At 74.6% G+C, this 57,671-nt stretch carries 49 protein-coding genes (1 of these 49 running past the window's edge); 29 read left to right on the forward strand and 20 right to left on the reverse strand.

The window, feature by feature from the left end:
* Positions 1-90 precede the first annotated feature (90 nt).
* Entirely contained in the window at positions 91-1,263 is a 1,173-nt protein-coding gene (locus tag AB0F71_RS32215) for a macrolide family glycosyltransferase (protein WP_360241967.1), read from the reverse strand.
* Positions 1,264-1,646: 383 nt separating this feature from the next.
* Between AB0F71_RS32215 and AB0F71_RS32220 the strand changes: the two genes are divergently transcribed.
* The 6 genes from AB0F71_RS32220 (at position 1,647) to AB0F71_RS32245 (ending at position 6,617) form a co-directional block, all read left to right on the forward strand.
* The gene (locus AB0F71_RS32220) at positions 1,647-3,014 is read left to right on the forward strand and encodes a ferredoxin reductase family protein (RefSeq protein ID WP_360241970.1); all 1,368 of its coding nucleotides are present in this window, start codon (positions 1,647-1,649) and stop codon (positions 3,012-3,014) included.
* 90 nt (positions 3,015-3,104) lie between these two features.
* On the forward strand, positions 3,105-3,614 hold the full coding sequence (locus tag AB0F71_RS32225; protein WP_360241973.1) for an FMN-binding protein: 510 nt from the start codon (positions 3,105-3,107) through the stop codon (positions 3,612-3,614).
* A gap of 6 nt (positions 3,615-3,620) precedes the next feature.
* Positions 3,621-4,400: an FAD:protein FMN transferase gene (locus tag AB0F71_RS32230; protein WP_360241976.1), complete on the forward strand. Its 780-nt coding sequence runs from the start codon at positions 3,621-3,623 to the stop codon at positions 4,398-4,400.
* A 244-nt stretch (positions 4,401-4,644) separates the two neighbouring features.
* Positions 4,645-4,890, forward strand: a complete 246-nt coding sequence (locus AB0F71_RS32235; protein ID WP_360241979.1) for a hypothetical protein — start codon at positions 4,645-4,647, stop codon at positions 4,888-4,890.
* A gap of 93 nt (positions 4,891-4,983) precedes the next feature.
* Positions 4,984-5,625, forward strand: coding sequence for a cysteine hydrolase (locus AB0F71_RS32240; RefSeq protein WP_360241982.1), 642 nt, complete (start codon positions 4,984-4,986; stop codon positions 5,623-5,625).
* On the forward strand, positions 5,622-6,617 hold the full coding sequence (locus AB0F71_RS32245; RefSeq protein WP_360241985.1) for a class I SAM-dependent methyltransferase: 996 nt from the start codon (positions 5,622-5,624) through the stop codon (positions 6,615-6,617). The genes AB0F71_RS32240 and AB0F71_RS32245 overlap by 4 nt, the downstream gene beginning before the upstream one ends.
* Positions 6,618-6,656: 39 nt before the next feature.
* Here the strand turns inward: AB0F71_RS32245 and AB0F71_RS32250 are convergent, their stop codons facing one another.
* The 5 genes from AB0F71_RS32250 to AB0F71_RS32270 form a co-directional block, all read right to left on the reverse strand.
* Positions 6,657-12,674, reverse strand: coding sequence for an SAV_2336 N-terminal domain-related protein (locus AB0F71_RS32250; protein WP_360241992.1), 6,018 nt, complete (start codon positions 12,672-12,674; stop codon positions 6,657-6,659).
* Between the two features lie 11 nt (positions 12,675-12,685).
* Positions 12,686-13,723: a MoxR family ATPase gene (locus AB0F71_RS32255; protein ID WP_360241995.1), complete on the reverse strand. Its 1,038-nt coding sequence runs from the start codon at positions 13,721-13,723 to the stop codon at positions 12,686-12,688.
* Positions 13,724-13,811: 88 nt separating this feature from the next.
* Entirely contained in the window at positions 13,812-15,341 is a 1,530-nt protein-coding gene (locus AB0F71_RS32260; RefSeq protein ID WP_360241998.1) for a hypothetical protein, read from the reverse strand.
* Positions 15,342-15,345: 4 nt separating this feature from the next.
* Positions 15,346-16,302 (reverse strand): trypsin-like peptidase domain-containing protein, encoded by a 957-nt coding sequence (locus AB0F71_RS32265; protein WP_360242001.1) that lies wholly within the window; start codon positions 16,300-16,302, stop codon positions 15,346-15,348.
* A complete protein-coding gene (locus tag AB0F71_RS32270) occupies positions 16,299-16,793 on the reverse strand; it encodes a CU044_2847 family protein (protein ID WP_360242004.1) in 495 nt (164 codons plus the stop codon). The genes AB0F71_RS32265 and AB0F71_RS32270 overlap by 4 nt, the downstream gene beginning before the upstream one ends.
* A gap of 321 nt (positions 16,794-17,114) precedes the next feature.
* On the opposite strand from AB0F71_RS32270, the gene AB0F71_RS32275 reads away from it, so the two are divergent.
* The 4 genes from AB0F71_RS32275 to AB0F71_RS32290 all read left to right on the forward strand — a co-directional run bounded on the left by AB0F71_RS32275 (position 17,115) and on the right by AB0F71_RS32290 (position 22,901).
* On the forward strand, positions 17,115-18,395 hold the full coding sequence (locus AB0F71_RS32275; protein WP_360242007.1) for an extracellular solute-binding protein: 1,281 nt from the start codon (positions 17,115-17,117) through the stop codon (positions 18,393-18,395).
* A 76-nt stretch (positions 18,396-18,471) separates the two neighbouring features.
* Positions 18,472-19,344, forward strand: coding sequence for a sugar ABC transporter permease (locus AB0F71_RS32280; protein ID WP_360242010.1), 873 nt, complete (start codon positions 18,472-18,474; stop codon positions 19,342-19,344).
* Complete coding sequence (locus tag AB0F71_RS32285) at positions 19,344-20,174, forward strand: carbohydrate ABC transporter permease (RefSeq protein ID WP_360242013.1); 831 nt, start codon at positions 19,344-19,346, stop codon at positions 20,172-20,174. The genes AB0F71_RS32280 and AB0F71_RS32285 overlap by 1 nt, the downstream gene beginning before the upstream one ends.
* 75 nt (positions 20,175-20,249) lie before the next feature.
* Complete coding sequence (locus tag AB0F71_RS32290; RefSeq protein WP_360242016.1) at positions 20,250-22,901, forward strand: TIM-barrel domain-containing protein; 2,652 nt, start codon at positions 20,250-20,252, stop codon at positions 22,899-22,901.
* Positions 22,902-23,042: 141 nt separating this feature from the next.
* Here the strand turns inward: AB0F71_RS32290 and AB0F71_RS32295 are convergent, their stop codons facing one another.
* Entirely contained in the window at positions 23,043-24,182 is a 1,140-nt protein-coding gene (locus AB0F71_RS32295) for a hypothetical protein (protein ID WP_360242019.1), read from the reverse strand.
* Between the two features lie 377 nt (positions 24,183-24,559).
* Between AB0F71_RS32295 and AB0F71_RS32300 the strand changes: the two genes are divergently transcribed.
* From AB0F71_RS32300 to AB0F71_RS32310, 3 genes are all read left to right on the forward strand, one after another.
* On the forward strand, positions 24,560-25,678 hold the full coding sequence (locus AB0F71_RS32300; RefSeq protein ID WP_360242022.1) for an acyl-CoA desaturase: 1,119 nt from the start codon (positions 24,560-24,562) through the stop codon (positions 25,676-25,678).
* A 62-nt stretch (positions 25,679-25,740) separates the two neighbouring features.
* Complete coding sequence (locus AB0F71_RS32305; RefSeq protein ID WP_360242115.1) at positions 25,741-26,880, forward strand: glycosyltransferase family 1 protein; 1,140 nt, start codon at positions 25,741-25,743, stop codon at positions 26,878-26,880.
* 72 nt (positions 26,881-26,952) lie between these two features.
* Positions 26,953-27,828 carry an alpha/beta hydrolase gene (locus AB0F71_RS32310; protein ID WP_360242025.1) on the forward strand — a complete coding sequence of 292 codons (876 nt, stop codon included), beginning with the start codon at positions 26,953-26,955 and terminating at the stop codon, positions 27,826-27,828.
* Positions 27,829-27,847: 19 nt separating this feature from the next.
* Here the strand turns inward: AB0F71_RS32310 and AB0F71_RS32315 are convergent, their stop codons facing one another.
* Both AB0F71_RS32315 and AB0F71_RS32320 read right to left on the reverse strand, forming a co-directional pair.
* Complete coding sequence (locus tag AB0F71_RS32315; RefSeq protein ID WP_360242028.1) at positions 27,848-28,447, reverse strand: TetR/AcrR family transcriptional regulator; 600 nt, start codon at positions 28,445-28,447, stop codon at positions 27,848-27,850.
* Positions 28,444-28,806, reverse strand: coding sequence for a DUF1304 domain-containing protein (locus AB0F71_RS32320; RefSeq protein ID WP_360242118.1), 363 nt, complete (start codon positions 28,804-28,806; stop codon positions 28,444-28,446). Before AB0F71_RS32320 ends, AB0F71_RS32315 begins: the two co-directional genes overlap by 4 nt.
* 213 nt (positions 28,807-29,019) lie before the next feature.
* On the opposite strand from AB0F71_RS32320, the gene AB0F71_RS32325 reads away from it, so the two are divergent.
* Positions 29,020-29,412, forward strand: a complete 393-nt coding sequence (locus AB0F71_RS32325; protein ID WP_360242031.1) for a nuclear transport factor 2 family protein — start codon at positions 29,020-29,022, stop codon at positions 29,410-29,412.
* A 183-nt stretch (positions 29,413-29,595) separates the two neighbouring features.
* Positions 29,596-29,886 (forward strand): muconolactone Delta-isomerase family protein, encoded by a 291-nt coding sequence (locus AB0F71_RS32330; protein ID WP_360242121.1) that lies wholly within the window; start codon positions 29,596-29,598, stop codon positions 29,884-29,886.
* Between the two features lie 25 nt (positions 29,887-29,911).
* On the opposite strand, the gene AB0F71_RS32335 is transcribed toward AB0F71_RS32330, so the two are convergent.
* Both AB0F71_RS32335 and AB0F71_RS32340 read right to left on the reverse strand, forming a co-directional pair.
* Positions 29,912-30,520 carry a DJ-1/PfpI family protein gene (locus AB0F71_RS32335; protein WP_360242034.1) on the reverse strand — a complete coding sequence of 203 codons (609 nt, stop codon included), beginning with the start codon at positions 30,518-30,520 and terminating at the stop codon, positions 29,912-29,914.
* 90 nt (positions 30,521-30,610) lie between these two features.
* Positions 30,611-31,195 carry a helix-turn-helix domain-containing protein gene (locus AB0F71_RS32340; RefSeq protein WP_360242037.1) on the reverse strand — a complete coding sequence of 195 codons (585 nt, stop codon included), beginning with the start codon at positions 31,193-31,195 and terminating at the stop codon, positions 30,611-30,613.
* Between the two features lie 84 nt (positions 31,196-31,279).
* On the opposite strand from AB0F71_RS32340, the gene AB0F71_RS32345 reads away from it, so the two are divergent.
* The gene (locus tag AB0F71_RS32345) at positions 31,280-32,158 is read left to right on the forward strand and encodes an SDR family oxidoreductase (RefSeq protein ID WP_360242041.1); all 879 of its coding nucleotides are present in this window, start codon (positions 31,280-31,282) and stop codon (positions 32,156-32,158) included.
* 28 nt (positions 32,159-32,186) lie between these two features.
* Here AB0F71_RS32345 and AB0F71_RS32350 read toward each other — a convergent pair whose 3' ends face one another.
* From AB0F71_RS32350 to AB0F71_RS32360, 3 genes are all read right to left on the reverse strand, one after another.
* Positions 32,187-32,969 carry an oxidoreductase gene (locus AB0F71_RS32350; protein ID WP_360242044.1) on the reverse strand — a complete coding sequence of 261 codons (783 nt, stop codon included), beginning with the start codon at positions 32,967-32,969 and terminating at the stop codon, positions 32,187-32,189.
* A gap of 259 nt (positions 32,970-33,228) precedes the next feature.
* Positions 33,229-33,858, reverse strand: a complete 630-nt coding sequence (locus AB0F71_RS32355) for a TetR/AcrR family transcriptional regulator (RefSeq protein WP_360242047.1) — start codon at positions 33,856-33,858, stop codon at positions 33,229-33,231.
* 66 nt (positions 33,859-33,924) lie between these two features.
* Positions 33,925-34,815 (reverse strand): SDR family NAD(P)-dependent oxidoreductase, encoded by an 891-nt coding sequence (locus AB0F71_RS32360; RefSeq protein ID WP_360242050.1) that lies wholly within the window; start codon positions 34,813-34,815, stop codon positions 33,925-33,927.
* 402 nt (positions 34,816-35,217) lie between these two features.
* Between AB0F71_RS32360 and AB0F71_RS32365 the strand changes: the two genes are divergently transcribed.
* From AB0F71_RS32365 to AB0F71_RS32400, 8 genes are read left to right on the forward strand one after another with little or no spacing between them, the layout of a single operon-like run.
* Positions 35,218-37,896 carry an aldehyde dehydrogenase family protein gene (locus tag AB0F71_RS32365; RefSeq protein ID WP_360242124.1) on the forward strand — a complete coding sequence of 893 codons (2,679 nt, stop codon included), beginning with the start codon at positions 35,218-35,220 and terminating at the stop codon, positions 37,894-37,896.
* 5 nt (positions 37,897-37,901) lie between these two features.
* On the forward strand, positions 37,902-39,629 hold the full coding sequence (locus AB0F71_RS32370) for a thiamine pyrophosphate-binding protein (protein ID WP_360242053.1): 1,728 nt from the start codon (positions 37,902-37,904) through the stop codon (positions 39,627-39,629).
* Positions 39,626-40,903, forward strand: coding sequence for a beta-ketoacyl-ACP synthase II (gene fabF, locus AB0F71_RS32375; RefSeq protein ID WP_360242056.1), 1,278 nt, complete (start codon positions 39,626-39,628; stop codon positions 40,901-40,903). Before AB0F71_RS32370 ends, fabF begins: the two co-directional genes overlap by 4 nt.
* A 9-nt stretch (positions 40,904-40,912) precedes the next feature.
* Positions 40,913-43,126, forward strand: coding sequence for a condensation domain-containing protein (locus tag AB0F71_RS32380; protein ID WP_360242059.1), 2,214 nt, complete (start codon positions 40,913-40,915; stop codon positions 43,124-43,126).
* Complete coding sequence (locus AB0F71_RS32385; protein ID WP_360242062.1) at positions 43,123-44,370, forward strand: aminotransferase class I/II-fold pyridoxal phosphate-dependent enzyme; 1,248 nt, start codon at positions 43,123-43,125, stop codon at positions 44,368-44,370. The genes AB0F71_RS32380 and AB0F71_RS32385 overlap by 4 nt, the downstream gene beginning before the upstream one ends.
* Positions 44,371-44,421: 51 nt before the next feature.
* Positions 44,422-44,661: an acyl carrier protein gene (locus AB0F71_RS32390; protein ID WP_360242065.1), complete on the forward strand. Its 240-nt coding sequence runs from the start codon at positions 44,422-44,424 to the stop codon at positions 44,659-44,661.
* Positions 44,658-45,443: an SDR family NAD(P)-dependent oxidoreductase gene (locus AB0F71_RS32395; protein WP_360242068.1), complete on the forward strand. Its 786-nt coding sequence runs from the start codon at positions 44,658-44,660 to the stop codon at positions 45,441-45,443. The genes AB0F71_RS32390 and AB0F71_RS32395 overlap by 4 nt, the downstream gene beginning before the upstream one ends.
* A gap of 46 nt (positions 45,444-45,489) precedes the next feature.
* The gene (locus AB0F71_RS32400; protein WP_360242071.1) at positions 45,490-46,749 is read left to right on the forward strand and encodes an MFS transporter; all 1,260 of its coding nucleotides are present in this window, start codon (positions 45,490-45,492) and stop codon (positions 46,747-46,749) included.
* A 145-nt stretch (positions 46,750-46,894) separates the two neighbouring features.
* Here AB0F71_RS32400 and AB0F71_RS32405 read toward each other — a convergent pair whose 3' ends face one another.
* Positions 46,895-47,797, reverse strand: a complete 903-nt coding sequence (locus AB0F71_RS32405) for an MBL fold metallo-hydrolase (RefSeq protein ID WP_360242074.1) — start codon at positions 47,795-47,797, stop codon at positions 46,895-46,897.
* A gap of 36 nt (positions 47,798-47,833) precedes the next feature.
* Entirely contained in the window at positions 47,834-49,144 is a 1,311-nt protein-coding gene (locus AB0F71_RS32410; RefSeq protein ID WP_360242077.1) for an MFS transporter, read from the reverse strand.
* A 129-nt stretch (positions 49,145-49,273) separates the two neighbouring features.
* Here AB0F71_RS32410 and AB0F71_RS32415 point away from each other — a divergent pair, with 129 nt between their 5' ends.
* The 3 genes from AB0F71_RS32415 (at position 49,274) to AB0F71_RS32425 (ending at position 51,639) form a co-directional block, all read left to right on the forward strand.
* A complete protein-coding gene (locus AB0F71_RS32415; protein WP_360242079.1) occupies positions 49,274-49,558 on the forward strand; it encodes a hypothetical protein in 285 nt (94 codons plus the stop codon).
* A complete protein-coding gene (locus AB0F71_RS32420) occupies positions 49,545-50,948 on the forward strand; it encodes an amidase (protein ID WP_360242082.1) in 1,404 nt (467 codons plus the stop codon). Before AB0F71_RS32415 ends, AB0F71_RS32420 begins: the two co-directional genes overlap by 14 nt.
* 115 nt (positions 50,949-51,063) lie before the next feature.
* Positions 51,064-51,639 (forward strand): TetR/AcrR family transcriptional regulator, encoded by a 576-nt coding sequence (locus AB0F71_RS32425; protein ID WP_360242085.1) that lies wholly within the window; start codon positions 51,064-51,066, stop codon positions 51,637-51,639.
* Between the two features lie 114 nt (positions 51,640-51,753).
* Here AB0F71_RS32425 and AB0F71_RS32430 read toward each other — a convergent pair whose 3' ends face one another.
* Both AB0F71_RS32430 and AB0F71_RS32435 read right to left on the reverse strand, forming a co-directional pair.
* Positions 51,754-52,839, reverse strand: a complete 1,086-nt coding sequence (locus AB0F71_RS32430) for a peptidoglycan-binding protein (RefSeq protein ID WP_360242088.1) — start codon at positions 52,837-52,839, stop codon at positions 51,754-51,756.
* Between the two features lie 477 nt (positions 52,840-53,316).
* On the reverse strand, positions 53,317-54,057 hold the full coding sequence (locus AB0F71_RS32435; RefSeq protein ID WP_360242091.1) for a DUF2625 family protein: 741 nt from the start codon (positions 54,055-54,057) through the stop codon (positions 53,317-53,319).
* Between the two features lie 142 nt (positions 54,058-54,199).
* Here AB0F71_RS32435 and AB0F71_RS32440 point away from each other — a divergent pair, with 142 nt between their 5' ends.
* On the forward strand, positions 54,200-55,213 hold the full coding sequence (locus tag AB0F71_RS32440) for a DUF2510 domain-containing protein (RefSeq protein WP_360242094.1): 1,014 nt from the start codon (positions 54,200-54,202) through the stop codon (positions 55,211-55,213).
* A gap of 54 nt (positions 55,214-55,267) precedes the next feature.
* Here AB0F71_RS32440 and AB0F71_RS32445 read toward each other — a convergent pair whose 3' ends face one another.
* Together AB0F71_RS32445 and AB0F71_RS32450 are read right to left on the reverse strand one after the other, a co-directional pair.
* Positions 55,268-55,864, reverse strand: a complete 597-nt coding sequence (locus AB0F71_RS32445) for a hypothetical protein (protein ID WP_360242097.1) — start codon at positions 55,862-55,864, stop codon at positions 55,268-55,270.
* Between the two features lie 353 nt (positions 55,865-56,217).
* Entirely contained in the window at positions 56,218-56,877 is a 660-nt protein-coding gene (locus AB0F71_RS32450) for a helix-turn-helix transcriptional regulator (RefSeq protein WP_360242100.1), read from the reverse strand.
* A gap of 143 nt (positions 56,878-57,020) precedes the next feature.
* Between AB0F71_RS32450 and AB0F71_RS32455 the strand changes: the two genes are divergently transcribed.
* Positions 57,021-57,671: the 5' portion of an alpha/beta hydrolase gene (locus AB0F71_RS32455; RefSeq protein WP_360242103.1), read on the forward strand. It continues 342 nt past the right edge of the window; 651 of the gene's 993 nt are visible here — the first part of the coding sequence; its start codon is at positions 57,021-57,023; the stop codon falls past the right edge of the window.

The raw sequence follows: 57,671 nt of genomic DNA on the forward strand, positions 1-57,671 counted from the left end.
GGCCACCTCCCTCCCCCGACCCGGCGTAGGGCGTCCACTGCCGCCCCCCGGGGGGCGGCAGTGGACGCCCGGCCGGAGCCCGGCGCGGCGTCAGACCAGTGCGGCCTCGATCAGGTCGGCGGCCCTCGACGCGCCGCCGCCCGCGCGGACCTCCGCACTGAGTTCGGCCAGCCGGGCCGCCACCGCCGGGTCGGTGGTCAGCTCCAGGACGGCGGAGCGCAACGCCTCGGCGGTGGCCTGCTCGGTGTCCAGGCGCCGGGCGACGCCGAGTTCGACCAGCCGGTCCGCGTTGTCGAACTGGTCGGCGGCCTGGGGCACCGCCACCATGGGCAGCCCGCAGTACAGGCCTTCGCTGCACCCGCCCATCCCGGCGTGGGTGATGAAGGCGTCGGCCTGCCGCAGCACCGCGAACTGCGGTACCCAGGGGTGCACTTCGACGTTGGCCGGGATCGGCCCCAGCTCCGCCGGGTCGGTCGCCTTGCCGACCTGGAGCACGACGTGCCAGCCGGGCAGGTCCCCGAAGGCCTCCAGGCACGCCCGGTAGAAGGCCGGCTGGTGGGTGAAGGCGGAGCCGAGCGAGACCAGCAGGACCTTCTGCGCGCCCTGCGGCCGGGTCCAACTTCCCTGGTGCTCACGGTTGTCCAGGCAGGGGCCGGCGAAGGAGAAGACCTCGGGGTCGATCTCCTCGAGCGCGCTCTGCAGCGCCCGGGGGATCAGCGCGACCCCGCGGTCGGGCCGCAGCATGTACGAGAACATGTCCTGGGGCGCCACCCCGTTCTCGGCCAGCCACTTGGCGAAGCGCTCCGGAACGCCCTCCGCCTCCAGGGCCGCCATGACCGTCCGGAACGGCTCCACCCGGGGGTCGGCCTGGGCGACCCGGGACGGCAGGACCAGCACCGACGGCACGCCCCAGCCGTCGGCCAGGACCCGTCCCGCGTACGCCATGAAGTCGTACAGCACCAGGTCGGGCCGGTCGTCGTGGAACGCCTCCCGCATCCGGGGCAGCATCGCCTGTGCCTCACCGAAGACCATGCCGTGGATGTTGGTCCCGGGCGCGACCGCACGGCCCTTGAGGACCTCCAGGCCGGTCTGGTACGGCACGAGCCGGGCGCCGGTGGTCCCGATCTGCTCGGCGAACGCCGGGTCGTTGACGTAACTGACGCGGTGGCCACGGGAGACCAGCTCCCGGATCACGTCCAGGCTGGGGTTGACGTGGCCGTGCGCCGGGATGTTCACCATCGCGATGTGTGCTGGACGGGGCATGTCGGTACCTCTCCGCATGGTCAGCAGAATCCTGTGCGTGAGCTTCTGACGTTACGTCATGTTCCGGGTGGGCAGGCGGGCAGGGTGGCCCGGGCCTCGGTCGGCGCCCGCGCGCAGGTCTCCAGCTGCCGCGCGAACGCGCCCCGCACCGGGGTGGTCCCTCGGGTCGGGGGCGGGTGGTGTTCGTTCCGGGGTGCCGCGATGAGAAAGCCGTGAGATCAGCGAGGGTCGTTCGTAGCCCTCGCATGGCCTCTGACCAGGGCAAACGGCCCTCATGGCGGGCGTCGGGGCCGGGCCCGTTCAGAGGTGACTCAGAGCTTGCGGTGCCATCGTGGACCGCCCCGGCGGGCCGTGCCGCCGCCGGGAGTCAAGGAGGTCCCCCGATGGTCACTGCCACCGCACCCAAGTCCCGGCGGGCGCCGGCCGGACCGCGTCACCGGGCGGCCGAGCGCCCGCCGCTCGCGCTGCCGCCGGGCGCCGCGCTCGGCCTGGTCGCCGCCGGCGTGCTCGGCGTGCTCGGGCTGTGGTGGGCGGACACCGCCTCGGTGGCCGGGGCGGCCGGCTGGCTGACCGGCGCCGGGCGGATCACCGGGCTGCTCGCCGGGTACGCCGCGCCGGTGCTGCTCCTGCTGATGGCCCGGCTGCCGGCGGTGGAGCGCGGGGTCGGCGCCGACCGGCTGGCCCGCTGGCACGCGTACGGCGGCCGCTGGCTGGTCGGCCTGGTCACCGTGCACCTGCTGACCGTGGTCTGGGGCTATGCGCTCACCGACGGGCGCGGGCCGCTCGCCGAGGGCGTGGAGATCGTGTTCCACTACCCCGACATGCTCAAGGCCGCCTTCGGCACCCTGCTGATGCTCGGCACCGGAGCGGTCTCCGCCCGGGCGGCCCGCCGCCGGCTCTCCTACGAGACCTGGTACTACCTGCACCTGGCCACCTACCTCGCGGTGGCACTGGCCTTCGCCCACCAGCTGACCACCGGCGCCGACCTCGGCGGCGGGCCCGGCCGGGCCGCCTGGTACGCGCTCTACTTCGGGACGGCGGCGCTGCTCGGCTGGTTCCGGCTGCTGCGGCCCTGGCTGCTCGACCGGCGGCACGGACTGCGGGTCGCCGAGGTCCGGCCGGAGGGGCCGGGCGTGGTGTCGCTGTTCCTGGCCGGTCGGCGGCTGGACGAACTCCGCGCCGAGCCCGGCCAGTTCTTCCGCCTCCAGTTCCAGGCCCCCGGACTGCGCTGGGCCGCCAACCCGTACTCGCTGTCCGCGCCGGCCCACCCGGACTTCCTCCGGTTCACCGTCAAGGACCTCGGCGGCCACAGCGCCGCCGTCGCCCGGCTGCGCCCGGGCACCCTGGTCCGGGCCGAGGGGCCGTACGGGGCGTTCACCGGACGGCGGCAGCGCCGGCGCCGGGTGCTGCTGCTCGGGGTGGGCGTGGGGATCACCCCGCTGCGGGCCCTGTTCGAGACCCTGCCGGGCGAGGTGACCCTGGTGCAGCGGGCCCGGCGCGCCGAGGACGTGCTGTTCCGGGCGGAGCTGGCGGAGGTCGCCCGGCGGCGCGGCGCGGTGGTGCACGAGCTGCTCGGCCCGCGCGAACACATCGGGGACCTCGGGGCCGCGCTGGCCCGGCTGGTGCCGGGGCTCGCGGAACACGAGGTGTACCTGTGCGGGCCCGAGGCCGTCACCGCGGAGGCCGTACGGGCGCTGCGGGCGGCCGGGGTGCGGCCGGGGCGGATCCACCACGAGTCCTTCGCCTTCTGAGCCCGCCCCGCTGCCACTCACTCGTCCAGTCATCGTGCAGTCATCGTCCAGTCATCGGAATCGTCCACTCATCGGAGGAGTCGTCCGGTCATGCGCCGAGCCGTCGTCACCAGTGCCGCCACCGCCGCCGGGGTGGTGCTGCTGCTCTCCCTCAAACCACACCAGGCGACCGGGAGCGCGCCCGTGATCAGCTCGGGGGCGGGCACCCCGTCCGGCTCCGGATCCGGGTCCGGGTCCGGCTCGTCCTCGGGCAGCGGGACCACCGGCGCCGCCGACACCTCCGGCTCCGCCTCCCCCGCGCCCGCACCGGCGGCGGGCGGCGCCACCCGGAAGGTCAGCGGTGACACCGTCAACACCCGGTACGGCCCGGTCCAGGTGCAGGTCACCCTCGCCGGGAGCCGGATCACCGGCATCGACGTGGTCAAGTACCCCACCGAGGACCGCCGGGACCGCGAGATCAACGCCGACGCCCTCCCCACTCTCAACCAGGAGGCGATCGCCGCGCAGAGCGCCCAGATCGACGCAGTCAGCGGCGCGACCTACACCAGCGACGGCTACACCCGCTCGCTGCAGAGCGCCCTCGACCGGGCGAAGGGCTGACGCCCGGTGCTGCGGCACGCCGAGCCCGTGATGGGCACCGTGTTCTCGATCGCCGTCCGCGACCCCGGCCCCGGGACCCGCGAGGCGCTGCGGCGGATCGCCGACCGGCTGCACCGGATCGACGCGGTGTTCTCCCCGTACCGGCCGGAGAGCGACATCAGCCGGCTCGACCGGGGCGAACTGGCCCTCGCGGGCTGCGATCCCGAGGTCGGCACGGTGCTGGACGCCTGCCGCGAGGTCGCGGCCGAGACCGACGGCTACTTCACCGAGCGCCCCGGCGGGCGGCTCGACCCCAGCGGCTGGGTCAAGGGCTGGGCCGTCGAGGAGGCGGCCCGGCTGCTGCGCGCCGCCGGGGCCCGGCAGTTCTGCGTCAACGGCGGCGGCGACGTGCAGACCTGCGGCGGGCCCTGGCGGATCGGCGTCGCCCACCCCGGGCGGCCGGGCGCGCTCGCCGCCGTCCTGGGCGGCAGCGACCTCGCGATCGCCACCTCCGGCACCGCCGAACGCGGCGCACACGTCCTGGACCCGCACACCGGCCGACCGGCGGAGGGCCTCGCCTCGCTCACCCTGGTGGGCGCCCCCGGCACCGGCATCGCCCGCACCGACGCCTGGGCCACCGCCGCCTTCGCGATGGGCCCGGACCGGGCCCTCGCCTGGGCGGCCCGCCGACCCGGGGTGGAGGCGCTCGCCGTCCTGCCGGACGGCACCAAGCGCTGGACCCCCGGCCTGCCCGGCCACCTGCCGCCGGCCGGGCCCGCCGACTGGCAGCTCGCCACGGCGCGCTGACGCCCGCGCGTACGGCCCACGCGCGTACGGCCCACGCGCGCGGGCCCAACCAGCGCGCGCCCAGGAGCGCGCACGCCCAGGTGCGCGCGGCACCGGCAACCTCCGGGCCATTCGGACGATTTCATCCCATCAGGTGAACCCGACGATCATGCCCCCGCCCACACCGGCCCGGTCATCGATAGTGGGGGAACCACCGGGCGCCGAGGCGTCCCGTTCCCCGACGGACCACCCCCAGGAGCCGTTCATGCCGAGCGAGGCCGCCCAGCGGGTCGAACTGGTCTTCACCCTCTTCGAGGCCAGCCGCAACGGAGCCGCGGACTCCGACGGACCGGCGAAGCAGGCCGTCCGCGCCGCCTTCCGACGCTACCGGGCCACCCTGGAGGGCGAGTTGGACGCCGACGCCGCCTGGGCCGACGGGATCCGCGACTTCCACGCCCCGGACCAGGCCGGCATCCCGGGCGACCGCCTGGTCGGCACCCCGGCCGCCTGACCCCTACGGAGGCACCGTGACACCCGTCGTCGCACTCGCCGTCGGCCACGCCGCCGTCGACGCCGCCGCCGGCGCCCGGCCCGGGTCGGCCGCGTGAACGCCGCGCCGCTGGCCGGCCGGACCGCCCTGGTCGTCGTCGACCTGCAGAACGACTTCTGCGCCGGGCCGGTCGCCGCCGTGCGCTACCCCGGCGACCCGACCCGGCTCACCACCGTCGCCGCCAACACCGCCCGCGCCGTCGAGGCGGCCCGGGCCCACGGCACCGAGGTGGTCTTCGTCCGCTTCCTCGGCGACCCCGCCCACCAGGGCGCGAGCTGGCGCCACCGGGACGCCGTGCTCGGCAAGCGCCCCAAGTGCCTCGACGGCAGCTGGGGCGCCGAGTTCCACGCCGTGACGCCGAGGGCGGACGAGGCCGTGTTCACCAAGCACGCCTGCTTCGACGCCTTCCTCAGCGCGGGCTTCGAGCGGCACCTCGCCGACGGCGGCGTCCACCACCTCGCCATGGCCGGCGTGTTCGCCGACGTGTGCGTCGACAGCACCGCGCGCACCGCCTTCCAGAAGGGCTTCCACGTCACCGTCCTCGCCGACTGCACCGCGGCGCTGCACCTGCCCGACGAGGCGGTCCTCGGCTTCATGCGCCGGGTGTACGGCGCCCGGGTCACCACCCGCGACCGGCTCGACGTCTGGACCAACCCTCCCGAGACCCCCGACCCCCGACCGCAGGAGCGCACATGAGCGTCGGCGCGACCGAGACCCTCGACCCGACCGGAACCCCCGCCACCGACGACCACGCCGCCGTCGACGACCATGCCGTCGAAGACCATGCCGCCGTCGATGACCACGCCGTGGCCGGAGAGCACGCCGTCACCGAAGGCGTGGGCCTCACCGCCGTGCTGGTCGCCGCCGCCCGGGCGATCGAGACCCACCGCCCCGACGCCCTCGCCCGCGACCCGTACGCGGAGCACTTCGTCCGCGCCGTCCCCGCCGCCGCCGACTGGCCGCTCCACCCCCGGGACGTCCCGGCCGGGGAGGCCGACCCGCTGTGGGGCCGGCTCGGCCGCTACTTCGCCCTGCGCACCCGGGCGTTGGACGACCAGCTGCTGCGCGCCGTGCAACTGGGCGCCCGGCAGGTCGTCCTGCTCGGCGCCGGGCTGGACGCCCGGGCGTACCGGCTCGACTGGCCGTCCGACTGCGCCCTCTACGAGATCGACCGGCCCGAGGTGCTGGCCTTCAAACAGGGCGTCCTGGACGGCATCGAAGCCCGTCCGACGACCCCGCACCGCGTCGCCGTCGGCGCCGACCTGCGCACCGACTGGGCCCACGCGCTCACCGCCGCCGGCTTCCGCCCCGACCGGCCCACTGCCTGGCTGGCCGAAGGTCTGCTGCTCTTCCTGCCCGGCACCGCCGAACGCGAACTCTTCGCCAGCGTCGACCGGCTCAGCGCGCCCGGCTCCACCCTCGCCTACGAGGCCAAGTTCGGCTTCGAGTCCGCGGCCGTCCGCGGCAACCCCGTCTACACCGCCACCCGGGACCGGACCGGCATCGACCTGCCGGCCCTCTTCGACGCCGAACCCCGCCCCGACACCTCCGCCGACCTCCGCGCACACGGCTGGTCCACCACCGACCACACCCCCTTCGAGTTCACCCGCCACTACGGCCGCGGCCCGCTCCCCGAACCGGACGACACCCTCGCGGCCAACCGCTGGGTCTTCGCCGTCCGGCCCTGAGCCGCCGCCGACCAGATTCTGACGCGTCGTCAGTCGTCATCAGCCGCTTCCGTCGGGCATCCAGCCGGTTCGGATCAGCGTTCCGGACGGGCGGCCCGGCGTCACATGGACCCCCCGGCCCGGGGGGAGGACCCGGGGGGCGACGGACCCCAGCAGCGGGCCTTCCTCCGCGCCGCCGGGGAGGACCACCCCGTGCCGGCCGAGGTCGCAGACCGCGCGGAGGAAGGGGTCGGTGGCCCGGGCACGGCCGGCGCCCTCCGCGCGGCGGGCGACGATCACCCGCAGGCCCACGCTCCCCGCCTGATCGAGGAGTTCGGCCAGGGAGGCCAGCGGGTGCGGCTCGCCCTCGGCGAGGGCCTCGGCGATCAGCTCGTAGTCGTCCACGACGAGGAAGATGTCCTTGTGCCCCCGCCGGCCCTGCCGCCGTCGGTCGGCGCCCGACGCACGGCTGGCGGCGGCGACGCGCACGATCCGGGCCAGGGTGGCAAGACCCGACACGCTGGAAGCGTGGTGGACGAGGTACTCGGGCGGCAGCCGGTCCAGCAGCGTGCGGCGGAAGTCGAAGACCAGGAAGCCGATCTCCTCCGCGCTGTAGCGCTCGGTGAGCCGCCTGACCAGCAGCCGGAGCAGCGCGGTCTTCCCCGATCCGGGGTCGCCGAACACGGCGAACAGCGGATCCCGCTCGAAGTCGACGAAGACGGGGGCCTGTTCGGCCGGGTCCGTCCCGATGGCCACGCCCCGCGGGTCGTCGCCGCGCGGGAGGCGGTCGACGTCCACCCCGGCGGGGGCGGCCGTTCCGCCCTGCGGCACGACCAGCGCCTCGGCGAGACCGGGGCGGTGGAGTTCGGGGTCGGCCGCCTGGATCATCCGGTACAGCCGCTGCACGGCCGGACCCGGCTCGATGCCGAGCTCCGTGCTCAGCCGGTCCTGGAGCCGACGGTAGGCCTCGATCGCGTCGTCCCGCAGCCCGCAGCGGTACTGGGCGAGCATCAGCAGGGCGCACAGCCGCTCGCGCAACGGGTCCTCGGAGACCAGCTGTTCGAGCTCCGCGAGGAACTCCAGGTGCCGTCCGAGCGCCAGCCCCGTGACGTACAGCTCCTCGCCGGCCGCCCTCATCCGCTCGGTCAGCCGGGTGCGCTCCCAGGAGGCGTACGGCCCCGGTACCCCGTCCAGCGCGGGCCCCTCCCAGAGGTCGAGTGCGGACCGCAGCAGGGCGTGCGCCTCGGACAGGCTCCCGGCCTCCTGGGCCTGCCGGGCCTCGACCAGACGCTGCTCGAAGACGGCCACGTCGAGCGACCCCGGATCGACGGTCAGCCGGTAGCCGCCGCTGACCGACTGGAGGATCTCGGCGGCGCCGCGCGGCCCGGTGCGGTCCGCCAGGACGTTGCGCAGCCGAACGACGTAGGTGCGCACGGCAGCCAGGGCCTGGGCCGGTGGGGCGTCGCCGAAGACGGCGTTGACCAGGCTCGCCATCGGCACCGGTGCCGGGGCGTGCAGCAGCAGGGCGGCCAGGACGGCCTGCTGCTGCGGTGAGCCTGCGGGCCGCGGCTCCCCGCCCCGCAGGACGCGCAGCCGGCCGAGCAGCCGGTAGCTGAGGCGGGTGTCGCCCGGGCCGGGCGGCGGCGCCGTTTCGCGCAGCAACTCCTGGGCGCGTTCGTGCAACTGCTCCAGCCTGGTCCGCTCCCGCTCTGCCAACGGCCCCGGCAGGCCGGTCAGTGGCGGCCCCTGCCAGAGGGCGAGGGCCTCCTCGACGTGTCGTCGGGCCGCCACCGGGTCGGTGGCCAGCAGGACCGACTCGGCATGCTCCACGGCCCGTTCGAAGAGCACGGCGTCGATCTGCTCAGAGACGACGTTCAGGACCCAGGTGTATCCGTCCGCCAGTTCCTCGAGGACCTCGCGGGGAGCCGGGTACGAGTTGAGTACGCGCTCCAACTCCTGTACGTGGAGCCAGACTTCGTCGACCTCCTGGGTAGAGGAGGTGTGCTGCGGCCGTACCGCCTGCATCAGCACCTCGGCCCGGACGGGGCGGCCCCGGTACTTGAGCAGGGCTGCGAGCACCGCCCTGCGCTCCGCCGGGCCGAGGTCCACGTGCTCGTCCCCGCGCCAGGCGCGCACCTCGCCGAGCAGCGTGAACCTCAGTGGTGGCGCCGCCGTCCGGTCGGGCTGCCGCAGGGCGCCCGAGGACTCGATCCGCAGGGCGACCTCGGCAGCGGACGGGCGTCGGCTCGGGTCGGAGTGCAGCAGCTCGGAAGCGAGACCGTGCAGGGTCTCGGGGGCTCCGGTCTCCTGGAGGAGTTTGCCGAGGGCGTGAAGGTCGTCGGAGGGGTTCGCCGGGGCGTCGCCGGTGAACTCGATCCCGAAGTCGCAGAGCGCCGGGGTGCCGTCCGGGCGGACGAGGATGTTGGCGGGCTCGATCCTGCCGTGCGCGATCCCGTTGCCGTGCAGGTAGGTCAGTGCCCTGGCGACGCCGTACACGATCGCGGCGGCCTCGTACGGGGGCAACGGCCCCCCTTCCAACGCGGTCCGCAGATCGTTGTTGTCAATGAACTCCATTACCAGATAGGCGCGTTCGGCGTCGATGCCGGAGCTGCGGCAGGCGACGACGCCGGGGTGGTCGAGCAGTGCGAGCCTCCCCGCCTGCTCCAGGAACGGTTCCGCCTCCAGGACGGCGGGCAGGCTCTCCCGGTCGAAGGTCTTGACCGCGACGCTCGAGCCGAGCAGGTCGTCCCGGGCGCGCCAGACCTCACTGCGCCGCCCCTGGGCGATCCGCTCGATGAGGCGGAAGCGACGGGCGAGCAGGGGCTGTTCGGCCTCGCGCCGACGGTCCTGGCGCCAACGGCCGTCGAACTCCCAGATGTGGACGTGGGTGTCCCGGTCGCCGATCGAGGCGATCACGCAGCGGGTCTCGTCACCGGAGATCCCGACGATCGTCCGCGCGCGGCCTGGGTCGACCACCGCGGCGGCGAAGAACTCTGCGGTCGTGGGGTCATCGGGCTGCCAGCGGTGGAGGCGCCCGGTGGGGTCGACGCCGACCAGGTACGAGGGCCCGTCCGGCCGCGGCAGGGTGGTCATCGCCCAGGATCGGTGTCCGCCGGGAAGCCCGGGCAGGTCCGAAGCTACAGAGCCGTCACCTGGATCCCACAAGGTCATCCGACCTTGGAGGTCGGATGTCCAGAGGTACTTGGTCCTATCTGCGTGAATGAAGGACGCCATAGCCGTCGGTGAGACTCCGGCGCTTACTTGACCCGCCACGAAGGAGCCGTCACGGCCTTCCCAATAGCGCAATGCACCAGAAGAATCCACAGTGCAGAGAATCGAGGGGTAGCCTCCCAGCTCAGCTATGGCGACAATCTCTACAGCCGAAACCGGAAGGGAATGAGGAGGCCTCGCCTCAAGACCGGTCGTGGGGTCGATGTAGCGCAGTAGGCCGTCTACACCGTAGACAGCAACACAGTTGGGGCCAGCACCATCTGGATTTCGCACCGTCGCAATCGCCACGGCCGGGCTGGGCAGACGGAAGCTGCGGACGTTGGAGTAGGAGTCCCCCGCCCCCTCCGGCCCGACCAGTGCGGCCAGTTGGGCGTCGAGGGGCCAGGTCACTAGTTCGTCCGGGCGGCGGGGCATCCGGTCGAGCAGGTACTGGAACTCCTGGGCGTACTCGATCCGTCGGTAGGCGTCGCCGAGGCGGCCGCGGATCTCCTCGCGCAGTTCCTCCTCGGTGAGGAAGGCGAGGGTGACGGTGGTCGCGGAGTCGAGGTAGCGCATCCCCTCGCGCGAGTTGGTGGTGACGATCAGGCTGCCCGAGGTGTCCGCGAGCAGTGCCGCGAGTTCTCGGGGGAGCCCGGATCCCGGGCGCAGGGCGTCCACGACGATCAGCCAGTCGGGGTGGCCGGCGACCGCCTCGCCCAGGGGGACACGAGGCCACGCCCCGAGGGCGGACCTCAGCTGGACGAACCCGGTCGCCAGCCCGTCCGCCGTCCGCCCGTTGATCCAGTGAACGAAGGAGTGCCGGTCGCCGTGGCGCTGGACGTACTCCTGGACGAGTCGTCGCCTGCCCATGCCCGGTGCTGCCTCGATCACCACCGGCCGGGTGTGTACGCCACCCGGTTCACAGACCTGTACGAGCCGGTCGAGTTCCTCCTGCCGTCCGATCATCCGGGGCGGGTCGGGTGGGCTGGTGATCGGCGGGGGTGGGGTCAGCAGGTCGCGCCGGAGGGTCCGGCCGCCGACGGCGCTGCTCAAGTGCCGGGCGATCGTGACGTGTTGGCCGCCCGCCCCGGCCAGCACCCGCGCCGCGACCTCGGCGAACGGGCGGCTGCGCTCCGGGATCCGGTGCCGTGAGTCCTCCGTCGCGGCGGCGAGGGCGCGGAAGTCGAGGGTGCCGCCGAAGGTCGCGGCGACCCGGCCGGAGACCTTGGCGAGGACGTGCTCCAGCACCCGGACCGACTCGGTGCGGGTCAACTCCCCCAGCAGTTCCTCCCGGACGCCGTCGACGAAGTCGTACACCACCTCGTCCGGGTCCGCGGCCTTCTCCCGCACCTCGATCAGCCCGGACAGGAACAGCTCGGCCAGTTCCCGCTGGCCCGACTCCGGCACGGTCGACCGCTGGACCAGCCGCATCACCGGCAGGCTGAGCGGCGCCGCCGCCAGGTGGCAGGCGAGCCGATAGGCGTTCGGGGAGCTGCCGGCCCGGAAGGCGGCGACCCGGTCGGCGGGCGGGCGCGCGGCCGTCTCCCTGGTGCGCGGGCGCGGCGGGCGCGGGACCCCGCTGAGCGGCGCGGCGAGCATGGGGGTCCACCCGGTGGTGCGGCCGGCGGTGAGGTCGGCCCAGGGGGCGAGCCAGTCGGCGTCGATCTCCAGCACGGGCAGCCAGCCGACCGAGGCCCGGGCCGATTCGCCGGCCCGGCCGCGCGGGATGCCGGGCAGGGTGCTCTCGGTGCGCAGTACGGGGACGGGCCGTCCGTGGGTGGCGGCCCGGGCCTCGACCGGGGCGGGGCGCAGGGCCGTCCGGTGCCAGAGCCGGCGGGGCAGCACCTGGAGGGCGGCGGCCGGCCCGGTGGCGGCGGTGCGGGCCAGGAAGGGCACCAACTCGCTGCCGTACCAGGCCGGTCCGACGCCGTCGGTGAGGACGAACAGGATCCGGCGGGCGTGCGGGTCGGCCAGCGGCCGGGACCAGTTCCGGTCGGGGGTGGCGGGCGGCGGGGCGGCGGTGCGACGGCGGCGGAAGGGGGTGAGGTGCGGGGTCTGCCGGTCGGTGTCGAGGGACCAGGTGCGCACCTCCTCGAAGGCGCCGTGGCGTTCCAGCAGGGTGGCGAGTTCACCGGCGAGGTCGTGCCAGACGGCCATGGTGGCGCCGGTGTCGACCAGCAGGTCGACGGAGTAGCGGGGCCGGGTCCGCTGCCAGACCGGCAGCAGCACCCCGGCCTCGGCGGTGGCCTCCGCCGTCGCCTCCTCGTCGAGGTGCGACGGCCTGCGGCCGCCGGGGCGTTGGGTGAGCGGTCGGCGCAGCGGCCGCAGGGCGCGGGCGATGGCGAGGGCGCCGGGCAGGGCGGGGGGCCGGGTGACCTGGACGACTTCGGCGCCGCGGGCGGGGCTGCCCGGGTGGTGGGGGTCGGTGGGGGCGTGGCGGGGGTGGAGTTCGACCTTGGGGCCGGGCCGCGGGGTGGTGGGGGCGGACGGTCGGGGACGGTCGGGGTCGGCGGACGGCTGGTGCGGGTGCGGGTGCGGGGTGGTCGGGGGCGCGGGGTGGCCGCCCGGCGGCTCCGGGTCGGCGTCGGCGTCGACCTCGGCATCGACACCGTCGTCGGCGTCGGGGAGCGGGCCGAGGCCGGCCAGCCGGGAGATCCACACCGCGTCGGCGAGGTCCTGGGGCCGTGACGCGCCGTCCTCGGGTGCGACGAGGGCGGCCAGCGCCTGCCGCAGCGCGGCGCGCGCCGCCGACGCTCCGTCCGTGCCGGGCCCGCCCGTACCACTCCCGCTCGTCCCGTTCCCGCCCGCGCCGGACCCGCCCGCGCCGGACCCGCCCGCGCCGCGCCCGCCCGTACCGAACCCGTCCACCCGCCGCCGCCTCAGCCCTCGTTGAGCGGGCGCAGCAGGACGTCCTGGATGACGTCGCGCCCCGGCCCGCTGCCCCACAGGCCGCGCTCGGCCATCAGCAGGGCGTTGAGCAGCTGGTCGTTGGCCAGGTCGGCGCCGTCCTCGCGCTGGCGGCGCAGGAACTCGGTGATCAGCTCGGCGCGTTGGGCGCCGTCCGGGCTGCCGTCCGGGCCGAGGTGGGCGGCGACCATGGCGGCCAGCCGTTCCTCGGTGGGCGGTTGGATCTCCAGCCGGACGCAGCGGCGCAGCAGGGCGGAGGGGAACTCCCGCTCGCCGTTGCTGGTGAGGACGACCAACGGGAAGTGGGCGCAGCGCACGTGGCCGCCGCGGACGACGGCATGCCGGCCGGGGTCGGCGACGGCGACCTCCTGCGGGCCCGGGCCGAGGCGCTGGAGTTCGGGGATCTCGAACTCGCCCTCCTCGAAGACGTTGAGGAGGTCGTTGGGCAGGTCGATGTCGCTCTTGTCGATCTCGTCGATGAGGACGACGCGGGGGGTGCGCCAGGGCAGCAGGGCGGTGCCGAGCGGGCCGAGGCGCAGGAACCGGCCGATGGCGGGCGGCCTGCGGTGGGTGCCGTCCTGCGGCGCGTGCAGGCCGGCCTCGTGGAGGCGGCCGATGGCGTCGTAGCTGTAGAGGCCGTCGCGCAGTGTGGAGCGGCTGCTGATCGGCCAGCGCAGCACCGGGCCGAGGCCCAGCTCGTGGGCGACGGCGTAGGCGAGGGTGGACTTTCCGACGCCGGGCTTGCCGGTGATCAGCAGCGGGCGGCGCAGGTGGAGGGCCAGGTTGACGAGGTGGATCTCGCGCTCGTCGGCCTGGTAGGCGGTGGCCTGCTGGACGCGGCCGAGTCGGCGGGCCGTCAGCCCGGCGGCTTCCTCGGCCGGGGGTGGCGGGAGTTCCTCGTCGTCGTCGACCCAGTCGCCGAAGGAGCGCCAGGCCGGGGCGGGCGGGAGCGCGGCGATGCCGCCGTGGGGCACGCCGGTGCCCCGGTAGATCCACCAGTTCTCGGGCATGGTTACCGCCTCGTCCTCATCGTCTGCCGTTGGTTCCCGCTCCAGTGCCGACCATCCGTCTCACACCGTCCGCCTCACGCCATCCGTCTCACACCATCCCCGGGAACCCGGCGTCCTGATCCGGGTCCAGGCAGTTCGGGTCGTCCCAGAAGAGGGTGACGCCGTCCTGGGCGGGCGCCTGCCGGGTCACCTTGCGGTGCCGGTGGACGGCTTCCGGCAGGTGGGCGAGTGAGCGCGGGCGGTCGCGGCGCAGGGCGTCGACCACGTCGGTCGGGGCGCCCGGGGAGCGGCGCCACAGCATGGCCGGGACGCCGTCGATCTCCACGGCGTCGAGCACGGCCGCCCGCACCCGGGGGTCGAGTTCGTCGTACGGGGTGTCGAGGCCGAGGCAGGCGACGGTGGGGCGGCCGTCGAGCCAGCCGGGCAGGTCGGCGACCCGTTCGGGGTGCAGGGGCGGCCAGCCGATGCGGTCGACGGCCTCGCAGTCGAGGGTGTCGGCGAACAGGTGCTCCCACCGGTCGTACCAGGCCTCGGTCTGCAGCCACGGGTTGATGTAGCGGTCCAGGTAGCGGACCACCACCGGGTGCAGCAGTCCGATCCGTCGTCCGTCCAGGGTCGGGGACCACAGCTCGGCGCTGTGGCCGAGCAGTTCCCTGGGCAGCAGGAACTCGATCCGGACCGGGCTGCGCTTGTGCCGGCCGAGCTCGGAGACCAGGGTCTGCCAGCCGGCCAGCCGGGCGCTGCCCTCGGCGACCAGGTCCTCCAGGGCGAGGGAGTCGGTGGCGACCAGGTCGTGGAGGCGTTCGATCGGGCCGCCGGCCAGCGGCTGCCGGTAGCAGGACGCCCGGAGGTGGTAGCGGCCGGCCTCGATGTGCTCCGGGGTCTCGGGTTCCAGCCGGATCTGCACGATCAGGCGGGCGGCGGCCTTCTCCGGGGGCGCGGGGCGGGCGACCGGGAGGCTGCTCAGCAGGGCGCCCAGGTCGGCGAGCCGGGGGTGCCGGAGCAGCAGGTCCTGGTCCCGGGCCAGGCTGTCCAGGAAGGCCAGGGCGTGGCCGGCGTCGGGGCCGCCGAAGTGGTCCAGCAGCCGGGTGAGGACCTCGGGCAGGGTGGTCCGCTCGTCGATGCGGTGGCGGCCGGGCGCGTTCGGGGGCACGTGGAGGAGCAGGCGGTGCGGGCCGGGGGCCGGGTCCAGGGTGCGCAGCAGGGTGATGGCGCGCAGCAGGACGCCGGCCGGCAGTCCGGTCTCGGCGGTCAGTGCGAGCACGGTCACCTCCAGCCAGGGCAGGGCGCCGCCGTACGGGTCGTGGTCCCTGAGCGCCTCGCGGAGCGAGCCGAGTACGGCCCGGGGGTCGCGGGCGCAGCGGATGCTCCGCAGGATCTCCAGGACGTGTTCGCGCGCGGTGTCGGCCTCCTTGACGTCCAGGTGGAAGTGCTTGGACGACGGGGAGCGACCCATCGTCTCCAGCACTCCCTGCCGGAACTCCCGCCGCTGCATCCCCCGGAAGCCGAACAGGATGTCGGCCAGCAGGCCCTCGGCCTCCTCGAACGGGGCGGCGAGGTGCGTGCCCGGTTCGCCGCCGGCCCACGGCGGCCGGTCGCCGTACGCGCCTGGGTGCATCGGCCTACCAGCTTCCCGGACGGTCGGCGGGGCGGTCCCCGGCGGCCCGGTCCAGTACGTCCCGCAGCTGCGGCAACGCGCCGTCGTGGGGGGCGAGTTCCTCCAGTGCCGTGTACAGCGCGCGCAGCGCCGCCGGGGCGTCGCGGTGGCCGCGGCAGCGGCGCACGATGCGGAACAGGTGGTCGCGGCGGTCGGAGCGCTCCTCGACCTCGAAGGAGTGCGGCAGGCCGAGGTGCTCGCCCATCCGCTCCAGCAGGTCGAAGCGGCCGTCGGCGCGCGCGGTGTACGGGAGGGCCATCAGCGCCGTCACCACGTCGGCGTCGGTGGGCGGCGGTTGGGGCGCGGCCGCGCGGACCACCGGGCCGAGGAAGGCGAGCAGCGCGGCCAGCGGCACGTACCAGCCGCCCAGGTCCTGCTTGTACGAGCGGCTGCCCTTGAGCACGCCGCGCACCAGCCCGTCCGCTCCGACCAGCATGCTGCCGCTGAGGCCGGGCTGCACGAAGCCGGTGACGGCGATGAACTCCCCGGACCGGCCGACGACCTGGAGGGCCACCGTGTCCTCGTTGACCCCCGGTGTCGGGGTGGCCGTGGAGTGGCCGAGGGCGGTCAGCCACGTGCCCGGTTCGGCCTCGGCGCCCGCCAGCGGGGCCACCGGGTGGCCGGGGGAGGCGGCCGGGACGTCGAGCAGCGCGAGGTCGGGGAACGCCTCGAAGGGGCCGGTGCCCAGGCCGGCGGGTTCGGCCCGGACGGCACCGGGCGGTACGGGGTGGGTGCTCGTCCCATGCCGCACCATCAGTGCCTCGACCGGGCCGCGCCGGTCCAGCACCACGTGCGCGCAGGTGACGGCCAGGCCCGGGGCGACCAGGAAGCCGCTGCCCAGGAAGGCGCCCGCGGCCTCGATCCGGACGGCGCAGCGGTGCAGCGCCTCGGCCCGGGCGCGGTCGAGGTGCGGGCCGGTCACTCCGCGGCGGCGGGGGTGGCGGCCTCGGCGCCCTCGGCCGCAGCTCCTCCGCCCGCCCGTTCCCGGCGCGCCGCGAGGTCCCAGGAGAGCTTGACGGTCAGCCCCGCCTCGCTCCCGGCCTCCGCGATGATCCCGAGCAACTGCCCCGATTTCACGGCCAGTTTGAGCCCGAACTCGACCTCGAAGGTGTCCGGCGCCCCGGCCCCGCCCTGGGTGATCGTCTCCGCCGCCCAGCGCCCGATGCCCTGCACCGTGCCGCGCACCTGGTCCAGCGACAGCGCCACCGCCGAGCCGACCCGGGCGGCCCGGTCCCGCAGCCCCACGTCGCCGAACTCGTCCTCGCCCCCGGCTGCGGCGAAGCCCACCTCGCCGATCACCTCGGCCCGCACCGTGGTGCCGTCCCCCAGGTCGATCGTCTCCACCGTCACGTCCCCGGCCATGCCGCTCCCCTCCCGAACGTCCGGGCCGTACGCCCGGACCGCCGTCCTCACCTGCGGCCTCCCCGACCGCGCGCGCCACAATACCGCGACCGCGCGGCCCGCTCGATCGTCTTCCGCCCGCCCGGCGGCTCCCCTCTTCGTGGGTGACGGGTGCTCACCCCTGGCTCCGGGAGAAGGCCTTACGCGTTGAGCGTTTCTGCGCAGAGCGGGTCGCGGTGGGCCGAGAGCGGGGGGACGGGTTGCTCAAAACTGCAGTCACGATTGACATGAACCGCCCGGAGCAGCAAGCTGCTCTTTCGAAACTGCTCAAAACTAGTGTTCTTCAAGCATCTTGGATCATCCGATCAAGCACGCACGAAGGCGGTATCTGCGGTGGACAAACGTGTGCTGGCCCTCGTCTCGGCGTGTGCCCTGGGGGCGCTCGCCCTCACCTCCTGCGGCAGTGGCGGCGGGAGCGGCAGTGGTGGGGCGGACGCCGACGGGAAGGTGACGCTCAAGCTGGTGGCCGCCGACTACGGCGACAAGGAGTCCAACAGCTCGAAGAACTACTGGAACCGGGTCGCCACCGCGTTCACCGCGGCCAACCCCGGCATCAAGGTGGACGTCCAGGTGGTGAACTGGAACGACATCGACAAGCAGGTCAAGACGATGATCCAGAGCGGCAACGTGCCGGACGTGCTGCAGACCGGCGGTTACGCCGACAAGGTCGCCGACGACCTGCTGTACAAGGCCGAGGACGTGCTCTCCCCCGACACCCGGGGCGACCTGATCGACAGCTTCGCCCGGGCCGGGCAGGTCAAGGGCGTGCAGTACGGCATCCCGTTCGTCTCCTCGGCGCGGGCGCTGTTCTACAACAAGGCGCTGTTCCAGCAGGCCGGGATCGGCCAACCGCCCACCAGTTGGGACGAGTTGCGCAAGGACGCCGAGCTGGTGAAGGCCAAGGTGCCCGGGGTCACGCCGTACGCGCTGCCGCTGGGGCCGGAGGAGGCCCAGGGCGAGAGCATGATCTGGGAGCTGGGCGACGACGGCGGGCCGACCGGCAAGGACGGCGCGTACACCCTGAACAGCCAGGCCAACATCGACACCTTCCGCTGGCTCAGGTCCAACCTGGTCGACCCCGGGCTGACCTACGCCAACCCGGCCACCACCGACCGCAAGACCGCGTTCGCGGACTTCGCGGCCGGGAAGGCGGCCATGCTCAACGGGCACCCGTCGCTGATCCAGATGGCGCAGGACGGCAAGGTCGACTACGGGGTCGCGCCCATCCCCGGCAAGAACGGCCCGCTGGCCTCCACCCTCGGCGTGGCGGACTGGATGATGGCGTTCAAGAAGAACGGGCACCGCGACCAGATCCGGAAGTTCCTCGACTTCGCGTACAGCAAGGACAACCAGGTCGCCTTCGACGAGACGTACAACCTGATGCCGGTCACCCAGAGCGCGCTGCGCGAACTCACCACCGGGGGCAAGCACCAGGACCTCGCGCCGTTCTTCGCGCTGCTGCCGCACGCCGTGTTCTACCCGCTCGGCGACACCACCTGGGACGCCGTCTCGGCCGAGCTCAAGAAGTCGGTCGGCAGCGCCGTCTCGGGCGACCCGGCCAAGGTGCTCGGCGACCTCCAGAAGAAGGCCCAGGACGCGGTCGCGAACAAGTGACGGCCCACTTCGGACAGTTGACGGCCGGCTCCCGTCGAAGGCCGTGAAAGGCACCCCCGTGACTCCCAACCCCCCTGTGCGCAGAGGCCGCCGGTTCGGCCCGCTGCCGTGGATCGCCCCGGCCGTGCTGCTGATCCTCGCCGTGGTGCTGTGGCCGGTGTACGAGATGGTCCGCACCTCCTTCCTGCGGGTCAGCACCAGCGGCTTCGTCCGCGGCTCGGCCGGACTGGACAAGTACCGGAAGCTGTTCGGCGAGACGGACCTGGGCCACGTCCTGCTGGCCACGGTCGCCTGGACCCTCGCCGTGGTCGGCCTGACCATGCTGCTGTCGCTCGCCCTGGCCCAGCTGTTCGACCAGCGCTTCCCGGGCCGGCGCTACGCCCGCTGGGCGCTGATCGCCCCGTGGGCGGCGTCCGTGCTGATGACCGCGATCGGCTTCCGCTGGATGCTGGACCGGACGGCGGGCGTGCTGAACACCCTCCTGACCGACCTCGGGCTGGTCGACGGCCCGCGGGACTGGCTGGGCGACCCGTCGACGGCCTGGCCCTGGATGGTCTTCGTCGCCGTGTTCGTGTCCCTCCCGTTCACCACCTACACCCTGCTGGCCGGCCTGCAGACCGTCCCCGCCGAGGTGTACGAGGCGGCCCGGGTGGACGGCGCCTCGGCCTGGCAGGCGTACCGGCGGATCACCCTGCCGCTGCTGCGCCCGGCGTTCCTGGTCGGCCTGGTGATCAACCTGATCAACGTCTTCAACTCCTTTCCGGTGATCTGGGGCATGACCCAGGGCGGCCCGAGCAGCGACACGGCCACCAGCACGGTGTTCATGTACCAGTTGAAGTCCACCGACATCGGGGAGTCCGCGGCGATGTCGGTGGTCAACTTCGCCCTCGTGGTGCTGATGGTGCTGGCCTTCCTCAAGGTCAGCGGCTGGAACCAGGAGGAGAGCTGATGCTGCGTCAGAACCGTTGGAGGCCGCGCACCCTGGCCCTCGCGGGAGCGGCCTGGCTGCTGGCGGCGGTCTTCCTGTTCCCGTACCTGGAGATGGTGGTCACCGCGCTGCGCCCGGCCGACGAGCTGCGCGACGCGACCTACCTGCCACGGCACTTCGCCTGGTCCAACTTCGTCGGCGTATGGCAGGAGTCGACGCTCGGCGACAATCTGCGGGTCACCCTGCTGGTGGCCGGCGGCTCCACCCTGCTGGCGCTGCTGGTCGCGCTGCCCGCCGCCTACTACACCGCCCGGGTGCGCTACCGGGGCCGCCGGCTGTTCCTGCTGCTGGTGCTGGTCACCCAGATGTTCCAGCCGACCTCCCTGCTGGTGGGCCTCTACCGGGAGTTCTACCAGCTGTCCATGCTCAACTCGGTCTGGACGCTGATCCTCTGCAACGCCGCGTTCAACCTGGCCTTCGCGGTCTGGATCCTCACCGCGTACATCTCCTCGATCCCGGTGGAGCTGGAGGAGGCCGCCATGCTCGACGGCCTGGGCCGGATCGGGGCGCTGCGCCGGGTGGTGCTGCCGCTGGCCCTGCCGGGCGTGGTCACGGCGGTGATCTTCACCTTCATCTCCGCCTGGAACGAGTTCGTCATGGGCCTGACGCTGTCCACCGATCCGGGCAGCCAGCCGCTGACCGTCGGGATCAACAGCTTCATCGGCAACTACACCGTCCAGTGGAACTACCTGTTCGCCGGCTCGGTCGTCGCGATCGTGCCGGTGGTGGTGCTGTTCGCGGTGATCGAGCGGCACGTGGTCTCCGGCCTGACCGCCGGATCCGTCAAGTAGCGCTCCGAACAACCGAGTCGAGCCCCTGCCCCCTCCAACAAGCCACCGAGCACCCGAGTCGACAGGAGAACCCCCGTGCGCCTGCTCCGACCCCAGCTCCGCAGGGCCGCCCTCGCGGCGGCCCTGACCAGCCTCGCCGCCGTCACCGGCCCCGTCGTGCCGGCCCACGCCGCCGGCCCGCCCGCCGCCGTCCTGGACGACGGCCACCAGAGCGTCACCTGGCAGAGCCCCACCTACGCCAAGGGCACCCTCGGCGGCGCCACCTCCTGCCCCGCCGTCGCCCAGGACCCGGACGGCGCGGTCTGCGCCCGCTTCGACCTGACGGTGAACGTCCCGAAGGGCTACTGGGACGACAACCCCGAGGGCGGCGTCCCGATCTCCGTCCAGTGGCAGAACCCCACCGACGACTTCGACCTGTACATCTACGACGCCAACGGCAAGGAGGTCGCCGAGAGCGCGGGCACCGCCGACCCGGAGGCGACGGTGATCCCCAAGGCCTCCGGCACCTACCACGTCCTGGTCGTCCCGTACGACGTGCACGGCGGCTCCTTCACCGGCCGCGCCTACCTGCCGCAGACCGCCGACGCCGGCGACCTCACCTCGTTCAGCGGCGGCAAGGGCAGCTACGACATCGCCGCGGGCACCCTCAAGGCCAAGGTCGACTTCCTCGCCGACGACCAACTGCGGCTGCGCGCCGCGCCGGACGGCACCCTCACCGACCCGGCGGGCAGCACCATCATCCGCAAGCAGCCCGAACTCCAGCCCCGCACCTCCTCGTTCGACGCCGGCGACTACTACGGCATCCGGTCCGGCCACGTCGTCCTGCGGGTCTACAAGCACCCGCTGCGGTTCGGCCTCTACCAGGCCGACAACCGCACCGCGATCTGGCAGGAGAACGCCCCGCTGCGCTGGTCCACCAGCGGCCTGCGGCAGAGCCTGACCCGCGGCGCCGACGAGCAGTTCTTCGGCGGCGGCGAGCAGAACGGCAGCTTCTCGCACCGCGACCAGACCGTCCACGTCGCCAACAGCACCAACTGGAACGAGGGCGGCTACAACAACTCCCAGCCGTTCTACGTCTCCAGCGGCGGCTACGGCGTCTTCCGCAACACCTTCGCCCCCGGAATCTACGACTTCGGCTCGCCGGTGCGCACCGGGCAGCAGGAACGGCGCCTGGACGCCTACTACTTCACCGGTGACGTCAAGTCCGTCATCGGCCAGTACACCTCACTGGTCGGCAAGCCCTTCATGCCGCCCGTCTACGGCCTGGAACCCGGCGACTCCGACTGCTACCTGCACAACGCCAACCGCGGCGAGCGCCACACCACCGACGCCCTCAAGGTCGCCGACGGCTACGTGCAGAACCAGATGCCGCTCGGCTGGATGCTGGTCAACGACGGCTACGGCTGCGGCTACGAGAACCTCCCGCAGACCGGCGAGGGCCTGCGCAAGGACCACGCCCAGCTCGGCCTGTGGACCCAGAACGGCCTGCCCAACCAGGCCGAGGAGGTCAAGGCCGGGGTCCGGGTGCGCAAGCTCGACGTCGCCTGGGTCGGCAACGGCTACGACTTCGCGCTGAACGCCTGCGACCAGGCCAAGGCCGGCATCGAGGACAACAGCGACGCCCGCGGCTTCGTCTGGCTGCCGGTCTCCTGGGCCGGCGCCCAGCGCTGCGGCGTGCTGTGGAGCGGCGACCAGAGCCTGTCCTGGGACTACATCCGCTGGCAGATCCCCACCTACGCGGGCGCCACCATGTCCGGCATCGCCTACAACACCGGGGACGTCGGCTCGATCTTCCGCCGCGACCCCAAGATGTACACCCGCGACCTCCAGTGGAAGGCCTTCCTGCCGACCATCATGACCATGGACGGCTGGGCCAAGGACATGACCGGCAAGGAGCAGCGCGACCAGCAGCCCTGGCTGGACGGCGAGCCCTACACCTCGATCAACCGCAAGTACCTGCAGCTCAAGGAGCGCCTGCTGCCGTACATGTACACCCTGTCCGCCGAGGCCACCCGCACCGGCATCGGCGCCGTCCGGCCGCTCGCCCTGGAGTACCCGCACGACAAGGACGCGCTCGGCCCGAACGCCAAGTACGAGTTCCTCGCGGGACCGGACTTCCTGGTCGCCCCGGTCTACTCCGACACCTCGGTGCGCAACGGCATCTACCTGCCCGAGGGCACCTGGACCGACTACTGGACCGGGCGCACCTACCAGGGGCCCACCACCATCGACAACTACTCCGCCCCGCTGGACACGCTGCCGCTGTTCGTCAAGGGCGGCGCCATCGTCCCGATGTGGCCGCAGGGCACGCTGTCCTGGCAGAACCGCGACCGCGGCGAACTCGACTACGACCTCTACCCGCAGGGCGACTCCTCGTACACCCTGTACGAGGACGACGGCGTCACCCGCCAGTACAACGCCGGGTCCTCCGCCACCCAGCAGGTCGAGGTCCACTCCCACGGGCCGGTCACCACCGTCGAGGTCGGTGCCAGCGAGGGCAGCTACACCGGCAAGCCGGACGCCCGCTCGTACCGCTTCACCGTGCACGGCCAGTCCGCCCCGCGCCTGGTCGTCACCCAGGGCGGGCGGCTGCCCGAACTCGAGTCGGCCGCCGACCTCGACACCGCCACCTCCGGCTGGTACCACGACCCGGCAACGGGCGTGACCCACGTCAAGACCCCGTCCGTCCCCACCGACGACCAGTTCTCGCTCCACCTGATCCACTGAACACTGGTCCGGAGGCCGACTGATCGGCCTGCTGGCTGATCGGCCCGCCCGCTGATCGGCCGACCGACCGCCCGAGGCTCCCGGCGCACCGCCGGGAGCCTCACCGGCGTCGGGCCCGGCTTCGCCGGTGCTCAGGTCTGCTCAGGAGGTTCCGGTCCCGGCCCGGAGTCTGCCGAGCGCGGCCATCCGGCGCAGGACGGGGACGGGGATGGCGGGGTTACGGACGGCGTGCTCGGCGCTGCCGGCTTCGAGCAGCAGCGTCACCAGCAGGTCCGGTGGCAGGGCGGGGTTGAGCCAGGCGCACCCGCGCACGCCTCCGTCCGGGTCGGTGACGAGCCCTCGGAGCGATTCCGGCGAGAGGCGCCGGTCCCGGCCGGCGGCCGCGCGCACGAGCGGATCGGGGTCGCGGCTGAACTGCTCGACGAGGGCGCCGCTCGAGGCCGGGTCGTCGAGGGCGAGGGCCCGCAGGCGCGGGTTGGGGTCCGTCGCGAAGCGCAGCAGGCCCTCGCGGGGGAAGTTGGGGTGGTTGCGCGGTCGGCCGGGGAAGGACAGGCTCCCGTCCCACCACGCGGCCACGTCCAGGAGCAGCTCCGGCGGAGCGTCGTCGCACGACTCGGCGAGGAAGAGCCGCACGACCCGGTCCCGGTCGCGGGCCAGCCCGGCCACCACGTCCGCGGGCAGGCGCGGCGCTCTGGCGACGCTGCGGCGGATCAGCAGTTTCGGCGAGGCCGCGAGCTGACGCATGGCGTCGGCGTCCCCGTACAGGGCGCCGATCCACCAGAGCGCCGTCGTCAGGCCCTCCGGATCGATGTCGGGGACGTCGGCGGCCATCGCCGCGATCTCCTCCGGCGTCCCGGGCGGCGTGGCGTCGGGGTGCGGCGCACTGCCGACGCCACGGCCGCCACGGGAGAGCCGCCGGGCGGCCAGCTGCTCGGCCGCGAGCTCCGTGAAGAGCCCTCGCAGCCCCGCATTCGGCGTGGCGGCGACGAGCCGGTCCCACTGTGCGGCGGAGAGGTGACCGGATTCCGCGGCGATGACACGCACCCGCCTGGCTTCGTGGACGACCGCGGCGTCCATCACCTCGGGCGGCAGGTCCTCCCGCCAGAGGAAGCCGGCCTCCCCGGCATCCAGGAGGCTCAGGAGCACGTCGACGGGCGCCGAGCGGTTGAAACCGAGCCCGGAGAGCCAGGAGCGGGCTATCGCCCGATCGAGGTCGGTGGCCGCGGTCAGCCTGGTCCAGACCCCGTCGGGCACATCGGGGACGTCGGGCACATCGGGCACGTCGGCAGCGTGTACATCGGTCGTACCGGTCATTGGCCAAAGGCTAGAGCACCGGACCGGCGGCCCCGACCCGAGGTCGGGTGGTCCCCGGGTGGACCCCGAGCGGACCCCGGGTGGACCACCGGGTGGATCCCGCCGGGGACCGGCCGGAAGCCTCGCAAGAACGCTCGACCTTCGGATGCCCGACGGAACAACCCCCGCCGCCACCCGCCCGTTCGAGCCCATTCCGACCGCGACACGGGCCCGCCGGGGCACACCGGCCGGTCGGGTACGGAAGGGTGAGGCCGCCGTCCGTCCCGGGGCCACCGCACGTGGCCCCGGGACGGGTGGCTTTGCGGCCACGACCGGCCGGAGCGACCCGAGACCGGGATGGTGGCATGACCCCTCAGGACACCCCGACCGCCGGAACCACCCGGCACGGGGACTTCGCCGAGCTGCGCCGACGCGTCGGCGAGGCCGGACTGCTCCGCAAGCGCCCGCTGTACTACGGCTGCCGGGCCGCCGCCCTGCTGGCCGCCCTCGCCCTGCTGCTGGCCGGGTTCGCCGCCGTCGGCGCGAGCTGGTGGCAGCTCGCGCTGGCGCCCGTACTCGCCCTCGTCCTGGGCCAGTTGGCGCTGCTCGGCCACGACGTCGCGCACCATGCGGTGTTCTCCGGGCGCCGGAGCACCGACCTCGCCGGCATCCTGCTGGGCAACCTGGTGGTCGGGATGAGCTACGGCTGGTGGGTCAGCGACCACAACCGCCACCACGCCCACCCGAACCGCGAAGGCCGCGACCCGGCCGCCAACGCCATGCTCTTCGTCCGCACCGCCGAACAGGCCGTCCGCACCAGGGGGTTGCGGAGGACGGTCGCCAAGTACCAGGCGGAGCTGTTCTTCCCGCTGCTCTCGCTCCAGGCCCTCGGCCTGGTCGTCGCCACCGCGTTGACGCTGACCCGGGGCCGGCTGCGCCACCCGGTGCTGGAACGGACCCTCGCCGTCCTGCACTACGCCATCGCGGCGGGCCTGCTGCTGGCCGTCCTCACCCCGCTCCAGGCGCTCGCCTTCGCCGTGCTGTGCGGCGCCGTGCTCGGCGTCTACCTGGGCTGCATCTTCGCGCCCAACCACAAGGGCATGCCGATGACCGGACCGGACGAGCAGCCCGCGGACTACCTCCGGCGCCAGGTGCTGCCCACCCGCAACCTCCGCGCCGGGCGGTTCACCCACTTCCTCTTCGGCGGCCTCGGCTACCAGATCGAGCACCACCTCTTCCCGGCCATGCCCGTACCGGCGCTGCGCCCGGCCTCGCGGATCGTGCGCGCCTACTGCGCGGAGGTCGGCCTGCCCTACATCGAGACCGGCCTGGTCGACTCGTTCCGCGAGATCCTGCGGGACCTCCGGGCGGTGGGCCGCTGCGTCGACGCACCCCCGACCGCGGCCGTACCCGGGGCCCGGGCCGGGGCCGGGGCCAGGGCCGAGGACGGACGGCCCCGGGTTGAGAGCGGGACCGCCCGGTGAGCCGCGTCCTGTCCGGGCCGGCACCGCTCGCCCTCGCCGCCCCCGGGCCCGACGGCGGCCCACTGCGGGTCCTGATCGTCACCGAGTCCTTCCCCCCGCAGCTCAACGGCGTCGCCCACAGCGTGCTACGGACCGCCGAGCACCTGACCGCCCGCGGCCACCGCGTCCTGGTGGTCACCCCGGCGACCCGCACCCGGCGCGGCCCCGAGCGGCTGGACGGCTACCAGGTGCTCCGGGTCCGGTCCGTCCCGCTGCCCGGCTACCCGGAGGTGCGGATCGCCCTGCCCGGCGGGCAGTTGGCGGCCGCGATCGAGCGGCACCGCCCCCAGGTCGTCCACCTGGCCGGGCCGTTCGCCCTCGGGGCGGCGGGCGCCGCGGCGGCCCGGCGGGCCTCGGTCCCGGCCGTGGCGGTGTTCCAGACGGACATGGCGGCCTACGCCCGGACCTACCTCCCGTTCGCGGGCGAGGCCGGCGCCCGGACGGCCTGGCGGATCCTGCGGCGCGTCCACGGCGCGGCCGCCCGGACGCTGGCGCCCTCCCGGGCGTCGCTGGATGCGCTGGCCGCCCACGGCGTCCCCCGGCTCCACCTGTGGCCGCGCGGGGTCGACCGGGAGCGCTTCCACCCGCGCCACCGCGACGAGGCGCTGCGCCGCCGGCTCGCCCCGCGCGGCGAGGTACTGGTCGGCTACGTCGGACGGCTGGCGGCCGAGAAGCAGGTCGACCGGCTGGTGCAGGCCTCCCGACTGCCGGGCGTCCGGCTGGTGGTGGTCGGCGACGGCCCGTGCCGTGCCCCGCTGGAGGCCGCACTGCCGGACGCGGAGTTCCTGGGCCGCCGCACCGGGCACGAACTCGCCCGGCTGTACGCCTCGTTCGACGTGTTCGCGCACACCGGGCCGTACGAGACCTTCGGCCAGACCGTCCAAGAGGCGATGGCCAGCGGCCTGCCGGTGGTCGCCCCGGCGGCCGGCGGGCCGCTGGACCTGGTCCGCCCGGGGCGCACCGGCTTCCTGGTGCCGCCCGGCGCGGGCGAGGAGTTCCGTACGGCCGTCGACCGGCTCGCCCGGGACGCCGGCCTGCGGGCCGAACTCGGCCGGGCGGGCCGCGCCGCCGTGGCCGAGCGCGACTGGGCGTCGATCGGCGACCGGCTGATCGGGCACTACCGCCTCGCCATCGCGGAGACCACCGGCGCACTGCGGCGCTGAGCCGCGCAACCGCAGCACTGCGGCACCCGCACCCGCCACCGCACCCGACCGCCGCTCGAAGGAACCACCCCCGTGCACCAACCGCTCGCCGCCGCCTACACCCCCGGCACCGCGCCCGCCGCCGACACCGCCGTCTTCCTGCACGGCCTCGGCGGCTGGACCGACAACTGGGCCGCCCTGATCGACCAGTTGTGCGGCTCGGTGCACTGCCTGGCCCTGGACCTCCCCGGCTACGGCCGCTCGGCACCCCCGCCCGGCGGCCTGGTCACGGTCGAGGGCCAGTCCGCGGCCGTCGCCGCCCACCTGGACCGCGCCGGGCACCGCCGGATCCACCTGGTCGGCAACTCCCTCGGCGGTCTGACGGCTCTTCACATCGCCGCCCACCGGCCCGAGTTGGTCGCCTCGCTGACCCTGCTCGCCCCCGTGCTGCCCGCCCTCCCGTCACCCCAGGCCCTGCGCGCGGCCCTGCTCGCCCTGCCGGGCGCCCCGCGCCTGTACGCCCGGCTGCTCGCCGACCAGAGCCCGGACCGCCAACTGGACGACCTCTACCGGCTGATCTACGCGGACCCCACCCGGGTCAGCCCCGAGATGCGCGCGGCGGAGGCCCGCGAACGGCTGCGCCGCAGCGAACTCCCGTACGCGGGAGGGATGCTGCCCGCGGGCATGCGCGCCGTGGTCCGCACCTCCCTGCGCCGGGGCGCCGCCTCCCCCTGGCACCAGGCGGGCCGGATCACCGCCCCCACCCTGCTGGTCTACGGCCGGGAGGACCGCCTCGTGCCGTTCCGGCTCGCCCCGCGCGCCTACGCCGCCTTCCGCGACGCCCGCCTGCTCACCCTCCCCGACACCGGCCACGTCGCCATGCAGGAACGCCCCGCCCCGGTCGCCGCCGCCCTCCGCGCCCTGATCGCCGAGACCGGCCGGGCCTTCGTGCCCGTCCCCGTGGCCTGACCCTCCACCGTCGTGCCGGTCACAGCCTCGGCGTGCGGTGCAGGGAGATCAGCAGGCGCCAGACCTGCTCGGCGATCCGCTCCGGCTCCGCCGTGATCCGGCCGTGCAACCAGTCGGCGAGCACCCCGGTGAACGTGCCGGCGACGGCGGCCGCCACCAGGTCGGGTTCCGGCGCTCCGGCCAACGCCCGTTCGGTGCGGCTGCGTTCGCGCAGTTCGCGGTTGAGCACCAGGCCGAGCGGCCCGCCGCCGCCCGGCGTCAGCAGGGCGCGGTGGAGCCCGGCGTGCGGCACGAGTCCGGTGAAGAAGCCGGTGAGGGCGGGCGGCGGGACGTCCGGGTCGGGCACGCCCCGCCAGGCGTGCAGCGCGTCCACTGCCACGCGGACCAGGTCGGCGCAGGCGTCCACCGCCAGCGCCTCCAGGTCGGCGTAGTGCACGTAGAAGGTGGCCCGGCCCACCCCGGCGCGGCGCACCAGGGCGGCGACGCTGACGTCCGCGAGCGGCCGCTCGGCGCACTCCGCCAGCAGCGCCCGCCGCAGGGCGGCCCGGGTCCGCTCGGCCCTCGGGTCCACGGCGCCCCTCGGGTCCGGGGCATCCCTCGGGTCCGGCGCGGCGCTCATCCGGCCACCAGGACGGCGCCGAGGGCGACCGCTCCGGGCAGGGCCTGGGCGAGCAGGATCCGCCGGTTCGCGGTGGCACCGCCGTACAGTCCGGCCACCACCACGCAGGCCAGGAAGAACACCTGCACCTGGTGCCCCGTCGTACCGCCGGCGAGCAGCCCCCAGACCAGCCCGGCGGCCAGGAAGCCGTTGTAGAGGCCCTGGTTGGCGGCCAGCGGCGCGGTCGCCCGGGCGAGCGCCGGGTCGAAGCCGGACAGCTCACGGCCGGGCCGCCGCTCCCACAGGAACATCTCCAGCACCAGGATGTAGCCGTGCAACACGGCCACCAGGCCGACCAGCAGATCCGCCGTCGTGCGCATCATCAGCTCCCAATTTCATGGACAGGTGTCCATCTTACCTGGACAGCTGTCCATGAAGTCCAGCGGCACCGCCCCGCCGGCAGAGCAGCCGAAGGGCTGCGGACGAGCGGCCGACGAGCGGCCGACGCCCGGTCCGGGAGATCCTGCACCTGGACGGCGGCACGAGCCCCGGCCACCTCACCGACACCGCCGCTCCCGGGAGGAGACACGGAAGTGGACGACGCCCCCGCCGACGAGACCGTCCTGCGCCAGGTGCTCGACCGCTGGAAGGACGCGGTCGACCGGCACGAGCCCGAACGCGTCGCCGCCCTCTTCACCGAGGACGCGGTCTTCCAGGGCCTGCACCCCTACAGCGTCGGACGGCCCGGCGTGGCCGCCTACTACGCCGCCCAACCCGCCGGTCTGACCGCCGAGTACACGATCCTGACGACCAACCGCCCGGCCCGGGACCTCGTGCTCGGATACCTCGCCGTGGACTTCTCGTTCACCGACCGCCCGACGCTGAGCGTCTTCCTCGGCGTCCTGCTGCGACGGACCGCGACCGGCTGGGCGATCGCCCACTACCAGGTCTCCCTCCTGCCCCAGGAGGCCGCCGAGGAGCAATGAGGCCGCCCACCACCCGGCCCGCACCCGCCCGACACGCCACGGGCGCCACCACGGACCCCCGGCGCCGCGCCGCACGACACGGCGCCCCCACCGCGACCCCGGCCGCCGGCCGGGTATCTCCGGACGGAGCCTGACATGACCCAGTTCCCGGACGCCGCCGCGCACGAGCCCGAGGCCGGGGCCCTGCGCGAGTTCCTGGTCGAGATCACCACCACCGTGCCCGAGGGCACCCCCGCGGCGGAGGTGGACCGCCGGCGCGCCGCCGAGGCCGTCCGCGCCCGCGAGCTGGCCGCCGCCGGGCGCCTGGCGCGGCTGTGGCGCCCGGTCGGCGAGCTGCGCAGCATCGGCATCTGGCGGGCCGCCGACGAGGAGGAGCTGCGCGAGCACGTGCTGGGCAGCCTCCCGTTGCGGCCGTGGATGACCCTCACGGTGACCGCCCTGGAGTCCCACCCCAACGACCCGGCCCGGCCGTGAGACCCGTGGCGGGCCACCCGGCGGGTCAGCGGAGTGCGGCCCGGCCCGTCCGGACGGCGTGCAGGGCGCGTTCGACGGTCTCCGCCTTCTCGCCGACCGGGGCCACGTAGTCGATGACGCCGCGGGCGGCCTCCTCCCCGAGCAGCCGGGTGATCACCCAGGTCGCGAGGTACTGGGAGGCCAGGCACCCGCCCGCCGTGGCGATGTTCCCCTCCGCGTGGAACGGCGCGTCCAGGACGGTGACGCCGGCGGCCTCGACGAAGGGCCGGCTCGTGGTGTCGGTGCAGGCCGGCATGGTGCCCAGCAGCCCGAGCCGGGCCAGCACCAGGGCGCCCGAGCACTGCGAGCCGACCAGCTGGCGCGCGGGGTCCAGCGGCAGCATACGGAGCAGCCGGTCGTCGGCCACCACGTCGCGGGTCCTGACCCCGCTGCCGATGAGCACCGCGTCGGCCTCGGCCACGAACCCCAGCGGGCGCTGGCCAGTCACCTGCACGCCGTTCATCGAGGTGACGGTCGGGGTCGGCGTGGTGACGAAGGCCTCCAGGCCGTCCTTGCGGCACCGGTTGATCAGCGCGGACGCGATGAAGCTGTCGAGCTCGTTGAACCCGTCGAAGGTGACCACGGCTACCTGCATCGGCTCTCCTCGAATCTCCTCGAACTGCGGTACGGGTTCCCCAGGCTTCCCCGTACGGCTCCACCCGGTACGGCTCTTCCCCGTACGGCCTCAGCCAGGCGGGCCGGCCGCGAGGACCTGCCGCAGGTCCTGCACGGACGCGCGGATGAGCCCCGGCAGATCCGCGCCGCCCGGCTCGGCCGGCTCGGCGATCCAGCGCGCGACGGCGACCTTGAACACGGCGATGCCCGTTTCGGCCGCCAGACCGGCGGTCGGCCCGGGGACACCGCGGCCGCGCAGCGCGTCGGCCGTCGCCGATGCCATCGCGTCGAGCTTGACCAGCTCGCGCTCCCGCAGCTCCGGGTTGGCCGACACGACGGCGTCGCGCAGCCGGACCCGTTCGGGGTTCTCCTGCAGTATGGCGCCCACGGCTTCGAGGGCCGCGCCCACCGTCTCCATCGGGGCCGCGTCGGCGGGCGCCTCCGCGACGGCCCGGGCCAGCAGCTCCCGCATCAGCTCGGTGCCGTGGAACAGGACTTCGCGCTTGTCGGCGAAGTGCCGGTAGAAGGTCCGCTCGGTCAATCCGGCCCGCGCGGCGATCTCCGCCGCCGTGGTCCGCTCGAACCCCTGCTCGGCGAAGAGCGCCAGCGCCGCTTCCGCCAGCCGTCCGCGCCCGTTCGGCTCCCATCTGCCCATGCGGCGATCGTACGCGATGACAGTCCCTGACATCACTGCTAGCCTGACGACAGTCACTGACATCACCGTTCCGGAGGTTCTGTCATGCGGGTATTCGTCACGGGCGCGTCCGGCTGGATCGGCTCCGCCGTCCTCCCCGAACTCATCGGCGCCGGCCACCGGGTCACCGGGCTGGCCCGGTCCGACGCCTCGGCCGCCACCGTCGCCGCCGCCGGGGCCGAGGTGCTGCGCGGCGACCTCGACGACCTGGACGCCCTGCGCGCCGGGGCCGCCGGGGCCGACGCCGTCATCCACCTCGCCTTCGTCCACGACTTCACCGACTTCGACGCCTCGATCCGCACCGACGCCCGCGCGGCCGAGGCGCTGGGCGGCGCGCTCGAAGGCTCCGGCAAGCCGCTGGTCGTCGCCCACGGGACGCCGGCGGCACCCGGCCGGGTGGCGACCGAACACGACCGGAGCGTGCCCGGCGGCCTCGGTGCGGGCCGCGACCACAACGCCCGGGCCGTCCTCGCCATGGCGGAGCGCGGCCTGCGCCCGTCCGTCGTCCGACTGCCCCGTACCGTCCACGGCGAAGGCGACCACGGCTTCATCGCCGGCCTGATCGCCACCGCCCGCGCCAAGGGCGTCTCCGGCTACGTCGGCGACGGCTCCCAGCGCTGGCCGGCCGTGCACGTGCGCGACGCCGCGCGCCTGTTCCGCCTGGCCGCCGAACAGGCCCCGACCGGATCGGTGCTGCACGCCGTCGGCGACGAGGGCGTGCCGATCCGCGCCGTCGCCGAGGTGATCAGCCGCCACCTCGGCCTGCCGACGGCCTCCGCCCCGGCCGAGGACTTCGGCTTCCTCGGCGCCATCCTCGCCGTCGACCAGCCCGCCTCCAGCACCCTGACCCGCGACCTCCTCGACTGGCACCCCACCCACCCCGGCCTGCTCGAGGACCTCGACGCGGGCCACTACTTCCGCTGAGCCCACGGCACCTCCGGCCCCGTGAAGCTCAGAGCGTCTGGACCAGGCCGCCGTCGATGACGAAGTCGCTCCCGGTGACGTTGCCGCTGCGGTCGGCGGCCAGCAGCAGCACCAGGTCGGCGACCTCCTGCGGACGGCTGAAACGGCCGGTCACGGACTGCGCGGCGGCCGTACGGGCGACGTCCTCCGGCTCCGCTCCGGAGGCCTTCGCCACCGTCGCGGCGACACCGTCCTCACCGAGCCACAACCCCGTGGCGACCGGGCCCGGGCTGACGGTGTTGACGCGCACCCCGAGCGGACCGACCTCCTTGGAGAGGGCCTTGCAGAAGTTGGTGAGCGCCGCCTTGGCCGCGCCGTAGTCGATGACCGCCGGGTCGGGCAGGAAGGCGTTGACCGAACTCACCGTCACGATCGAGGCGTTGCCGCGGTCGATCAGGTGCGGCAGGGCGGCCCTGGTGGTACGGACGGCGGCGAGGAAGTTGACCGTCAGCGCCTGGAGCCAGTCCTCGTCGGTGACGGACCGGAAGCCGCCCGGCCGGGGCCGCACCGCGCCGACGTTGTTGACGAGGATGTCCAGTCCGCCGAACCGGGAGACCGCTTCCTCCACCGCCGCCGCGGGGCCGTCCACGGTGGTGAGGTCGGCCGCCACCGGATGCACCTGCGGGGCGAGATCGGTCAGCGGGCCGATGACGCCGCGCGCCACCGCCGCCACCCTCACACCCTCGGCGGCGAGCGCCTGCGTCACTGCCAGACCGATCCCCTTGCTGGCTCCGGTGACGAGGGCGACCCTGCCCGAGAGGTTCAGGTCCATCGCGGGCTCCTCAGCCGGACCGCTCGACGGCGGCCTTGATCCGGCGGCCGCGACAAGGGGCGTCCTTCACAGTGCTGCGGAGGACCGTGCTCTCCGGACATCTCGGGCCTCCTCGCTCGGTGCCCCGGTGGACGCCCCCGGACCAGGATTCCAGAGGGCCTCGGCCGCCGCCTCCCGGTGCGGGGCCTGAGCGCGAGGCCTGACCGACCTCCGGCCGCCGTCAACCCTCCGCGGGACGACCGCCCGAACCGACGGCGTCCTACTCGGCGGCGTCCTGCTCGGTGGTGTCCTGCTCGGCGGTGTCCTGCTCGGCGACGTCCACCGGATTCGCCCTCAGGCCGCCGAGCAGGGTGGCCAGGTAACGGTGCGCGGTGTCGATCCGCTCGGCGGGCGGGCCGCCGTGGACGTTCACGGCGTAGGCGAGGCCGCACATGAGCGGGACCAGGTCGGCCGCGTCCAGATCGGGGCGGACGGCACCGGCCGCGCGGGCCCGGTCGAGGAGTACGGTGCCGGCCGAGCGGATCGCCTCCTTGAGCTCCCGGGTGCGCGGCAGTGCGGCGGAGTCGGCGGCGGCGACCGGCGCCAGCGCGGCGTCGGTCACCTGCGCTTCGACGGTGCGGGCCAGGAAGTCCGCCAGCGCCCGCCCGGGGTCGGTGCCGGCCAGGGCCAGCTCGCCGTGGGCGGCGAGCCGTTCCAGGCAGGGGGCGGCGACGGTCTCCAGGAGCGCCTCGGGCGTGGCGAAGTGCCGGTAGACGGTACCGACGCCGAGTCCGGTCCGGCGGGCGACGTCGTTGAGCTGCAACGGCGTGCCCTCGTCGACCAGGGCCCGAGCGACGGAGACGATCCGTTCCCAGTTGCGGGCGGCGTCCTTGCGCAGGGGCGTGGTCATGGGGACATGTTAACCGGATGACCCATCCGGCATGCTTCCCCCGTCGGCGCCGGCACCGGCCGGAGGTCAGCCGGCGACCTTCGGCGCGTACCGCTCACTGAGCCTGCGCACCGCCGCGACCACGCGCGGGTCGGTCGCCGCCCGGAACGGGGCGACCGGACGGGCCTGGGCGCCGATGACGACGCCGGTCCGGCCCGCCAGGGCCTCGTCGGTCGCGGCGGTGATCGAGGGCCTGGCGGCCACCGACGCCGGGCCGGAGGTCGAACGCTCGAACCGGCGACGTACCAGTGGCCACAGCAGTCGCAGCGGCGGCGAGACGATCCTCGGGTCGGTCAGCGTCCCGTCGGTCATGTCGGTCGCCGCACCTCCGGGGTCGGCGGCGAGGACCGCGACGCCCGTACCGTCCAGCCGCGCCGCCAGGTCGAGGGTGTGGGCGAGGTTGGCGAGCTTGGCGCGGCCGTACCAGTGGAACCCGTAGTAGCCGCCGGGCGGCTCGGCCTCGTCGAACACCCGCTTGGCGAGGGCGACCGCGCCCGAGGTCACGTTCACGATCCGGCTCGGCGCACCGGCCGTCAGGGTGGGCAGCAGCAGCTCGGTGAGCAGGTACGGCGACAGGTGGTTGACCACGAAGGAGGCCTCGACCCCGTCGAGGGTCCGCCGCTCCGGGAACATCGCCCCGATGTTGTTGACCAGCACGGTCAACGGTTCGCCCGGGACCGCGTGCTCGGCGCCGAGCCGGGCTGCGAGCGCGCGCACCTCGTCGAGCGAGCCGAGGTCCGCGGCCAGGAAGCGGGCGGGGTGTTCCGGCCGTGTGGCGGCGATGCGCTCGACCGCTCGCGCGCCCCGGCCGGCGTCGCGCCCCACCACGGTGACCGCGTATCCGGCGGCGGCCAGCCCCAGCGCCGTCTCCAGACCGATACCGGCCGTCCCGCCCGTCACCACCGCTGCCTTGCGCATGGGTCCTCCTTGCTCCAGGAAAGCGGATGCATCATCCGCTTGACCCGAAGGTAGCACATAAACGGATGACCAATCCGCTTCCCGGCGGCGACCACCCGGCCGGGCACCTCGGCCGCCTCCCGACGTCGGCCACCTGGCCCGCAACCCCGGCCGCACCCCCGGACCGGGTCCCGGCGAACACCTGGCGACCACCTGGCGAAGAAGCCGAAAAAGGGAAAACGACTGGAATCATTCCCACGATGGATAATCCAATCTCCGAATATCCCTTCCGTCACTCGCGCATTCAACTGCCCCGTACATGCCACAGCTTTCAGGGCGGCCCTCGACACCGTTCACCGGGTATGCGATAGTCGCTTTCGACCACCTGGTACCGAGGAGCACGAGTTGCCCATTTCCAGGCGTTTGATATCGCCCGAGGGGCGCATCTGGGAGACCGAGGAAATCCTGGCCCGGATATTCGGTGCCGCCGACCTTCTGACCCGTCGAAATGTCGGACCAGGTTCGCGGGTGATGCTGAGCGGGGCCAATTCGCCGGAATGGGTCGTCGTGCTGCTGGCGCTCGTCCACCTCGACGCCTCGGTGGTCCTGGCCGACCACCGGGCCACCCCCGCGCAGCGGGCCCGGATCCGGGCCCTCGCCCGGGTGGTGCTCGAGCTCGGCGACGGCGCGATCGGGACGGCGGCGCCGCGGAGCGGTGCGGCGACGGCCGCCGAGCCCGATCCCGCGGGCTGGGCCCGGCGGCGGGATGCCGCGATCTCGTGGTCCTCGGGTACGACGGGAAGCCCCAAGGGCATCGTGCGCTCCGGGCGGTCGATCCTCGACAACCTCGCGCTCAGCGCGGACCGCATGGGCTACCGGCCCGACGACGTCTTCCTGCCCGTGCTGCCGTACTCGCACCAGTACGGTCTCTCGCTGGTGCTCTGCTGGTGGCTGGGCGGGGGCACGCTGGTGGTCTACGGGCCGAGCACCCGGCTGGACCACGCGCTCGCGATCGGCGTGGAGCACGGCCTCACCGTCGTGGACGCGGCCCCGTCGACGTACTACAGCCTGCTCAACCTGCTCGACCGCCGGCCCGCGCTGGTGGACGCACTGGGGACGGTACGGGCCTGGTGCGTGGGCGGCGCACCGCTGGGCCGCAGCCTGGCGGCCCGTTTCCACGCCCGCACGGGCCGGCACCTGCTCGACGGCTACGGGGCGACGGAGCTGGGGAACGTCGCGCTGGCGCCGCCCGCCGATCCGGTCGGCTGCGGCACCCCGCTGCCGGGGGTGGTCGTCGAGGTCCACGACGAACGGGGCAGGCCGCTCCCCAGCGGTCGGCTCGGCGAGCTCGTGGTCCGCAGCGCGGGCCTGATGACGGGTCTGCTCGGCGACGGCGGCGAGATCGTCCCGGTCCCCGGTGCGGTGCACCGCACCGGGGACATCGGACTGCTCGACGACGCCGGTCGGGTCTTCCCGATCGGGCGCAAGCACGCCGTGCACCGGGACGGGCACACGCTCTATCCCGACCACCTCGCCGAGCGGGCCGGGGCGGCCGGGGCGCGGACCGAGGTCGTCGCCGTGCCCGACGCCCGCCTGGGCTGCCGCCTGGTGTTCGTGATCGAGGACCCGGACGGCCGCCAACCCGCGCACTGGAAGGGGCTGTTGCGTCCGCTGCTGGCCCGCTACGAGCAGCCCGACCAGATCGTGGTGCTTCCCTCGCTGCCGCTCACCAACACGGGAAAGCCCGACCGGGCCGTTCTGGAGAAGATCGCCATGACCTCGCTGCCCGCGTCGCACCGGACGACCGCCGACACCGCAGCCGCGCCCACCACCCCGGACGACTACCGCATCCCCTTCCCCGACCGCCTCGACGCGCTGCGCGCGGTGCGCCGGTACGTGGCCGACCACGAGGAGGCGGTGCTGCGGATCCTCACCGAGATCTCGCCCCACCGCACCGCCGCCACGGAGATCCGCTCGTTCCTCGCCGCCCTCGACGGCGCGGAGCAGGAGGTCCGTCGCGTCCGGCCCGGCCACGTGCCCCGGGCGGCGGTCTTCACGCCCTCCAACATGCCGCTCTATTCCTATGCGCTCTACATGCTGGTGGCGTCCCTCTACAGCGAGCGGATAACCTTCCGGCCGTCCTCCGAAATCAGGGGCCAGATGCAGCGCCTGCACGATCTGCTGGCACCGGTCCACGGCCTGCCCATCACCCTTTCCGGGCTCAGCCAGCGCAAGTTCGTGACGGGACCGGTGCGCGAAGCCGACCTGATCGTCTTCACCGGCGACTACGCCAATGCCGAGACCATTCGGGAAGGCCTGGCGGAGGACCAGCTGTTCCTCTTCTTCGGCCACGGGATCAACCCCTTCGTGATCGCTCCCGACGCCGATCTCGAACTCGCCGTACACGACGTCACCCGGATCCGGCTCTACAATTCGGGCCAGGACTGCTTCGGCCCCGACGTCGTGTTCGCCCCGAAGGGCCGCACCGAGGAGTTCGTCGACCGGCTGTCCGCCGAGTTGGCGTCCCTGCGCTTCGGTCCGAACGGCGACCCGGCCGCCGACTACGGCCCCCTCTTCTACGACTCGGCGCTGGTCAACTGCTCGGACTACCTGGTGCGCCACGCACGCCGCATCCGGTACGGCGGGCGCATCGACCTGCCGGCCCGCAAGGTCGAGCCGACCGTGCTGCTGTGGGGCTTCGACGACAAGCTCCCGCTGGAGGAGATGTTCGCCCCGGTGTTCAACGTGGTGGCCTATCCCAGCGCGAGGCTGCTGCGCGAACGGCTGGCGAGCCCCTACTTCGGCGAGCGAGCGCTGGGCGCGATGGTGTACGGCAACGATCCGGCGACGGTGGAGGTCCTGACCAGGCGTCACCGCACCTGCGTCAACCACACCCTGCTCGACGCCGAGGACGGCAACCGTCCGTTCGGCGGCTTCGGGCTGCGCGCCAACTACCTCTGCTACGGCGGCGAACGGCGCGCCGAACCGCTGCTGATGTCGCAGGCCGTGGCGCGGGTCCTCCCGACGGGCATCCCCGTTACGGCCGCCCCCGCCACGGGCGTCCCCGCCACGGCGGTCCCCGTCACGGCGGTCGGGGAGTGAGCCGGGTGGATCGGCGGCACCCGGACGCGTGGTCGGCGATCGTCGAGCTGCTGGTGGCGAACGGGGTGGACACCTGCTTCGGGCTGCCCGGCGACGACCTGGAGCTGCTCCGCGCCCTCGACGCCGCCGGCCTGGACCTCGTACCGTGCCGCGACCAGCGCAACGCGATGTACATGGCCACCGGGTACGCGCTGCAATCGGGCCGACTCGCGGTCTGCGCCCTGGGCAAGGGCCCGGCCGTCACCCACGCGGCCACCGGGCTGCTGGAGGCGCGCGAGTCCGGTGCGCCCGTGCTGGTGCTCGCCGCCGGCACGCCCGAACGCCGCCGGGGCAGTGGCGGGTTCCAGGAGCTGGACCAGGTCGCCGTGACGGCGCCGCTGGTCCGCTGGGCGCACCGGGTGGGGCACCCGGACCGGGTCGTCCCCGCGACGGTCACGGCCCTGACCCGGGCCGTGGGGCCGCCGGCCGGGCCGGTGTACCTGGAGGTGCCCGATGACGTCCGCACGGCCGAGGTGCTCGTCCCCGGAGCGCGGCCGGGCCTGCCGGAACCGCTGTTCCCCGACTCCGGTCCCGACTCCGGTCCCGACTCCGGCTCCGACTCCGTGCCGGCGACGGCTCCGGGGTCGGCCCTGGCCGCGATCCGCGCGAGCCGGCGTCCGGTGCTGCTGGTGGGCGGCGGGATGCGGCACCGCAACGGCGGCGGCGCGGTCGAGCGCTTCGCCGACCGCCTCGGCGCGGCGCTGTTCACCACCGCGTCCGGCCGGGGCGCCGTGGACGAGCGCCACCCGCTGTTCTGCGGCGTGGCAGGCCTGTACGCGGGGCGCCCGGCCCGGGAGTTGTGGTCGTCCTGCGACCTGGTGGTGTCGCTCGCCGGCCGGCTGGAGGAGACGGTCGTCGAGGGCGGGGAGCCGTGGCCGCCGGTCCCGGTGGTCCAGGTCAACCTGGACCCGGGCGGGCTGTCGGCCGAGTTCCCGGGCCCGCGCGTGCTCGGCGACGCCCGGCACGCCGTGCTCGGCTGGACGCGCGCGCTGGAGGAGGACGGCGGGGCCGGGCGCGCGGAGGCGACCGGCGCCTGGTCGGACGCGATCGCCACCGCCCGCAAGGCCATGGAGCTGGACGTGGCGGCCGAGTTGGCCCGCGCGGCGACCCTGCCGGGGATCCGCGTCGCCGAGTTGCTCGCCGCGCTCGACGCCACCGCCGGCGGGCCCCGGGTGCTGGTCCAGGAGAACGGGCTGCAGGACATGTGGTCCTACGGCTTCCCCTTCCGCGTCGGCGGCGGGTCGGTGGTGCCCTCGGAGCAGACCCCGCTGGGCTTCGGCGCGGCCGCGGCCATCGGGGTCAAGCGGGCCGCCCCGGACCACGAGGTCACCGCGTTCGTCGGGGACGGCGCCTTCCTCGCCGCCCGCGCGGACATCGCCGCCACCGCGCGCGCCCACGGCGGCGTGCTGTACGTGGTGCTGTGCAACGGCGGCTACGGCTGGCTGGACGCCCAGCGCGCCCGCCTCGGCCTCGACGCCGAACGCCACGCCTTCACCCGCCCGGGCGCGCCGCCACCCGCCGTGGACGGGCCGGACATCCACTGCCGGGTGCTGCACGACAAGGCCGCGCTCACCGACGAACTCCGCACCGCCCGCCGGTTCTGCTCCCGGGGCGGCACCGCCGTGCTCCTGGTGCCGGTCTCCCCCGACGACGTCCTCCCGGCCGTCCGCGACGCCGGGGTGGTGCCCCAGTGACCCGCACCGGAACACCGACGGGGACCGGGTACGGCCGGTACCGGCGCCGGGTGGTCGTCACCGGCTACGGGGCGGTGACCCCGCTCGGCCACAGCGCCGAGGAGACCTGGACGGCGATGCTCGCCGGGCGCAGCGGCATCGCCGCCGTGGACGCGATCGACGTGACCGGTCTGGACGTCCGGATCGGCGGCCAGGTCCGCGGCTTCGTGCCCGGCCGCTACATGCCGCCGGCGGTCCGCCGCCGCACCGACCCGTACGCCCAGTACGCCCTGGCCGCAGCGCTGGAGGCGTGCGGGCAGGCCGGGCTCGTCGTCGACGACGGCCTGGCGCCGCGGGTCGCCGTGGTCATCGGCAGCGGCTACGGCCCGGTCGGGTCGATCTACCGCGCCGCCGACACCCTGCGCGCCAGGGGGCCGCGGGCGATCAGCCCGTTCGCCCAGGTCACCACCGCCATGGACAGCGCCGCCGGGGAGATCAGCATGCGCATCGGGGCCCAGGGGCCGAGCCGGGCCCAGAGCACGGCGTGCGCCAGCGGCGCGGACGCGGTCGGCGCGGCGATGCGCATGATCGCCGCCGGCGAGGCCGACGTCGTCCTGGCCGGCGGCGCCGACGCCTGCGTCACCGCCGTCGACCTCGCGGGCAGCGGCAACGCCCGCGCGCTGTCCCGGCGCAACGACGACCCGACGGCGGCCTGCCGACCGTTCGACGCGCACCGCGACGGGTTCGTGATGAGCGAGGGAGCCGCCGTGCTGGTCCTGGAGGCCGCCGAGACCGCCGAACGTCGGGGCGCCACGGCGCTGGCCGAACTCGCGGGCTACGGGGCGAGTTCGGACGCCCACCACTGGACCGCCCCGCACCCCCAGGGGCGGGGCGCGTGCCTCGCCGTCGAGGCGGCGTTGCGCGACGCGGAGATCACCGGGGCGGACGTGGACTACGTCAACGCGCACGGCACCGGGACGCTGCTGAACGACGCCACCGAGACGGCGGTGCTGCGCCGGGTGCTGGGCGAGCGGGTCACCCGGATCCCGGTCAGCTCGACCAAGTCGATGACCGGGCACATGATCGGTGCCGCCGGGGCGGTCGAGCTGGTGGCCTCGATCCAGGTCCTGCGCACGGGCGACGTCCCGCCGACCGTCAACTGCGACGAACCGATCGACCCGGAGATCAACTTCGTGCCGCACCGGGCGCAGCACCACGAGCGCGTCCGGATCGCACTCAGCAACTCCTTCGGCTTCGGCGGCCACAACGCGGCCCTCGTGGTCCGCGCGGTCTGAGGCCGGGCCGTGAACCGCCGCCCGGAGCCGCCGCCGAGCCCCGCCGCCACGACCGGCCCGACCAGCCCGACCAGCCCGACCAGCCCGACCGCCGCGACGGGCCCGACCGGCAGCCCGACCGGCAGCCCGACCGACACCGTCACCCGGAGCGGGCCGCTGACCTGGGTCCAGCAGTGGCACTGGTTCGAGCGCACCGTGCCCCCGGCACGCCGGGTGAACCCGACGCCGCTCGCCGACCACTGCCACGTCCCGCCGTCGGCCTCCCTCGCCGACGTCCATGCGGCGCTCGCCGCCCTGACCGCCCGGCACGAGGCGCTGCGCACCACCGTCGATCCGCTGTGCCCGGTCCAGCACGTGCACCGCGCGGACTGGGCGCCGCTGCCGGTCGACCACCTGGAGGTCCCGGTGGTCGACACCGCCACCCTGGAGGCCGCCACCGCGGCACTGGCCGCACGCCCGATCGACCCCGAGCGGAACCCGCCCTGGCTCGCCAGGGTGCTGCTGACGGCAGGGAAGCCCCGGGCGGTGCTGATCGCCGCCCACCACGTGCTGATCGACGGCTGGGGGCTGGCCGTGCTGCTCGACCAGCTGCACGGCCAACTGCTCGGCGCGGAAGCCCCGTTGGGGACGTCCGCGGACCCGCTCGACGCGGTCGCCACCCAGGCGCCGGAGCGCGCCCGCGCGGCGGAGCGGGAGTGGCTGACGCGTCTCGCGGACAACCCCACCGGGGTGCTGGCCCCGTTCGGCGGATCCGCGGACGGCACCGGGCGCCACCGCCTCCAGTACCGCTCGGTGGACGCGTACCACCACCTGCACCGACTCGCCCGGCGCCACCTGGCCAGCCCCGAGGTCGTCCTGCTCGCCGCGCTGGCCCACGACGTCGCCGCCCGCACCGGCGAACTCCGCTTCCTCGCCTCGGTGGTGGTCTCCAACCGGGCCCGGGCCGCCCTGCGGAGCAGCATCGGGGTCCGAGCCCTGACCGTCCCGGTGCAGATCGACCTCCGTCCGGGCGCGGCGTTCGGCGAGGTGGTCGCCTCGGTCGCCGCCGCCTCCGCGACGGCCTACCGGTACGGTCACTGGCGGCCCGCCGAACTGGTCGCCGCCCAGGCGCGGACGGACCGGCGGCGCGGGGTCAGGACCGTGCCCACCATCGAGTACAACTGCTACTCCTGGCCGCGCGGTTACCTCGTCCCCGGGTATCTCGTTCCCGGGTATCCCGACCCCGGGTCCCTCGACCCCGCGGGCCCGGTCCCGGCGCCGGGCGCTCCGCCGGACGGGTACTCCGGCCGGCTCCGCAGCACACCCGACGAACCCTGCGACACCCTCTACGTCGACCTCGCCCTCGACGCGGGGGCCGTCACCCTCGACGTCACCGTCGGGGACCAGCTGCTCGACGCCGGGCAGGCCGCGGCCCTGCCCGTCCGGCTGTGCGCCCTGCTGCGCGCGGCGGCCGACGGCGCCGAGTGCCCCGTCCCGGCGCGCCCGACCGCACCGGCCGCCCCCGGGTGGTGGCGCGCCCCGCAGGGCTGGGTGCGCCCGGCCGCGGTCGCGGCGGTGCTGCGCGACTGTCTTGGGGTCCTCGACGTGACGGTGGCACCCGGTTGGGAGGTGACGGGGGCGGACGAGGAGCCGCACCTCGTCGCCCGCGCCCGCACCGCCCCCGGGGTCACCCCGGAGGACCTGCACCGCCACGTGCTGGACCACCTCGACGAGGTGCCCGGCCTGCTGGCCCCGGGCCGCTACGTGCTGTCCCAGGCCGGGGCCGGCGCCACCACCACGACCCGCACCGAAGCGCTGCGGGTCCCGCGCCGCCCGCCCGTCACGGCCGCCGAACGGGCGCTGGCCGCCGCCGTCGTGACCGCCGCCGCGCCTGGCGGACCTGACGGCCCGGATGCCGTGGACCTGAACCGCTGCCTGGCCGACCACGGCGTCACCCTGGTCGCCGTCCCCCGACTGCTGGCGCTGCTCCGCCGGTCCGGCTTCACCGGGATCGCCTCGGACGAGCTGGCCGGAACGGCTTCGCTCGGCCACCTCGCCGCCGCCCTGGAGCCCGTACCGCCCGTACCACCCGCAGCACCGCCCGCAGCACCGCCCCCGCCGCCCGGTCCACCCGCCGCACCGCCCGCAGCACCGCCCCCGCCGCCCGGTCCACCCGCCGCACCGCCCGTAGCGCCACCGCCCCTGCCGCCCCACGCCCACCGTGCAGGAGGGACCTCACCATGACCGCGCCCCGCAGCACCGCACCGCCCGTGGACCGCCTGGCCCCGTGGGCCTTCGCCGCCTTCGTCGAGGCCAACACCCACGACACGGCGTACCGCCCGCCCGTGGTGGACGGCCCGGTCGGGCCGACCATCGTCCGCAACGGCCGCGAGCTGGTGAACTTCGCCAGCATCAGCTTCCTCGACCTGGAGCGCCACCTCCCGGTGCGGCGCCACTTCGCCGAGGGGGCGCTCGCCAACGGGCTGAGCACCAGCGGCTCCCGGATGACCCAGGGGATCTGCCGCCCGCACCAGGTGCTGGAGGAGACGATCGCCCGGCACACCGGCAAGGAACGCGCCATCAGCTTCGCCACCGGACTGCTGGCCAACATCGGCTTCGTCCACGCCATGAGCAGTTCCGCGCACTTCGACGACGGGATCGAGGTCCGCAACCACGACACCGTCTTCGTCGTCGACCGGGACGTCCACTGGAGCATCTGGAAGGGCCTCCAGGGGCTGGCCTACGGCCGCCACGTCCACGCCTTCCGGCACAACGACGTCGCCGACCTGGCCCGCGTCCTGGGCCGGGTCAGGTCCCGCAAGACCGTGGTGATCGCCGAGAGCATCTACTCGGCCGACGGCACGATGGGGCCGATCGTGGAGATCCTCGACGAGTGCGACCGGCACGGCGCCGTCAGCATGATCGACGACGCCAACGGCTTCATGGTCTACGGGCCGGAGCACCGCCCGTACGCCCGGGAGGCGGCCGCGATCCGGGAGCGGGCCGACTTCGTGATGGTGTCGCTGTCGAAGGCCGTGGGCCTGGAGGGCGGCGCGATCGCCGGTCCGGCGGCGGCCGTCGACGCCTTCGAACTCCTCTCCGGCACCTCGATGTTCACGGCCGCCATCCAGCCGCCGACCGCCCACGCGGCCGACCGCACGATCGCCGCCCTGGCCGGCGATCCCCGGATCGTCGACGACTACCTGGCCCACGCCGCCCGCCTGCGCCGGCAGATGCACGAGGCCGGTACGGCGACGACGCCGACCGAGTCGTACATGCTCTCGGTGCCGATCGGGAACGACGCGGCCGCCCTGCAGATGCGGGAGTGGTTCGTCGAGGACGGCTACCTCGTGCCGGTCTTCTCCTACCCGGCGGTCGCGCGCAACCGGGCGCTGCTGCGCCTGTTCCCGCACGCGGGCCACACCGAGCAGCAGTTGGACGGCTTCCTGCGCACCCTCGTCGACTACCGCCGGCGCCTCGGGGTCTGAGGACCACACCGGCTCGGCCCGCCCACCCCGCCCCTCAGGGAGGAACCCGTGATGAGCAACGACGACATCCTCACCGCCATCGCCGCGATCGTCGAGGAGGTCCTCGGCGTCGACTCCGCCGACGTGAGCCCCGAGACCTCCTTCGCCGACGACCTCGACGTCGACTCCCTGGCCATGATGGAGATCGCCGTGGCGGTGGAGGACAGGTTCGAGGTGAAGATCCCCGACGACCGGGTCAGGGAGCTGCGGACCGTCGGCGACGCGGTGGACTACGTCGCCGGACACCGGTGACCGCCCCCGGGACGCCCGCCGGGACCGTCCTCGACCGCTTCCGGCTGGACGGCCGCGTCGCCGTGGTCACCGGCGCCTCCTCCGGCCTGGGCGTGGCCTTCGCGACCGCGCTGGCCGAGGCCGGCGCCGACCTCGTGCTCGCCGCCCGGCGCACCGAGCGGCTGGAGGCCGTGCGCGCGACCGTCGAGCAACTCGGCCGCCGGGCCCTCGCGGTACGGACCGACGTCACCGAGCCGGCCGACTGCCGCGCACTGGTCGACGCCGCGGTTCGCGCCTTCGGGCGGCTGGACGTCCTCGTCAACAACGCCGGGATCAGCAGCGAACACCCGGCGGAGGAGGAGACGCCGGAGCAGTTCCGCGAGGTCATCGACACCAACCTCAACGGCGCCTACTGGATGGCCCAGGCCGCCGGCGCGGTGATGCGGCCCGGCAGTGCCGTCGTCAACGTCTCCAGCATCCTGGCCCTGGTCACCGGCGGGCTGCCGCAGGCCGCCTACTCGGCGTCCAAGGCCGGGCTGCTCGGGCTCACCCGCGACCTCGCCCAGCAGTGGACCCCCGGCCGGGGCATCCGGGTGAACGCCCTCGCCCCGGGCCTCTTCCCCTCCCCGATGACCGACGGCTACGCCGAGGGCTACCTGGAGACGGTGCTGCCACGGGTGCTCACGGGCCGCCTCGGACGGCCGGAGGAGCTCGCCGCGGCGCTGGTCTTCCTGGTCTCCGACGCGGCGTCCTACATCACCGGCACCACCCTCACCGTCGACGGGGGCACCCACATCGCCTGACCCCGCGCCGACCACCGACCACCGACCACCGCGAACGGAGCTGTCCATGGTGTCCACGGTGCCGCTCGGCGGGCCCGGCGGCCGGCTCGGCCGGTCGCACCTGCGGCGCCTGGTCGTCGGCCAGGGCCTGGCGGCCGTGACCGACGCGCTGTTCATCGTGTGGCTCACCCTCTTCGTGCTCGACCTGGCGGAGCCCGGCCTCGCCACCGGGTTCGTCCTGGTGGCCGTGGCACTGCCCCGGGCGGTGCTGCTGCCGCCCGCCGGAGTCCTGGTCGACCGCCTCGGCCCCGACCGGGTGGTGGCTGCCGCGGCCTGGCTCCGGGTCGCCGTGCTGCTCACCCTCGGCGCCCTGGTCACCTTCGCCCCGCCGTCACTGACCACCGTCGCGCTGCTCGGCGGCCTGCTCGGCGCCGCCGACGCCGCGTACTTCCCGGCGGCGCTGGCACTGCTGCCCGCCGTCGTGCCGACCGAGCAGCTCTCCCGGGTCAACGGGCTGGTGCAGGGCGCGGAGTCGGGGGGCGACCTGGTCGGCCCGGCGGTGGCCGCCGGCTGCATCGCCGCGGCCGGGTTCCCCGCCACGCTCGGCGGGATCACGGCGATGGCCGCCCTGGCCGCCGCCGCGTTCAGCACCCTCGTCCGGGTGGTCCAGCGGGCCAGCGGCCCCGGAGCGGAAGCCGCACCGGACGGCACCGGCACCGCCGACGAGCAGCCCGGCAGCCTGCGCGCCCTCACCGCCGGGCTGGGGTACGCCTGGCGCGAGCCCGTGGTCCGGGGCATGCTCGCGGCCATCGCCCTGATCAACCTCGCGGTCGTGGGCCCCGTCCTGGTCGGCGCCGCCGTGCTCGCCGACCAACGCCTCGGCGGCGCGGGCGCCCTGGGCATCGTGCTCTCCGGCTTCGGCGCCGGCTCGCTGGCCGGTTCACTGGCGGCCGGCTGGCGGCCGCCGTCCCGGCGCGGCCGGACCGTGGTCGGCGGCGTCGCCGCGATCGGCGCCGGCATGGTCGGCCTCGCCGCCGTCACCCAGGTCCTCGCCGCGACGGCCGTCGCCTCGCTCATCGGCCTCGGCTCCGGCTTCCTCGGCGTGGTCGTCGTGGCCACCCTCCAGGAGCGGGTGCCCGAGCACCTGCTGGGCCGGGTGCTCAGCCTCGTCGTCCTGGCCACGGTGGCGTTCGACCCGTTCTCGTACGTGCTGGCCGGTGCCCTGCTCCCGTACGGCACGGCCACGCTCTTCCTGGCCTCCGGCGGCGCCGTCCTGACCTGCGCCGCCCTGGTCGCCACCAGCCCGGCGGTCCGTTCCCTGCACTGACCGTGTCACCCGGCGGGTGCGGGTCGGGCGGGCCGTCCGGACCGGCACGGCCGGCCCGACCAGCACCCCGTACCCCGCACCCGACACCCCGCACCCGACACCCCGCCGCGCACCACCGCCCCGACCGCCGGGCCAAAGCCGCCGGTCAGGTCGCGGGGACGGGCCGGAGCCGGTAGGCGTCGCCGTGGGCGACGACCCGGCCGGCGGTGGGCGGGGCGAAGTGGGTGCCCAGCAGCAGGGTGTCGGTGCCGGCCAGGGAGGCGAGCAGCGCACGGCGGGTGGCCTCGGAGCGCCGGGGCTCGATGTCGACGCAGGCGCCGATGGCGGGGTGGGCGAGCTGCACCGGGTGGTGCACGCAGTCGCCGGTGATCAGCGCGGTCTCACCCCGGTCGGCCAGTTCGACGGCGATGTGCCCGGGGGTGTGGCCGGGGGTGGGGATCAGCCGCAGGCCCGGGACGATCTGCACGCCCTCGGCCGGGACGTCGACCAGGTCGAGCAGTCCGGCCCGTTCGACCGGGAGGACCGAGTCGCGGAACATCTGCGCGCGGGCCTCGTCCATGTCGTAACCGGCCCAGAACTCCCGTTCGGCGCGGGCGGTGAGGTAGCGGGCGGCGGGGAAGGTGGGCACCCACGCGCCGTCCTCCCAGCGGGTGTTCCAGCCGACGTGGTCGGCGTGCAGGTGGGTGAGGACCACCAGGTCGACGCTCTCCGGTGCGAACCCGGCCGCGGTGAGGCGCTCCAGGTAGTCGGTGCGCAGGTCGTGCCAGGCCGGGTTGGCCCGCTGCTTGCCGTTGCCGATGCCGGTGTCGACCAGCACCCGCAGCCCGTCCACGACGAACGCGAAGCTGTGGCTGTCGAGGTGGAGGACGCCGTCCCGGCCGGCGAAGTCGGGGTGCAGCCAGTCGTGGCCGGCCACCACCTCGGGGGTGGCGTCGGGCAGCAGCCACGGCCCGGTCGCCGGCGGCAGCGGGACCTCGTCGATGCGGTGGACGGTGAGGTCCCCGACGGTCCAGGAGGGGGCGGTGGTGGCGGCGGAGGGGGTCTGCATGGTCGGTCGATTCCTTTGCTGTGCGGTGGACGTGATTCAGCGGTCGGAGCTGGTCGCAGCCGGCCGGCCCAGGCGCCGTGACACGGCGAGGGCCGCGAGGGCCGCCACGGCGAGCAGGGCGGCGACGGCGGCGTAGGCGTGGGAGGTGGCCCCGAGCCCGTACTGCCGGGTGGCGGCGCCCGCGGCGATGGCGGGCAGGCTCATGGAGAGGTAGCTGAGGACGTAGTAGGCGGCGAGGGTCGCGGCGCGGTCCCGTTCGGCGAGCGGGGCGAGGAGCAGGCGCAGGGTCCCTTGCGAGACGGCGCCGAAGGCCAGGCCGGCCAGGGCCGCACCGCCGTAGACGGCGGGGGCTCCGACGCCGTGCAGTCCGGCCAGGGTGAGGGGCGCGGCCGGCAGGACGGCCAGGCAGCCGACGGTGACGGTGGCGCGGGGGTCGGCGTGGCGCAGGGCCCACACGGTGAGGGTCGCGGTGGCGCTGAGGGTGAAGAAGACCAGGCCGCGGGCCGCCTGCGGGGCCCCGGGGGCGACCAGGCGCACCAGGGCCGGGCCGAGGGAGGAGTAGAAGCCGCCCAGTGCCCAGACGGCGACGACGGCGGTGCCGGTGGTCAGCAGGGTGCGGCGCGCGGCGAGCGGGAGGGCGAGTCGCGGACGCAGCGACCGCAGCGCGCCCGGGTGGCGGCGGGCCGTCTCGGCGGTGAAGGCGACGGCGATCGCCTGGGCCGCGAAGAGCGCGGCCAGCAGCACGTAGACCGTGACGGTGGGGGCCGGGGCGAAGCGGACGAGGAGGGTGGAGCCGAGGACGCCGGCGGCCATGCCGGCGACGGGGGCGATGGTGTTGGTCAGGGCGGAGCGTCCGGGGCGCCGGGGGTCCGTCAGGTCGAGGAGGGCCGCACCGGCGGCACTGGTGGCCACGCCGGTCGCCGCCCCTTGCAGGAGGCGGGCCGCGGTCAGGGGGCCGGCTCCGTCCGCCGAGGCCAGGAGCAGCATCGAGGCGGCCTCCGCGAGGAGTGCACCGGCCAGTACGGGGCGCCGTCCCAGGTGGTCGGAGAGCACGCCGGTGGTGAGCAGGGCCGACAGCAGGGCCAACGAGTACGCGGCGAACACCACCGTGACGGCGAGCGCGGAGAGGCCCCAGCGGTCCTGGTAGAGGGGGTACAGCGGTGTCGGGGCGCTGGACGCGGCCAGGAGGGCCACCAGGACCGACGCGTCGAGGGCGAAGGTTGCCGCGCGGTTCCTCCGGTGGGCGCGACCGGCCCGGAGCGGGCAGTGCGCCGAAGTGCCGGACGTGACACCGGACATGGCGCCGGACATGGCGCCGGACGCGGGACCGGACAGAGGGCCGGGCATGGGACTCCCTCCCGTAAAAGCAATGTGTTTGCGTTAAGTGACGATAGAACCTACAGTCGCACTAACGCAAGCCGTTAGCTTTTAGCGGGGCGCTTCGCCGTTCCCGCCCGATCGGAAGAGGGATCCGCCGTGTCCTCCCCCGCACTCACCCCGCCCGAGGCCGCCCGCTGGGCCGCCCTGGCCGGACTCCCGCTGCCCGACGACCGCCACGCCGAGGTCGCGGCCACCGCCGACCACATCCGCTCCGTCGTCGCCGTCCTGCGCGAACTGGACCTCGGGGACACCCCGCCCGCCAGCGCCTACCGCGCGACACAGGAGAACGCGGGCAGGACGCGGGAGCACCCAGGCCCCCGGAACGCGGGCACCCGGAACGCGAACACCCAGGAAGTGGAGCAGAACGATGCAGCCGTATGAGCTGACCCTCGCCGACGCCGCCGAGCAGATCCGGGAACGGCGGCTGTCCCCCGTCGAACTGGTCGACTCCGTCCTCGACCGCATCGACCGGGTGGAACCGCAGGTCGGGGCCTACGTCACCGTCACCGCGGAGCAGGCCCGCGCCGCGGCGCGCGAGGCCGAGCGGGAGATCGCCGGGGGCCACCACCGGGGGCCGCTGCACGGCGTCCCGGTCGGCCTCAAGGACCTGATCGACGTCGCCGGCCTGCCCACCACGGCCAGCTCCCGGGTCCGGGCCGACCACCGCGCGACCGCCGACAGCACGGTCGCCGCCCGGCTGCGGGCCGCCGGCGCCGTCCTGGTCGGCAAGACCCACACCCACGAGTTCGCCTACGGCCTGACCACCCCGCAGACCGGCAACGCCTGGGACGGCTCCCGGGTCGCCGGCGGCTCCAGCGGCGGCTCCGCCGTCGCGGTGGCCGCCGGGGCGGCGACCTTCGCACTCGGCACCGACACCGGCGGCTCGATCCGGGTGCCCGCCGCGCTCAACGGCGTGGTCGGCCTCAAGCCCACGTACGGCCTGGTGCCCCGCCACGGCGTCACCTCGCTGTCCTGGTCCCTCGACCACGTCGGGCCGATCACCCGCACCGTCGAGGACGCCGCCCTCGTCCTGACCGCCCTCGCCGGGCACGACCCGCGCGACCCCGCCTCGCTGGACTCCCCCGCCGTCGACCTCCGCCCGCAGCGGGACCGGGCCGGGGCCGCGGACCTGACGGGCGTGCGCGTCGGCGTGCCGAACAACCACTACTTCGACCACGTCGACGCGGAGGTGTCGGCCGCCGTCCACCGGGCCGTCGGCCACCTGGAGGAGCTCGGCGCCCGGCTCGTCGAGGTCGACATCCCGCTGACCCGCTACCTCCAGGCCACCCAGTGGGGCCTGATGGTGCCGGAGGCCACCGCCTACCACGAGCGCACCCTGCGCACCGTCCCCGAGCTGTACGGGGCGGACGTGCGGATCCTGCTGGAGGCCGGCGAGCTGATCGGCGCCGGCGACTACCTGCGTGCCCAACGCGCCCGGACCCTGATGCGCGAGGAGTGGGCCCGCGTCCTGGAGGAGGTCGACGTGATCGCCGCCCCGACCGTCCCGATGACCGCGGCCCGGGTCGGCCAGGCGACCGTCACCTGGCCGGACGGCACGGTCGAGGGCGTCTCCGACGCCTACGTCCGCCTCTCCGCCCCGGCGAACATCACCGGGGTGCCCGCCCTCTCCGTCCCGGTCGGCCACGACACGGCGGGTCTGCCCATCGGGATGCAGCTGCTCGGACACCCCCTCGGCGAGCGGACGCTGCTGCGGGTGGGCCACGCCTACGAGCGGACGCAGCCGGACCGGGCGCTCGCGCCGGTCGCCTGAGCCCGGCGCCTGGGGACGCGGCCGGCCCCGTCCCCAGGCCCGACCGCCCGCCCGCCTTCCCGCCCGCCGCGGTGATCCCCCGCTAAACGCAAGAACTGTGCTTTAAAGTGGTGCCATGAGTCGCAAGCAGATGGTGCGCCCCGGCGGACGCAGCGCCCGGGTCCAGGCCGCGGTGCACTCCGCCGTCCGGGAACTCCTGGCGGAGGTGGGCCGCGACGCGCTCACCGTCCCCCTGGTCGCCCAACGCGCCGACGTCACCCCCTCCACGATCTACCGCCGCTGGGGCGACCTGGCCGAACTGCTCTCGGACGTCGCCGTGGAACGGCTGCGCCCCGACGGCGAACCGGCCGACCACGGCGACCTGCGCTCCGACCTCACCGCCTGGGCCGAACAGTTCCTCGACGAGATGGCCTCCGCCTCGGGCCGCGCCTACACCCGCGACGCCCTGCTCGGCGACCCCGACGGCAGCAACGCCGGCCAGTGCTCCGCCTACGCGGCCGGACAGATCGACGCCATCCTCACCCGCGCGACCGACCGCGGCGAACCCGCCCCCGACGTCGAAACGACCATGGACCGGGTCGTCGCCCCGATGATGTACCGCATCCTCTTCCGCCCGTCCGGCCTCGACGCCGCCTACGCCCACCGCCTGGTGACCGACCTCCTCGGCACCCCCGAGGCGGACCGCCCCTGACCGGGTCGGCCGGTAGCGCGACGCGCGGGTGACGGCAACCGTCACCCGCGCGTACGTCCGTTCGGACCGGCCCGTCAGGCCGTCAGCCAGTCAGACCGTCTGTCGGTCGGAGCGTCAGGCGGTCACCCGGTACCAGTACCCGCCGGTGCGCAGGCCGACGTAGTGCACGTTGGTGCCCGTCTCCTTCGCCTCGTACATCATGTCCGCACCCGTGGCCGGGTCGGTTCCGGCGTAGAGCACCACGTGCACGGTGTTGTGCGCGGCGCTGCCGAAGTACTCGACGTCGCCCGGGCGGCGCTGGGCCTCCGTGATCGGGGTGAGGTGCTTGTCCAGGGTCTGCTCGCTGGTGTCGCCACCGTTGGCGAGGTCGATGCCCGCGCCGAACCAGAAGGCCGCGCGGACCAGGCCCGAGCAGTCCATGCCGACGGTGGTGTCCGCCGGGCAGGGCTGGATCGAGCCGGTGTAGCCGTCACAGGTGCCGAGCGACGGGCCGGGGCCCTCGCCGCGCAGCGAGTGGCCGCCGCCCCACACGTACGGGACGCCCAGGTAGGACTTGGCCGCGTTCAGGACCTTGGTGGAGTCGATCGGGCCGCTGGGCAGCGGGGTGGGCTTGCTGCCGTACAGGGCGTTCTTGACGGCCGTGCCGACGATGCCGTCGATGGTCAGGGCGTGCGCGGCCTGGAAGTTGCGCACCGCCGTGTCGGTGGCGGGGCCGAACTGCCCGTCCACGGTGAGGCGGCCCGCGTTGAAGGTGTTCAGCATGGACTGCAGGGTCTTGGTGCACGCGCCGGTGGCGCCCTTCTGCAGGTCCCCGCACTGGGTGCGCAGGTCCACCGTGCCGGCGGCGGCGGACGCGGCCGTGTCTATGGCCGCCTTGGTGGCCCGGCCGACGATGCCGTCCACGTCCAGGGAGTGGGCGGCCTGGAAGTCGCGCACCGCCGTGTCCGTGCCCGACCCGAACTGCCCGTCCACGGCGAGGTGGGCGCCGGTCTGGTTGAGCTCCAGCTGGAGCTGGGTGACGCAGCCGTCGACCTCCCCCAGGCGCAGGTTGGCCGGGCAGGACGGGGAGGTGATCGGTATCGGGGCCGGCACGGTCGCGGCGGACGCCGCCGAGGCGGTGAAGGCGCCGACGCCCGTCAGCACGGACGCCAGGGCCAGGCCCAGCGACAAGCGGCGCCGGGTGGGGAGGAGGGTGTTCACAGGCGGTTCTCCAAATCCATGATGATTCGTCAGAACTCTGCCTCACCGGCCGCCCGTACGGGAGGGGTGTGCCGTCCCATCCGTCGAACGGCCGCGTCTCACGGCACCCGCCCGGACGCTGGGACGGGCCGCCGCCCGGGTGCGGAGGCCTTCGGTCGCGGCCGCTGAACTGGGCCGACGGACGGAACGGCAGCGTCCGCCGCGGGCCTCGGCCACCGGGGGATCCGTCGCGTCCCGGCGCGCATCCCGGGAAGCCGTCCCGCACGTCCTCCCCACCTCGCGCATGGATCCGGCACGCACCGGCGACCCCCGCCCGGTCGCTCACCTCACGGGCCTTCGGCACCGTCCCGTTCGGCGGGCGCCGGGACACCACGACGGGACGCAGGGCGCGCAGCAGTACGGCTCGGTCGTCGCGCGCCTCCACGAAGACGCGAGGTGCTACCGGCTGCCTGGCTGCCTGACTGCCTGGCTACCTGGCTACCTGGCGTCGCCTCGGACCTCGCCGAGGAACCCCGGATCGGCCAGCCCCGCTTGCCCGGCGAGATCGGCCGCCACCCCGAGCACCTCGTGCATGGGCACCGCCCGTCGGGTCGTGGCCGCGAGGTCCGCCTGGGCCTGCTCGGACCACAGGAACGGGAACACCGCGATTCCCTGGGACGGGGTCAGGGCCGCGGCCTCGGCCCGCCAACCGGGCCAGCGCACACCGTCGTAGAAGGTCTCCGACCCGCCCGAGAGCAGCCAGGAGACCCAGGCCGAGTGGCCGATCTCCAGGGCCTCCCATTCGAGGGTGTCGGGAGCGAAGTAGGTGATCTGCCCCGGCGCGCCCGGACGGCCCGCCGCCGCGGGGTCGTGGCCGTTCAGCGCGAAGACCCCGCCCACGACGTCGTGGCCGACGACGAGGCCGTCCGCCGGGTGCCAGGCGGACTCGAAGGCCGCCGGAAAGCCGTTGACCCGGCCCAGGCTCGGCAGGCCCCCGCCAACCGGCGAGCCGCCACCGAACACCCGCACCCACCCGTCGTCCAGCAGCAGCCCGCCCGTGTCCAGAACCAGGGCACCGAGCACCGACCGCGCCGTGACCTGCAACTGCCGGAGGCACCGGTGCCCCTCGCCCCGGTCGGCCGGAAGCACCTCCACCGGCACGGCCGCCGCCGCGATCGCCGCCTCCAGCTCCGGCCACGCCGGATCGTCCACCTCGGTCAACTCGTCGATCTCTCGCATCCGAAGATGATCGCACCGAACCCGCCCGGCCCCGGCAGCCGTCCGCCGATCGGGCCGGCAACTGCCGGTGCCCGCTCGGCGCGTACCCGCTCGGCGCGTACCCGCTCGGGCCTTGCCGGTGCGGGGCCGGTAGTGTACGTCCGTGACGAATTCGACGCCCCCCGGTTGGTACCCGATCCCCGGTACGGACAACGCCTCGGGGTACGAACGCTGGTGGGGCGGCAACGCCTGGACCAACGAGGTCCGGCCGCTCCAGGGCACCGCCGTTCAGGGCGCCGCCGTCCAGCCCGACCACGGGTACGGCTTCGGCGGCCCCGGCTACGGCTACCCGGGCGGGCACACCGCGCAGGATCCCAACTACGGCTACCCCGCTGCCGGTTACGGGTACCCCGGCCCGGGCGGCCCCGCGTACCCGCCCCCGCCGCCCTCGCCGGCCCGCCGCCGCGCCCGGCCGGGCGTGATCGTCGGCGCCGTGGCGGGCACGCTGGCCGTGGCCGGGATCGTCGCCGCGTTCGCGTTCAGCCACGGCAACACCCCGCTGGCCGACCCGACCCCGGCCCCGACGCTCAGCGACTCCCAGGGCACCCTCCCCCCGCCGAGCCCGAACCCGACCCCCACCCCGGCACCTCCGGCACCCACCACGCCACGACCGGCGCCGTCCGCCACGGGCGTCGCGCCGGACCCGCAGCACGCCCTCACCGTCCCGGTCCTCGACGGCTGGGCCACCGAGTCCGACCGCCCGAACTGGTCGATGTTCGAAGGCACCGGCCAGTACAGCTGCAACGGTGGCCACCGCTGCGTCCGGGGGATGTTCGCCGTCAGCAAGGAGGTCGTCCAGGGCGCCACGGCCAAGGAGGCCGCCGACTCCGCGATGCCCGGCTGGGCGGGCGGGCTCTACCCCGGCATCACCCAGCACACCGACTACGGCTCGGCCCCCATGAGCGTGGACGGCGTGCCCGGTTACGTCGCCCGCTGGCACGTGCGCACCTCCACCGGCGCCCAGGGCTACGTCCTGCTGGCCACCTTCCAGGCCAAGGGCGGCGGTTACGTGGTGTTCGAGGGCTCGGTGGACGACGACGCGCTCTCCCCGGACAAGGGCGCGCTGGAGCGGATCCTCAGCGGCGTCCGGCAGTCGGGATCCGCCGCCACCACCTGACGTCCCGGGGCGGGCCGCCCTCCCTCACCCCGGCACCCCCGCAGGGGTTCGGCATCACCGCGGCGTTGACAGCCAGTCGGCCGTCGGGAGGCCGTAGGAGTCCGCCGGCGGCTCGGCCGGAAGCCGGACACCGGCATCGCACCGCAGCTCCGTGGAGAGCGCCTTGGCCAGTGCCAGGGCGGCGTCGGCCAGCACCCGGCGCTGGTGGGGCGTCAACTGCTCCTGGTCGTCGCCGTATCCGGCGGCCCGGCCGAGGACGATGACGCGCAGGAAGAAGGGGACCGAGAAGTGGTCGGCCTCATGGGGCTGGCTCCAGCAGCGGAAGTTGACCCTGGTGCCTTCGGCGACGAAGTTCCCGTGGCTGTCGTAGTCGTGGGCGAAGGACACCGACTCCAGGCGCAGCGAGGGCATCTGCTTCGGCACGGGCAGGTCCGGTGCCGGGGGCTCGGGATAGCCCTTGTCCTGGTTCACCAGCACGTTCACGAGCTGGTGTCCGCCCTGCTTGATACCACAGCTGCCCAGGAGTCGGCCGAAGTTGTCCAGGTGGTCCGTCAGCAGCGGGCCCTGCGCCGCCTCGACGTCCTCGTTGTCGACCATGAGCGCGCGCAGCGCCCGCTCGTCCAGGGTGCCGTAGCACGACGAACCGGGCACTGCGGCAAAGGACTCGGGCCTCCACTCCTGCCAGGCCGGCCACGCCCCCGCCAACACCCCGACCGCGACCGCCGCCACCCCCAGCCGCCGCCACCGCCCCAGCCTCCGGAACCAGCGGGGCCGACGGGGCCGCCCCTCGCCGGAACCGTCAGCACCGTCAGAACTCTCCGAACTCTCCGAGCTCTCCGAGCTCTCACAGTTCTCGGAACCCTCGATCTGATCAGCCGTCATCGCTCTCTCCCCCGCGCGCTGCTCACTTCCCGCCCCCACCCGACCGCAGTCGGCTCACGAAGCAACGTTACCGAGCCGGGAGCCGTCACCCCTGGGGCACCCCGACGCAGGACGCCGCTCCGCTACCGGGTGCCACGGCCGAGGGGCGGGGTGCGGGGGCGGAGGCTCTCGCCCTGCGGGCCGAACATGACCAGGTACTCGACCGGCTCGTCGGCCCCGGCGTTCGCGACGCCGTGGGCGGTACGGGTGTCGAACTCGGCGACGTCACCGGCGCCCAGCACGAGGTCCTGCTCGCCGAGGGCCAGCCAGAGCCGCCCGTACAGGACGCAGAGCCACTCGTACCCGTCGTGGGAGGACTGCCGGGGCCGGGTCGGTGGCACGTCGGTGGCGGGCAGGACGTGCTTGTGGGCATGCAGGCCTCCCACGTACCGGGTCAGCGGCAGCACCGCCTTGTCGGGGCCGGGGCGCCGCCGCCGTGTCGCGGCGCCCGGTCCGATCGTGACGGCGGGGGCGGCCAGGGCGGCGGCAAGGGTGGCAGGGGCGGCGGGGGCGGCGGGGGCGGTGCCGGCCAGCTGGTCGAGCGAGGCGCCGTACTCCTGCGCGAGCCGCAGCAGCACCTCCAGGGTCGGTCGGCGCCGGCCGGTCTCGACCCGCGACAGCGTGCTCAGCGCGATCCCGGTCGCGAGGCTGACACCGGTGAGGGTGGCCCCGCGCTGCTCGCGCGCGGCCCGCAGCCGGGGGCCGATGGCCGCCAGTACGTCGGCCGTACGGTCGTCCGTCACCGCTGCCCGTCTCCCTCCGGTCGTACCGCTCTCTCCGCCCTGTCCTGCCAGTTTGCCAGGATGTCAAGGATGCTCGCACCGACCCGGCCCAGCGCCGCATGATCGGTGGACGACCGCACCCGCCTGTCCACCGAGGAGTCGCGATGCACCACCCCGTGCCGTCCGCCGATCCGCGCCACCGCACCGTCGAGGGGCCCGCCGGGCGCCTGCACCTGGTCGAGCAGGGCACCGGGCCGCTGGTGCTGCTGCTGCACGGCTTCCCGGAGTCCTGGTACTCCTGGCGCCACCAGCTCCCGGCCCTCGCCGCGGCGGGGTACCGGGCGGCGGCGCTCGACGTACGCGGCTACGGCCGGTCCGGCAAGCCGGCCGGGGCGGACGCCTACCGGATGCTCGACCTGGTGGCGGACAACGTCGCCGTGGTCCGTGCCCTCGGCGAGGAGCAGGCCGTGCTCGTCGGGCACGACTGGGGCGCCGGCATCGCGGCGACCTCCGCCCTGCTGCACCCCGGGGTCTTCCGCGCCGTCGCGCTGCTGAGCGTCCCCTACGCGCCGCCCGGCGGCCCCCGCCCCGGCGAGGTCCTCGCGCAACTGGGCGGCGAGAAGGAGGAGTTCTACGTCTCCTACTTCCAGGAGCCGGGCCGGGCCGAGGCGGAGATGGAGTCCGACCTCAGGGGCTGGCTCGCGGGCTTCTACGCGGCCCTGTCCGCCGACACCATGCCCGGCCGGGACGAACCGGACCCGCACTTCGTGGCCCGCGCCGGCGGCCGGCTGCGCGACCGCTTCCCCCGGGGCGCG

The organism is Kitasatospora sp. NPDC028055, from assembly GCF_040637885.1.
Taxonomy (GTDB): Bacteria; Actinomycetota; Actinomycetes; order Streptomycetales; family Streptomycetaceae; genus Kitasatospora.

Excerpts from the sequence above, each read along its gene's own strand:
- AB0F71_RS32220 (WP_360241970.1), top strand. The coding sequence starts at position 1,647 with ATGGTCACTGCCACCGCACCCAAGTCCCGGCGGGCGCCGGCCGGACCG.
- AB0F71_RS32300 (WP_360242022.1), top strand. The coding sequence starts at position 24,560 with ATGACCCCTCAGGACACCCCGACCGCCGGAACCACCCGGCACGGGGAC.
- AB0F71_RS32435 (WP_360242091.1), bottom strand. The coding sequence starts at position 54,057 with ATGCGAGAGATCGACGAGTTGACCGAGGTGGACGATCCGGCGTGGCCG.
- AB0F71_RS32355 (WP_360242047.1), bottom strand. The coding sequence starts at position 33,858 with ATGACCACGCCCCTGCGCAAGGACGCCGCCCGCAACTGGGAACGGATC.
- AB0F71_RS32410 (WP_360242077.1), bottom strand. The coding sequence starts at position 49,144 with ATGCCCGGCCCTCTGTCCGGTCCCGCGTCCGGCGCCATGTCCGGCGCC.
- AB0F71_RS32315 (WP_360242028.1), bottom strand. The coding sequence starts at position 28,447 with ATGAGCGCCGCGCCGGACCCGAGGGATGCCCCGGACCCGAGGGGCGCC.
- AB0F71_RS32245 (WP_360241985.1), top strand. The coding sequence starts at position 5,622 with ATGAGCGTCGGCGCGACCGAGACCCTCGACCCGACCGGAACCCCCGCC.
- AB0F71_RS32425 (WP_360242085.1), top strand. The coding sequence starts at position 51,064 with ATGAGTCGCAAGCAGATGGTGCGCCCCGGCGGACGCAGCGCCCGGGTC.
- AB0F71_RS32225 (WP_360241973.1), top strand. The coding sequence starts at position 3,105 with ATGCGCCGAGCCGTCGTCACCAGTGCCGCCACCGCCGCCGGGGTGGTG.
- AB0F71_RS32260 (WP_360241998.1), bottom strand. The coding sequence starts at position 15,341 with ATGCACCCAGGCGCGTACGGCGACCGGCCGCCGTGGGCCGGCGGCGAA.
- AB0F71_RS32405 (WP_360242074.1), bottom strand. The coding sequence starts at position 47,797 with ATGCAGACCCCCTCCGCCGCCACCACCGCCCCCTCCTGGACCGTCGGG.
- AB0F71_RS32350 (WP_360242044.1), bottom strand. The coding sequence starts at position 32,969 with ATGGACCTGAACCTCTCGGGCAGGGTCGCCCTCGTCACCGGAGCCAGC.
- AB0F71_RS32340 (WP_360242037.1), bottom strand. The coding sequence starts at position 31,195 with ATGGGCAGATGGGAGCCGAACGGGCGCGGACGGCTGGCGGAAGCGGCG.
- AB0F71_RS32360 (WP_360242050.1), bottom strand. The coding sequence starts at position 34,815 with ATGCGCAAGGCAGCGGTGGTGACGGGCGGGACGGCCGGTATCGGTCTG.
- AB0F71_RS32420 (WP_360242082.1), top strand. The coding sequence starts at position 49,545 with ATGCAGCCGTATGAGCTGACCCTCGCCGACGCCGCCGAGCAGATCCGG.
- AB0F71_RS32385 (WP_360242062.1), top strand. The coding sequence starts at position 43,123 with ATGACCGCGCCCCGCAGCACCGCACCGCCCGTGGACCGCCTGGCCCCG.
- AB0F71_RS32335 (WP_360242034.1), bottom strand. The coding sequence starts at position 30,520 with ATGCAGGTAGCCGTGGTCACCTTCGACGGGTTCAACGAGCTCGACAGC.
- AB0F71_RS32345 (WP_360242041.1), top strand. The coding sequence starts at position 31,280 with ATGCGGGTATTCGTCACGGGCGCGTCCGGCTGGATCGGCTCCGCCGTC.
- AB0F71_RS32235 (WP_360241979.1), top strand. The coding sequence starts at position 4,645 with ATGCCGAGCGAGGCCGCCCAGCGGGTCGAACTGGTCTTCACCCTCTTC.
- AB0F71_RS32320 (WP_360242118.1), bottom strand. The coding sequence starts at position 28,806 with ATGCGCACGACGGCGGATCTGCTGGTCGGCCTGGTGGCCGTGTTGCAC.
- AB0F71_RS32285 (WP_360242013.1), top strand. The coding sequence starts at position 19,344 with ATGCTGCGTCAGAACCGTTGGAGGCCGCGCACCCTGGCCCTCGCGGGA.
- AB0F71_RS32255 (WP_360241995.1), bottom strand. The coding sequence starts at position 13,723 with ATGCCCGAGAACTGGTGGATCTACCGGGGCACCGGCGTGCCCCACGGC.
- AB0F71_RS32215 (WP_360241967.1), bottom strand. The coding sequence starts at position 1,263 with ATGCCCCGTCCAGCACACATCGCGATGGTGAACATCCCGGCGCACGGC.
- AB0F71_RS32390 (WP_360242065.1), top strand. The coding sequence starts at position 44,422 with ATGAGCAACGACGACATCCTCACCGCCATCGCCGCGATCGTCGAGGAG.
- AB0F71_RS32400 (WP_360242071.1), top strand. The coding sequence starts at position 45,490 with ATGGTGTCCACGGTGCCGCTCGGCGGGCCCGGCGGCCGGCTCGGCCGG.